At 38.9% G+C, this 41,519-nt stretch carries 34 protein-coding genes, 1 rRNA gene, 1 pseudogene and 1 riboswitch (1 of these 37 running past the window's edge); of the genes and pseudogenes, 25 read left to right on the top strand and 11 right to left on the bottom strand.

Features of this window, described 5'->3' with window-relative positions:
• Positions 1-76, bottom strand: the beginning of a protein-coding gene (locus tag NE558_RS08835) for a cation-translocating P-type ATPase (protein WP_256149658.1). 2,444 nt of this gene lie to the left of the window's left edge; 76 of the gene's 2,520 nt are visible here — the first part of the coding sequence; it begins with the start codon at positions 74-76; the stop codon falls past the left edge of the window.
• Positions 77-189: 113 nt separating this feature from the next.
• Positions 190-286: riboswitch (NiCo riboswitch) on the bottom strand.
• 255 nt (positions 287-541) lie between these two features.
• On the opposite strand from NE558_RS08835, the gene NE558_RS08840 reads away from it, so the two are divergent.
• Positions 542-889: a cupin domain-containing protein gene (locus NE558_RS08840; RefSeq protein WP_256149659.1), complete on the top strand. Its 348-nt coding sequence runs from the start codon at positions 542-544 to the stop codon at positions 887-889.
• Between the two features lie 167 nt (positions 890-1,056).
• Here the strand turns inward: NE558_RS08840 and NE558_RS08845 are convergent, their stop codons facing one another.
• The gene (locus tag NE558_RS08845) at positions 1,057-1,734 is read right to left on the bottom strand and encodes a manganese catalase family protein (protein WP_256149660.1); all 678 of its coding nucleotides are present in this window, start codon (positions 1,732-1,734) and stop codon (positions 1,057-1,059) included.
• A gap of 206 nt (positions 1,735-1,940) precedes the next feature.
• Between NE558_RS08845 and NE558_RS08850 the strand changes: the two genes are divergently transcribed.
• The 3 genes from NE558_RS08850 to nifJ all read left to right on the top strand — a co-directional run bounded on the left by NE558_RS08850 (position 1,941) and on the right by nifJ (position 7,189).
• Positions 1,941-3,197: an FAD-dependent oxidoreductase gene (locus NE558_RS08850; RefSeq protein ID WP_256149661.1), complete on the top strand. Its 1,257-nt coding sequence runs from the start codon at positions 1,941-1,943 to the stop codon at positions 3,195-3,197.
• A 233-nt stretch (positions 3,198-3,430) separates the two neighbouring features.
• The gene (locus NE558_RS08855) at positions 3,431-3,622 is read left to right on the top strand and encodes a CDIF630_02480 family spore surface protein (RefSeq protein ID WP_256149663.1); all 192 of its coding nucleotides are present in this window, start codon (positions 3,431-3,433) and stop codon (positions 3,620-3,622) included.
• A 27-nt stretch (positions 3,623-3,649) separates the two neighbouring features.
• A complete protein-coding gene (gene nifJ, locus NE558_RS08860; RefSeq protein ID WP_256149664.1) occupies positions 3,650-7,189 on the top strand; it encodes a pyruvate:ferredoxin (flavodoxin) oxidoreductase in 3,540 nt (1,179 codons plus the stop codon).
• Between the two features lie 342 nt (positions 7,190-7,531).
• Here nifJ and NE558_RS08865 read toward each other — a convergent pair whose 3' ends face one another.
• From NE558_RS08865 to NE558_RS08885, 5 genes are all read right to left on the bottom strand, one after another.
• Entirely contained in the window at positions 7,532-7,942 is a 411-nt protein-coding gene (locus tag NE558_RS08865; RefSeq protein ID WP_256149665.1) for an MmcQ/YjbR family DNA-binding protein, read from the bottom strand.
• A gap of 138 nt (positions 7,943-8,080) precedes the next feature.
• The gene (locus NE558_RS08870) at positions 8,081-8,803 is read right to left on the bottom strand and encodes a DUF5131 family protein (protein WP_256149666.1); all 723 of its coding nucleotides are present in this window, start codon (positions 8,801-8,803) and stop codon (positions 8,081-8,083) included.
• 29 nt (positions 8,804-8,832) lie between these two features.
• Positions 8,833-9,645, bottom strand: coding sequence for a hypothetical protein (locus NE558_RS08875; protein WP_256149667.1), 813 nt, complete (start codon positions 9,643-9,645; stop codon positions 8,833-8,835).
• Positions 9,646-10,017: 372 nt separating this feature from the next.
• On the bottom strand, positions 10,018-10,701 hold the full coding sequence (locus NE558_RS08880; RefSeq protein WP_256149668.1) for an aspartate/glutamate racemase family protein: 684 nt from the start codon (positions 10,699-10,701) through the stop codon (positions 10,018-10,020).
• A gap of 15 nt (positions 10,702-10,716) precedes the next feature.
• On the bottom strand, positions 10,717-11,193 hold the full coding sequence (locus NE558_RS08885) for a peptide deformylase (protein WP_256149669.1): 477 nt from the start codon (positions 11,191-11,193) through the stop codon (positions 10,717-10,719).
• 107 nt (positions 11,194-11,300) lie between these two features.
• On the opposite strand from NE558_RS08885, the gene NE558_RS08890 reads away from it, so the two are divergent.
• Positions 11,301-12,683, top strand: coding sequence for a PLP-dependent aminotransferase family protein (locus NE558_RS08890; RefSeq protein WP_256149670.1), 1,383 nt, complete (start codon positions 11,301-11,303; stop codon positions 12,681-12,683).
• Between the two features lie 61 nt (positions 12,684-12,744).
• Here NE558_RS08890 and NE558_RS08895 read toward each other — a convergent pair whose 3' ends face one another.
• Positions 12,745-13,233, bottom strand: a complete 489-nt coding sequence (locus NE558_RS08895) for a DUF3795 domain-containing protein (protein WP_256149671.1) — start codon at positions 13,231-13,233, stop codon at positions 12,745-12,747.
• Positions 13,234-13,293: 60 nt separating this feature from the next.
• A complete protein-coding gene (locus NE558_RS08900; RefSeq protein WP_256149672.1) occupies positions 13,294-14,265 on the bottom strand; it encodes a helix-turn-helix transcriptional regulator in 972 nt (323 codons plus the stop codon).
• Positions 14,266-14,666: 401 nt separating this feature from the next.
• On the opposite strand from NE558_RS08900, the gene NE558_RS08905 reads away from it, so the two are divergent.
• The 5 genes and pseudogenes from NE558_RS08905 (at position 14,667) to NE558_RS08925 (ending at position 24,064) form a co-directional block, all read left to right on the top strand.
• Entirely contained in the window at positions 14,667-15,047 is a 381-nt protein-coding gene (locus NE558_RS08905; protein WP_420314591.1) for a DUF2500 domain-containing protein, read from the top strand.
• Between the two features lie 5 nt (positions 15,048-15,052).
• Positions 15,053-15,468 (top strand): annotated as a pseudogene (locus NE558_RS08910) (glyoxalase).
• A gap of 64 nt (positions 15,469-15,532) precedes the next feature.
• A complete protein-coding gene (locus NE558_RS08915) occupies positions 15,533-16,270 on the top strand; it encodes a GNAT family N-acetyltransferase (protein WP_256149674.1) in 738 nt (245 codons plus the stop codon).
• 423 nt (positions 16,271-16,693) lie between these two features.
• Entirely contained in the window at positions 16,694-21,787 is a 5,094-nt protein-coding gene (locus tag NE558_RS14620) for an S-layer homology domain-containing protein (RefSeq protein WP_256149675.1), read from the top strand.
• Positions 21,788-22,090: 303 nt separating this feature from the next.
• Positions 22,091-24,064, top strand: a complete 1,974-nt coding sequence (locus NE558_RS08925) for a metallophosphoesterase (RefSeq protein ID WP_256149676.1) — start codon at positions 22,091-22,093, stop codon at positions 24,062-24,064.
• A 310-nt stretch (positions 24,065-24,374) separates the two neighbouring features.
• Here the strand turns inward: NE558_RS08925 and NE558_RS08930 are convergent, their stop codons facing one another.
• Positions 24,375-24,947 (bottom strand): DNA-3-methyladenine glycosylase I, encoded by a 573-nt coding sequence (locus NE558_RS08930; protein WP_256149677.1) that lies wholly within the window; start codon positions 24,945-24,947, stop codon positions 24,375-24,377.
• 207 nt (positions 24,948-25,154) lie between these two features.
• Positions 25,155-25,907 (bottom strand): IclR family transcriptional regulator, encoded by a 753-nt coding sequence (locus NE558_RS08935; protein WP_256149678.1) that lies wholly within the window; start codon positions 25,905-25,907, stop codon positions 25,155-25,157.
• Between the two features lie 340 nt (positions 25,908-26,247).
• On the opposite strand from NE558_RS08935, the gene NE558_RS08940 reads away from it, so the two are divergent.
• From NE558_RS08940 to NE558_RS09010, 15 genes are all read left to right on the top strand, one after another.
• Positions 26,248-27,204 carry a bifunctional 4-hydroxy-2-oxoglutarate aldolase/2-dehydro-3-deoxy-phosphogluconate aldolase gene (locus NE558_RS08940; protein ID WP_256149679.1) on the top strand — a complete coding sequence of 319 codons (957 nt, stop codon included), beginning with the start codon at positions 26,248-26,250 and terminating at the stop codon, positions 27,202-27,204.
• An 85-nt stretch (positions 27,205-27,289) separates the two neighbouring features.
• The gene (locus NE558_RS08945) at positions 27,290-28,315 is read left to right on the top strand and encodes a sugar kinase (RefSeq protein WP_256149680.1); all 1,026 of its coding nucleotides are present in this window, start codon (positions 27,290-27,292) and stop codon (positions 28,313-28,315) included.
• 334 nt (positions 28,316-28,649) lie between these two features.
• Positions 28,650-29,726, top strand: coding sequence for a mannonate dehydratase (gene uxuA, locus NE558_RS08950; RefSeq protein WP_256149681.1), 1,077 nt, complete (start codon positions 28,650-28,652; stop codon positions 29,724-29,726).
• Between the two features lie 114 nt (positions 29,727-29,840).
• The gene (locus NE558_RS08955; protein ID WP_256149683.1) at positions 29,841-31,454 is read left to right on the top strand and encodes a mannitol dehydrogenase family protein; all 1,614 of its coding nucleotides are present in this window, start codon (positions 29,841-29,843) and stop codon (positions 31,452-31,454) included.
• Between the two features lie 91 nt (positions 31,455-31,545).
• Positions 31,546-32,574, top strand: a complete 1,029-nt coding sequence (locus NE558_RS08960) for a TRAP transporter substrate-binding protein (RefSeq protein ID WP_066048459.1) — start codon at positions 31,546-31,548, stop codon at positions 32,572-32,574.
• A gap of 83 nt (positions 32,575-32,657) precedes the next feature.
• Positions 32,658-33,239, top strand: coding sequence for a TRAP transporter small permease (locus tag NE558_RS08965; protein WP_256149684.1), 582 nt, complete (start codon positions 32,658-32,660; stop codon positions 33,237-33,239).
• Complete coding sequence (locus NE558_RS08970; RefSeq protein WP_256149685.1) at positions 33,236-34,531, top strand: TRAP transporter large permease; 1,296 nt, start codon at positions 33,236-33,238, stop codon at positions 34,529-34,531. Before NE558_RS08965 ends, NE558_RS08970 begins: the two co-directional genes overlap by 4 nt.
• Positions 34,532-34,758: 227 nt before the next feature.
• A complete protein-coding gene (locus NE558_RS08975; protein WP_256149686.1) occupies positions 34,759-35,778 on the top strand; it encodes a zinc-binding alcohol dehydrogenase family protein in 1,020 nt (339 codons plus the stop codon).
• A gap of 225 nt (positions 35,779-36,003) precedes the next feature.
• On the top strand, positions 36,004-36,681 hold the full coding sequence (locus tag NE558_RS08980; RefSeq protein WP_256149687.1) for a GntR family transcriptional regulator: 678 nt from the start codon (positions 36,004-36,006) through the stop codon (positions 36,679-36,681).
• Between the two features lie 253 nt (positions 36,682-36,934).
• On the top strand, positions 36,935-37,414 hold the full coding sequence (locus NE558_RS08985; protein WP_256149688.1) for a helix-turn-helix domain-containing protein: 480 nt from the start codon (positions 36,935-36,937) through the stop codon (positions 37,412-37,414).
• 201 nt (positions 37,415-37,615) lie between these two features.
• Positions 37,616-39,088 carry an FAD-dependent oxidoreductase gene (locus NE558_RS08990; protein ID WP_256149689.1) on the top strand — a complete coding sequence of 491 codons (1,473 nt, stop codon included), beginning with the start codon at positions 37,616-37,618 and terminating at the stop codon, positions 39,086-39,088.
• A 334-nt stretch (positions 39,089-39,422) separates the two neighbouring features.
• Positions 39,423-40,175, top strand: a complete 753-nt coding sequence (locus tag NE558_RS08995) for a response regulator (protein ID WP_256149690.1) — start codon at positions 39,423-39,425, stop codon at positions 40,173-40,175.
• A complete protein-coding gene (locus NE558_RS14625; RefSeq protein ID WP_256149691.1) occupies positions 40,172-40,825 on the top strand; it encodes a response regulator in 654 nt (217 codons plus the stop codon). Before NE558_RS08995 ends, NE558_RS14625 begins: the two co-directional genes overlap by 4 nt.
• A 113-nt stretch (positions 40,826-40,938) precedes the next feature.
• The gene (locus tag NE558_RS09005) at positions 40,939-41,094 is read left to right on the top strand and encodes a hypothetical protein (protein WP_256149692.1); all 156 of its coding nucleotides are present in this window, start codon (positions 40,939-40,941) and stop codon (positions 41,092-41,094) included.
• Positions 41,095-41,383: 289 nt separating this feature from the next.
• A 16S ribosomal RNA gene (locus NE558_RS09010) occupies positions 41,384-41,519 on the top strand; the annotation flags it as partial.

Here is a 41,519-nt window from a genome sequence, read left to right on the forward strand (position 1 = left end):
CGTTTTTGCCATACTGTTGTTGTCGTCTTTTTGCCTCCTCGGTAGAAAGGCCTGTGTTTGTTTTGGTGTTTGTCATAAAAATCCTCCGTTTCCCGCTGGTAGCGGTGTCATGATTTCTCCGAGGGCACTCCATTTGAGGTCAGTTGTTCTATAGATGGATATAAAAATAGCACATCTATGGGAACATACTACTGTCCCACAGATGTGCAAAATTGCAATCTGCTGCCACATGTAAAGTGGCCCGGCCCCATGCCCTTATGGGCATCGCCTGCTCAGTTTGTACTGTTGAACTCGCATTCATCCGGAATGTAATGCAGTGCAAAGAGAATATTGAACATTATATGAGATGAAGGTGGTATTGTCAACAAATTAGCTATACTTTTTGTATTTTTATTCCGACTTTTTTTGCAACATCAAGTATCTAGTTTAACTGTCGTTTAGAATTTCCTTCTGCATGCCATATTAGACTTCGTTTTTTTGTTTTTTATATCCTGAGTTGGGTATATTAAAGCTTAAGTTTAAAATAAAGGAGGTTTTATCTATGAACAAGTATAGTTTCAAGGACTATTTTTATGAGCCTGAAAAAAGAATTGCCAAGAGAATGCTTTTTAAAAGTGATAATGTAATTGCATTTATTCTTAACATTGCTAAAGATGAAATGCTGCCGGGTCATACACACCTAGAATCAACACTTTTTCTGCAAGTTATGGAAGGCAAAGCAAAGGTTGTTACAAATGGTAACGAAAATTTGCTTCATGTGGGTGAATTAATGCAGGTGGATGGACAGGAAAGCTTGCAGGTTGTCAATATGGGAGATGGTGTTTTGCGGCTTTTTGTCACAATTTCACCAATGGGTACAGATGCCTTTGCAACAGATGCAGATATTTAATTACTTTATCCGTATCCTTGCCTTATGAAAATTATTTTTACTACTTAATCAAAAGGGTAGAAATGGTGTGCGATTAGCATAAAGTAACTTTGTTTGTTCATTACCTTTGTAAGCCGGTGAATGCTTGGAAATAAAAGAATGGCAACCGTTGGTTGCCATTCTTTTATTTAATCATTTGGATTGTTAAAGCTAACGGGCTTGGCTTTTGTATCTCCAAAGGCATTTGCAGGAGAGGGACTAGATAGATCGAAATAAATACGAGAATCTTTGGTTACACCAAAATCTTTATTAGAGCCAGTATCCTGCACTCGATTAAAGGCTTCACGGAACATTGCATTATGCGCTTCTTCACGGTTAAGCAGAAAATCTATGGTTTCCTTTACCTTTTTGTCATTAATCTGACGATATAGATATTCGTATACCACTTTTGCTCTTTGTTCTGAAGCTATGTTTGAGAGCAAATCTGCACAAAGATCACCAGTAACCGTCACATAATCACCAGTCCACGAATATCCGGATGAATTGATAAGTCCTGGATTAAGACCCAGAATCACATGTGTTTGAATTTCGCCAGCATTTACAGCTGTATAATCAACATCATGTCCATTGAGCAAGTTAATCGTCTGTGCAACCATTTCCATATGGCTGAGTTCTTCGGCTGCAATATCCATAAACAAATCCTTGATAGCAGGATCCTTAATACGAAAGCTTTGAGACATATACTGCATTGCAGCTTTCAGCTCTCCGTTTCCGCCACCTAGCTGTTCTTGCATTAATACAGCATACTGGGGATTAGGTCTTTCTACTTCAACAGGATGAAAAAGCTGTTTCTCATGTTTAAACATTATAACACTTCCTTTCGCTGAATAATATTCCATTTTTAGAAAACAATATTCATAATATTGAACAGCCCCGAAATAACTTTTTAAAATAATTTCAAGCCGCAAATGCAGTACAAGTAATTGTCTTATGGTGTAAACACCATGCAGAAAGGTGGAATAAAATGAATTCCGTTTGGAAGGAAAAATCAAATTGACCAAGTTTTGATGTATTGAATCAGGATATCAGAACGGAAATACTCATCATCGGCGGAGGTTTGGCAGGAATTTTATGTGCTTATATGCTGGAACAGGCTGGTGTGAAATATATACTTGTTGAGGCAGATGGTATTTGTAGCGGAATAACGAAAAATACCACTGCAAAAATTACATCACAGCACGGTTTTGTCTATGACAAGTTAATACGTGAATTTGGCGTGGAAACTGCACGGCTCTATCTGGAGGCGAATGAAAAGGCTCTAAAAGAATATGGAATACTGTGCAATAAAATTGATTGTGACTTTGAAGAAAAAAACAATTATGTTTATTCCCTTGATGACAGAAAAAAGGTAGAGCAAGAACTCGCCGCCCTGCTTAAAATCGGTTTTTCGGCTCAGGCTGTGGATTCACTTTCCCTACCATTTTCCATTGCAGGTGCGATTAGATTCTCTAACCAAGCACAGTTTAATCCGTTGAAATTTGTAGCAGGTATTGCAAAAGGTCTATCTATATTTGAGCATACTGCTGTTTGTGAATTGATTGGTACAACTGCCGTTACAGACCATGGAAAGATTACAGCAGACAAAATTATTGTAGCTACTCATTTTCCTTTTCTAAATAAGCATGGGAGTTATTTTTTGAAAATGTATCAACATAGATCTTATGTGATTGCATTGGAAAATGCCCATAATGTGGAGGGGATGTATGTGGACGAAGCACAAAAAGGTATGTCCTTTCGTAATTATGAAAACCTTTTACTCATAGGTGGTGGTGATCACCGTACAGGAAAAAAAGGGGGTAATTTTAACGAGCTTGAAGATTTTGCAAATCGGCACTATCCAAATGCAAAAATCAGATACAAGTGGGCAACACAGGATTGTATGACCCTTGATGGTATTCCCTATATCGGTAAATATTCTGGGAGTACAACTGATTTATATGTCACTACCGGTTTCAATAAATGGGGCATGAGTTCTTCCATGGTGTCAGCAATGCTCCTTACAGACCTCGTGTTAGGAAAACAGAATCCCTACGAGGAGGTTTTCTCTCCATCCCGTAGAATTCTTCGCCCACAGCTTGCCAGCAATGCTATTCAAGCAGTAGTTAATTTGCTTACACCCACAACACCTCGTTGTCCTCATATGGGCTGTGCCTTAAAGTGGAACAATGAGGAGCATTCATGGGATTGCCCTTGTCATGGTTCACGTTTTACAAAGGAGGGAAAACTAATTGATAATCCTTCAACGGGAGACTTAAGAAAAAGAGTATAGATAGTTTAAAATTCATTGGGTGGAGCAGCTTTTGAAAATATCCTGCATTAGAACAAGTTTTTCATGTTAACAAAACCATACTGAAAAATTATCTTTGCATAAGTAAAAACATATTTTGCAAAAAGAATAAGAATATTGTTTTGGGAGAATTTTAAATAATATATTTTAATAGATTTTATGGAAACAATGGGCTTATGAACAATTAAGTTTATCAATATAAAGGAGGAAAAGATATGTCAAGAAACAGCAATACTTTGAGTGGAGAGGACAATAAGAGACTTCATAGTACAACTGCCACAAATAAAGAGGGTACTGCCGCATGGGCAAATGTACATCAGGTAGATCAAGAAACTAACGTAAGCATTCCGGGGGATTATAGCGTAGAAAAGGCCAAAAATTGGGTTGATGATGGAAGTAAGCTTTAAAAATACTATAGAGTTGGAGAGTTGTTTATGGGAAAAATACAGTTAACTTTAGATGGAAACACAGCTGCAGCATATACTGCTTATGCATTTACGGATGTTGCCGCCATATTTCCAATTACGCCATCCTCAGGGATGGCAGAAATTACAGATGAATGGGCTGCAAAGGGTAGAAAAAATATATTTAATCAACAAGTTAACGTAGTTGAGATGCAGTCGGAGGCTGGTGCGGCAGGGGCTTTTCATGGATCCCTCCAAGGTGGTGCGTTAACAACAACATTTACTGCTTCTCAAGGGCTTCTATTAATGATACCAAATTTGTATAAGGTTTCGGGAGAGCTTTTGCCTGGTGTACTTCATGTGAGTGCTAGAGCAATTACGACCCATGCCTTGAGCATCTTTGGGGATCATCAGGATGTTATGGCAGTTAGACAAACAGGATGTGCGTTATTAGCAAGTGGTTCTGTGCAAGAGGTAATTGACTTAGCTGCCATTGCCCATCTATCTGCAATAAAAGGCAGGCTGCCATTTGTACATTTCTTTGATGGATTTAGGACATCACATGAAATACAAAAAGTAGAGGCTTTGGAATATAGTGACTATTCGGAGATGGTTGATTATAAAGCAATACAGGATTTTAGAGATAGAGCATTATCCCCAAATCATCCTGTTACCCGTGGAACAGCCCAGAATCCTGATATTTATTTTCAAGGAAGAGAGGCAGGCAATCCATTCTATAGTGATATTATTCCAATTGTTGAAGATTACTTTGCTCAGCTAGGCAAAAAAACAGGAAGGCAGTATGGACTATTTGATTATTATGGTGCAGAAGATGCAGAATATATCATTATTGCAATGGGATCTGTAACACAGACAATAGAGGAAACCGTTGATTATCACAATGCTAATGGAGAAAAATACGGATTGGTTAAAGTACATTTATATCGTCCGTTTTCCAGTAAGCATTTACAAAATATTATTCCAAAGTCGGTGAAAAAAGTTGCGGTGCTTGATCGGACAAAGGAGCCCGGTTCCATTGGTGAACCTCTTTTTTTGGATGTCAAGGGCTGTTTCAGTGATGTGGATCATGCACCGGTTATTGTGGGCGGTCGATATGGGCTAGGGTCAAAGGACACCAATTCGGCGGACATCACAGCGGTTTATGAAAATTTAAAACTGAAAAAGCCTAAAACCAATTTTACAATAGGTATTGTTGATGATGTCACAAAAACCTCTTTGGAAAGAGTTTTCAAAGCTTCAACAGAACCTTCTGACCGTATTTCCTGTAAGTTTTGGGGGTTGGGTTCTGATGGTACAGTAGGCTCTAACAAACAGGCGATTATGATTATTGGTAATAAAACCGAGGATCATGTACAGGCTTATTTTGACTATGATTCCAAAAAATCAGGTGGGGTTACCATATCAAATCTCCGTTTTGGAAAGTCGCCAATCAAGTCCACATATTTGGTAGGCAATGCGGATTATGTTGCATGTCATAACCAGTCCTATGTTAACAAATATGATATTCTTGATGATGTGAAACAAGGGGGCATTTTTGTTCTAAACTGCCAGTGGTCCGATGAGGAGTTAGAACAATATTTGCCGAATAAATATAAAAAGTTAATTGCAGAAAAAGAATTAAAATTCTATACAATAAATGCTGTGAAAATTGCTGAGGAAATTGGTCTTGGTAACCGAATAAATATGGTTATGCAAGGTGCTTTTTTCAGACTTATCAATATTCTACCGCAAGAAGAATTTATCGATGAATTAAATAAAGCGGTAACTTATTCCTATAGTAAAAAAGGGGATAAGGTAGTTAAAATGAATCAGGACGCTATTTTAATGGGAGTTGAACAAATTCATGAGGTGAGAGTTCCCGAGGAGTGGTTAAATGTAATTGATAATAGCCATATGGAAATGAGTACTATTGAGGAACCTGACTTTATTAAAAATATAATGAGACCCATGCAGGCACAAAAGGGACAAGATTTACCAGTTAGTGCTTTTATAGGCAGAGAAGACGGAACAATTCCTTCCGGTACAACAGCCTATGAAAAACGAGGCATTGCCGTTAATGTACCAGAATGGATTGAGGAAAACTGCATTCAATGCAATCAATGTTCTTATATCTGCCCCCATGCAGTAATTAGACCCTTTTTGCTAACGGAAGAAGAGTTAAACAAAGCTCCCATTTCTTTTGAAACGGTGAAAGCGACAGGTAAATCCTTTGAAGGATTATATTATAGAATGCAGATTAGCCCTATGGATTGTACAGGTTGCGGAAACTGTGCTGATATCTGCCCTGCCAAAGAAAAGGCTCTTGTTATGAAGCCCATCGAAACACAATTATCCCACGAAGTAGATAATTGGAAGTTTGCAAATTGTACAATTGGATATAAAACCAACATTCCTCTTGGTGTTACAGTTAAGGATAGTCAGTTTAGAGAACCATTAATGGAATTTTCCGGAGCATGCGCAGGTTGTGGGGAAACAGCGTATATTAAGCTTATTACTCAATTATATGGAAACCGAATGATGATTGCCAATGCCACAGGCTGCTCTTCCATTTGGGGTGCAAGTGCACCAAGTAGTGCTTATTCTTCAAATAAGGAAGGGAAGGGGCCAGCTTGGGCGAATTCTTTGTTTGAGGATAATGCAGAATTCGGCTACGGAATGTACCTTGCAACCAAACAGATGAGAAATGGCTTGGAAGAAACAATGAAACAGCTCCTTTCTACAAATGTAGATGTAACGATAAAAGAATTAATCAGTGATTGGTTGAACTACAAAGAGGATGGAGAAATTAGCGAACAAGTAAGTGGAAAACTAATTGATGCAATAGAGAATTACGAAATAACGGATGATGAGGTAGTGTTATTATTAAATAATATTAAACAAAGGAAAGATTATTTGGTTAAGCGTTCCCAGTGGATGATTGGCGGGGATGGCTGGGCATACGATATCGGGTTTGGTGGTCTTGACCATATTATGGCATCAGGGGAAGATATAAATGTATTGGTATTTGATACAGAGGTTTATTCAAACACAGGTGGTCAAGCATCTAAATCTACCCCGGCAGCAGCAGTCGCAAAATTTGCCAGCTCCGGAAAGAAATCCGGCAAGAAGGATTTAGGACGAATGCTAATGACGTATGGAAATGTATATGTGGCACAAGTAGGTATCCATGCAGACAATGCTCAACTAATTAAGGCAGTTCGTGAAGCCGAAAGTTTTAAGGGACCTTCTATTATCATTGCTTATGCACCATGTATCAGCCATGGTATCAAGGAAGGCATGGGGAAAAGCATGGCAACCATTAAAAAGGCGGTAAACGCAGGATATTGGCATCTTTACCGATATAATCCGGAGTTAAGCAAACAAGGTAAAAATCCTTTTATTCTTGACTCAAAAGAACCAACTGAAAGTTTCCGTGATTTTTTAATGGGGCAAGTTCGATACAGTTCACTTGCTAGAACATTTCCGGATGAGGCGGAGCATTTGTTTACAAAGGCAGAGGAATATGCAAAAGAACGTTATGAAATCTACAGCAAAATGAATTCACTATAAAATTTGAGCGCTCCTTTTTGTTAGATAAACGAACCTTTGTCTAATGAAAGGGGCGCTTTTTATTTTTACTTTGTTGAACCATTTTCCTTGTAAAAATGCTATCAAGCGCCGTATAAAGTTTTGTTATGTAAAATATCCTGTATGATGGCGCTCATGGTTACAAATCTATTTTAGACCAACCGAGGCATTAGATTGGAGAGAAAACCAAAAAAAGGGGACAAGAATCCCCTTGGATACTATCCCACTTTAATGAGCGTTATAATTATTAGTCCTCAGACAATGGACAGTATTAGCTGAGGGTTCCTTAAAAACAAGAGAAATAGGGTTTAAGACGACGTATTTCTATTCCCCTAATATATCCTGTTGAACTTTCTTGCTTAACAATGAAAACATTAATTTATAAGAGGCACGCACCATATCGGCAAGTACTTCATTGGGTATCTCACTGTCCAGATACACAGTACTCCAATGTACTTTATTCATGTAGTAACCTGGCACAATGTTTTCATACTGGTTGCGCAGCATGTCACTATACATTGGTTCCAGTTTCATGGTGATAATGGGACGTCCGTTTTGGTCGTTCATACCAATTAAGGCGTACATTTTGCCCCCGAGTAAATATTTGTATGCTTGCCATGCGGGTTGAAATTCCTTTACAGTAGACGGTTGCTTTTGTAAAAATTCATCCAGCCAGCCGTAGTTTTTCATTGTTTCTTCTGGCCACGGTGTTACGTTATTGATTATGCTTGACATCCTGTACCTCCTTTTATGGGTTCAGCCGAAAGGTAGCTTACTTACTTTCGGCACCGCACAATTCTTGATTAACACTTAAATTCCCAAGTGTAGTCATTAGTCTGCGGGTGAGTAGATTTCACTGAGGCGGCACTTCTATTAAAATAATTTCTTACCACCTAAAATGTTTATCCCAAGTTCCTTTGCAATACTCCCTTGTTTAAACGGATTTATTTTTTTCACCATACCATCTTGTTTAAAAGACGATCCTGTTCCTTTGAACCAGAAAGTAACATTTGCTTTTATACATTGCTCACGAATATCCAGTACCCAATCATAATCACATTCACGAGCATCACGCCCACTTTCCCCACATACTGTAACATGCTCAATCCCATGGAGATAGGCTGATAAATCTATGGCTTCCAAAAGAGGGGAACAGGCAATAAAACGCCGTTTTATCGGATAAGACAAAAACAGAGGAAGACGATAATCTGCCAAAGCTTGATTCTCCACGGTACAACCGATATTTACATTGTCATAACCGTCGCCCCAATCGGCGGGTAATGAAACGTTGAATCGGTCAATTCGTTTGGTTAGAATCAAAAAATCGATATCAGACCTTTGTTTTATCATGCTCCAGACATCCTTTCGCCATTCATCGGCTTCAGGCAGAAAAAAATCAGTGGCAAAACAAGTGGCAAGGATTTTATTTCCTTTAATATTATATTCACCTTTTGCGTTTGTCCGAATGGGCCAATCGAATTTATCTGTTTTTTGTATGTCGTTTTGTCCGTGACGTTTCCCATGGGGTCCATAGAAATAGCAATATGTGCATCCATCACTAGTTTGATAGCATCCTGTCCAAGGTTCCCAATTCATGTCCTCACTCCTTTCTACTATAGCACTGTTTATGCCACATTATTTGTTTCTGTTTGGGCTGCATCATTTGATTTAGCAAGCCCCATTAGGTTAAGAAGATCAGATGGAATATAGTTTACTGATCGTTGCTCCTGCTCTGTTAGGGAGCTATGCCAATGCATCCATTTTATGGTTTCTTCCGATAAATCTGCAACATTATACCACTTATCTCCAAACTTGATTTGGCTTCCATCACCGCTGCGATATTCAAACACACACCATTTATCATTCATATTGATTTCTATGGTATGATCCGAACTATATTTGTATTGATACCCTGCTCCGAAGTTAGATTGGTTATCTTTCGTAGGAATTTGAGTCCCATCCACTGTGGACGCAATTTCTCCATCCATAACTCCGCATTTCGTAATTAGATTGCTTTCTTTGCCAGTGTCATAGTACATCTTCCCGTCTATCATCACCATTGGGATTTTCGCCCATTGGAGATTTTGTGCAGGCTCTTTTAATAAAATTTGGAATACTTTTGTGATTTCAGCAGGAGAGCTCTCTATGATTCCATCTAAGTATCCAATCTTGATTTTATCTCCTATGGCTACCTTGCTCAAATAAAGAAGAGAATTCTCTTCACTGGTATTTAATGTCCCCGCTTGAAGTTGGTTGGAGATATTCCTTTCTGTTGTTCCTTCGGCAGGTTCAACCAATAGGCTGTCTGAATTCACCGATATAACAGTAGCTTCAAAGAAATTCTGCGCAGCTGACACCTCAGCCATTCTGTTTGTATCATATCCTACCATTGTAGAAATGACCAACGTTAATACAAATAATGCAACTATACGCTTCATAAAACACATCCTTTTATAGAGATAAATTTTCGAGTATAAGTTTCATATTAAACAGTACCTCATAAGAGTAAAAAAATATTTTTATAAATCATTTAGTATTATATGGAAAAAGTATACCATAGCAAAGTAAGATGATACAAGGGACTAATTTCGATTGATAGGTACAGCAAGAATTTTCAATTGCAGAAGTGGGCGCTGAATGAACCTAACAACCAAACCAAACATTTCATTTTTGGTTTTGGGTTGTACATAGACATTGAATAGATTAAGAATATACTTTAAAAAAGTGGGAGGGGAGTCTAATGAAACAAAAAGCAACGGCCCTGAAAGCAAAGCCGCTGCAAGCATATCTGTTATATAAAAGATGTTTTATTATTTGTCGCACACATATTTTAGCGTTTCTTCACAATGTATTTCTAAAGAATTTAAAAGACAAAGATCTGTGTCTTTTTGTGATACTAATTGCGGAAGTTCAGTACAACCCAAGATTACGCTATCAACGGGATATGATGAAATGATTTTCAAAAAGGTTTGTTTTGATGTTTCTGATACCAAGTTAATCACTAGTTCAGAGAAAATAATATTATTAATGATTTCTTGTTCTTCAACGGTTGGAGTGATTACCTCTATCCCATATTTTAAAAGTCCACTCTGATAAAAACTGCTGCGCATTGTGTAACCAATGCCAGTTAAAAGTAGCTTTTTCAGCCCTAAATCTTTTGCTTTCTGTCCAACAGCATCAACGATGCTAAGGACTGGGATTGGAATATCATTACGTATTTCTTCTAAAACGGAATGTGGCGAATTAGCGGCCATAATTGCGAAGTCTGCACCAGCTCGTTTCAGATTATTAAAACTCTTGAGGATGTATTTTTTATACTCATTCATATTATTTTCATTTTCTAAATCAGTAAAATATTGAAAATTTAAACTTTCAATTACCATTTCCGGATAGTAGTAATGGTGATATTGGTTATAGAATAAATTGTGAAGTGTCTCGTAATAATGAAGGGTTGAAGCGGAACTGATCCCGCCAACAATGCCCATTTTTTTCATAGAAAACATCCTCCCTTATTTCATATAAAATGAGTATTTATCAATTGCTCGCATTGTTGCCAGAATTCCATCCAAATGATCATACTCATGCTGTAAAAGTTCGGATAAATCCCCTTCCAATAGCATTTCTTGTTCATTCCATTCCATGTCACGATATAGGATTCGGATTTTTTTATGTCTTCGAACTTTCACAAGAAGATTAGGAAAAGACATGCAATCATCCATGACCTCCATTTCTTCATCACCAATAAAACTTAATACTGGATTAATAAAAACTGTAGGCTGATTGATGTACATATATAAAATTCGCTTTTGTATTCCAATCTGCGGTGCGGCAATTGCCCTTCCAGCATGATACTGGTTTCTGAATGCAATCAAGGTATCATGTAAATCTTGAATAAGGGGTGCTAATTGTGATAGTTCAGTTTTTTCAACAGGACTGCTCATTTCGTATAGTTTTGGATTTCCCAGTTTTAAGATTTCTTTTTCCATGGTGCTCCTCCTTGTTTAATTGATATTTTTAATTTAAGTATATTCTTGATAATGTGTGCAAGCAATGATAAAATTGTTTGCAGAACAATTTTGAAGGAGAGAAGGCCATGCCCGTTAATTCTTTTGAAAATTATCCTATGACTTGGAAACCGAATATCAGTAAAACAGGTGAGATTCCCCTTTATATTGAAGTTGTCCAGGCGCTAGAACGGGATGTGCGAAACGGACAGTTAAAGCCGAACGACAAATTACCGCCACAAAGAGAACTCGCAGATTATTTAGACGTAAATCTAAGTACAATTGCCAGGGCGTTTAAGTTATGTACGGCGAAAGGATTAATTTCGGGGGAAGTTGGCCGGGGCACATATGTTTCATCGGATGTTTTGTCAAACTTGCCTATGCTAGATCAAAATGGATTGGAGCATTGTATTAACCTGGGTGCATCCCATCCGCTATATGAACAAAATAAATATGTGGTTGAAATTCTGAAGCATATTATAAAAAAGGCGAATATCAGTAGTCTATTAGAATACTCTGAAACATCGGGACGGGTTGGACACAAACAAAGTGGTCAGCGTTGGCTTTCTCAATTTGGTGTAGATGTTCCGGTTGAGCAAGTTCTAATAACATCTGGTCTGCAAAATTCACTAGCAATCATTTTGACTTCACTGTTTCACTTTGGAGATAAAATTGTTACGAATTCTGTTGTATATCCCGGGATCAAGAACATTGCAAATTCTTTAGGGATACAACTGATACCGATACCATATATAGGGCAAAGTATGAATTTGGATTATCTCCATCAACTTTGCAAGAATGAGAAAATCAAGGGGATTTATGTTAATCCAGATCATCAAAATCCGACAACAATTGATATGAGTGAAAAGGAACGTACGGAGTTATCTTCAATTATTAAACAGCATGGTTTGATTTGTATAGAGGATGCCACGTATTCGTTTTTATCAGCGGCCCAGAATACACCTATAACTAGTATCGTGCCCCAGCAGAGTATCTATATTTCTACGGTATCAAATTCTCTTTCTGCCGGTTTAAGAGTAGCATTTTTAACAATGCCTTTGCCATTTTTAGAGAAATTAAAAAAGGGGAATAGCGACATAAATGTTATGTCAGCCCCTTTAGAGGTTGAAATCACTTCTCAACTGATAAGAACCGGTGTGGCACAAAAGATCATACAAGAAAAAATTATCTGTTTGCAGCAACGGAATAAACTAGTTGACAGATACTTATCAGACTATCAAGTTCAGGGTGCTTTAAATTCTCAATTTCGCTGGTTGCCTTTGCCGCTTAGGTGGACGGGAAAACAATTTGAAATGATGGCGAAGGAAAAGGGCGTGCAAGTGTTTTGCTGTGAGCGTTTTATTGTTGGTAGTGCAATTGTTGAACCGGCAGTAAGGTTAGCAATAAGTACCCCTAAAAATATGGATGAGTTAGAATTAGGCTTACAGATTTTGAGGAAGTTATTGGAATAAACTTGCTTAAGCTAACTCTGCTGGTTATCTATGTTAAAACAAAAGCGTAAATATATAGGTGTCAGCTCAACGAATCGGGAGATGACGTTTCGTTCCAACGCTTAAATAGGACTATTTTAGCGTCACGACCGGCTTCCCCGTATTCGCTGACCATTAGATATTTTTCATCAGCAGCCAGACCATAATATTTTGTAGTTCCCTTTATTTCTATTTGATTTCCCAAATATATCTTTTTATCATCCCACATTTTTACAAATTGACCACTTGGCAATGTGTATTCGAGATTAATGTAAAATCCGTTGATTGCGTTAAGCTCCGTAATTTCCCCCATATCTTTCATGCCTAGTGCGTTGAATTCCGCAATCAACCTTTCTTTAAGTGCACAAGAAATATCAGAACACTTATCGCAATGTTCATGTCCCTTGTTCTGACAACATAACGCTATTACACAATCACCATGAAACGGACGCCCGTTTGATGCGACACATCCTTGGCAAATGCCTTTATGCGTACATTTACCACAATCAACTCCACATATTGAATGACTCATATTGATTCCTCCCAGAATTTTGTTTGTATTTTGAAGTTTTAAGCAATGCAGACAATTCTTTTATTCTAATTTATGTACCGGTCGGATGTACTTAAAATGCCGCTCAGGATTAAAATAAAAGTATATGATTCTACCAGCGGAAGCATCAAAGCAGTAATTTGTGTCCGCAAAATCAAAATTTGTCATTGCCATTTCAATTTTTTCCTCTACACTCCGATTTTCCTGCTCATAGTCGAATGGTCCATGTTCAAAAACAATATATTCCCCTTGGGGAACATCAACCATTAGCATTTGTTTTGGAATTTCGCCTTTATAATCAAGGGGAAGACGTACACCATGGCATTCTGTACGTGGTATTCCCCAATCGCAAAGTCTGCCATTTGGGTCGTTAATATATGCCATAATTTGGCCACTACTACTGTTTGTTTCCGTCCCTCCATCGTCATCTAACTTTCCTTTGATGCTATCCAATAGGCCGTAAATTGTTTCGTAGTCTTGTCCCGGAATAAGGCTCTGTTTTTGCCAAAAATCCCAATAACCATTACTCTCATAGTTTTTAATGTGCAGAAACTTGTGGGCAGGAATGGTTACAAAATAAATTTTAATATCATTTGCAGATTTTATCATACCAATCTCTCCTAATCCAAAAAAGTAGGGGTCGAAGGGGTTTATTTTTGTACGAAGAACCACGGGCTTAGGTCTTTTTCGATATTCACTTGGGGCTACACCATATGCTTTTTTGAAAGCTCTGGTAAAAGCTTCATGTGATGAAAAACCATAATCAAAGGCTATATCCAAAATGCTTTTTTCACTATCCCGAACTTCTTTAAGTGCAAAGGCTAGCTTTCTAAGCCTTAAATAATCTCTAAAGTGCATGCCGGATATTTCCTTAAATTTTCTGGTAATATGATATTCAGAATAACCTAACTTCCGAGAAAGAAATCTCAGGGTCAGTGCTTCATTGTGATGATGAAGAATCGACGCATCAATTTCATCAACAATGATTTGAATTTGCTTGTGCCACTGGTACATTGGTCTGTTCACCTCGTTTTTATTACTCTAAAGCAATTATATCGTAAAGAAAATTATATTTCTTGATTTTACTTGCGGTAATCAATATTTATTGTGCTGTAGATTATAATATCCTAAAAAACTCTTAAGGATATTTGGGTGATATGGTACAAGTTGGTAGTATTATGCTATAATTTGTACTAAGAATGATTGTTATTATTCGTTTTGGCATTCGAATCATTTTCATTATGGTTACTTTTATTGCAAACATCTGTTTTTTGGTAGCTTTTTACCATTCGAAGAATCTGTATTATGATATTGCAAAACAATAATAACTCTTCATAAAAATTAGAATGAGAAATGGAATAGGAGAAGAATATATGGGATATGGATATAGTGGATTTAGCATGGGATTTCAATTAATGAGTATTATTGTTCCGATGATTTTTATTATTGTGATCGGGGTTTTTATCGTAACATTTATAAAAGGGGTTAGCACTTGGAACAAAAATAATCAATCCCCAAAGCTGATAGTTGATGCTAAGGTGATATCAAAAAGGACAGATGTGTCCCATTCTCATCATGCCAACGCCGGAGATGTAACGGGAGCACATGGATTTAGCTCAAGCTCCTCTACATGGTATTATACAACCTTTCAAGTGGAAAGCGGTGACAGGGTAGAATTTTCTGTTTCAGGATCGGAATATGGAATGCTAGCAGAAGGTGATCAAGGAAAACTTTCTTTCCAAGGCACACGGTATTTGAGCTTTCAGCGTAATGAATCTAATTATATGGGGAGGTAATTCAAATGAAATATCAAGGCGTGTGTATAGCTGTCAAAGATGTAAAGCACTCCAGACAGTTTTACCAGGATTTATTTGATCTTGAGGTATATCAAGACTATGGAATCAATGTATCCCGAAAGAACGTGTATTGAAACAATCACACAATATGGAATTATACTTTGAAGAGGACGATTTTGATAAGTTTATTGAGAAATTAGAACAACGTAACGATATTAAATATTTAGGTGAGGGTGTGAAGGAGGCGAAGTGGGGGCAACGATCCATACGCTTTTACGATTTAGATGGACATGTGATTGAAGTTGGTGAGAATATGAAAATGGTGATAAAACGTTTTCTGAATATGGGAATGTCCATGGCGGAAACCTCCAAACGCATGGCGGTTTCTATAACAGATTTAGAGACACTTTTGCACAGTTAATGTTCCCACAGCACCATGTATAAATAAAGCAATGCCTTGGTATATAAGATAAGTTGGTGATAAAATGAGCATAGAAAAAGCGGCAGTGCTGTTTGATGGCTGGAATGAAGCAATGATATGGTCGTGTTTGCAAGGGCACATGGGAAATTTGATTACCAATAACAGTGTAAACCCGACTTCAGCAATGATTGAGGTTGGTGATATTTGTTTTTTTGCAGGCAACCCGGATTCCGTTTTATTCCAATCAATTATTGGATTTAAATTATTAGTTCCGAAAGACAAGTCATGGGAGACCATAATCGAAAGCTATTATGGTAAACGAGCGAAGAAGTTTTTACGTTATGCAATAAAGAAGGAGCCAAATGTTTTTGACCAAGAAAAATTGATAGAATATATAAACGCTTTGGATCATTGTTATGAAATTAAGTTATTCAATGAAGAAATATTTCAAATGGCACAAAGGGAGGAATGGTCTGCTGATTTATGCTCGCAATTTAAGGATTATGCATATTATGAAAAAAGAGCCATAGGCGTAGGCATATTGCATGAAGGAAAGCTTGTATCAGGTGCTTCGCCCTATGCTGTGTATAACGGGGGGATAGAAATTGAAATTGACACAAAGCCTGAATACAGGCAAAAGGGTCTTGCAACGGTATGTGGTGCCAAATTGATAGTAGAGTGCTTGAAGAAAGGGATATATCCAAGCTGGGATGCCCATGATTTGCGCTCAGTGTCTTTGGCAGAAAAATTGGGCTACCATATGGATCACCCTTATGTGACATATGAGTTAACTGACGAATAAAAGTTTTATTTTTATTGTTATGAATGCAAGTTAGCTTGAAGGAGAAATACGAAATGCAATAAAGCAACAGGAGCTTTCATAATCAAAGTGGGATGGAGTATCAGGTTAATTCTATTTTTTAAGTAGCATTAAATTTGCATTGTCAAGGGTTAATTTAATTTCATAGTAAATTTGTAAGCGTAAAAATGTGTCTTTTAAGTGTAAGGGCACATTTTTTCTTTTTCTTATGATATTCTTTTGGCCGTAACTTATAAGAGAATCTGCATTAGTTTCAGCATAAAGGAGTGTGATAGCATGAAAAACCTCGGCGCAGACAGGAGGCCACGGCTTATTCTGCCCCTAATGCAGATGTCAATGTGTGGACAAAACAGGATTGTTTTGCTCTTATTGGCCGAAAAATATGATAATAGGAGGATAAAATAAGTGAGAAATAAAATTTTAAGTATTTGGCTCGCGGTTTGCATGGTTCTGACAATGTTACCGACTTCGGCTATGGCGGAAGAAGCGGACACATCAGGTGCAAGCGGAGAAATCATCGCATTCGTCCCGCTTGCCGAAACAGAGGTGTCTGTATTAACCGGCACGGAGATTGAGAATTTGGGTCTGCCTGAAAGCCTGTCGGCAACGGTGAAAACGGCTGTTCCCGCTGACAATGGTACACAGGCTGAAGCGGTGCAGGATTCCAGTGAGTCAGAGGAGACTGAATCGGACAATTCGGCAGAGGCAACCAATAGCTCTGACCTGCAAGAAAATGTGAATGAACAACAGGAAGATACTAATCAAAAATGGGAAGAAAAAGCCATGGAGATTCCTGTTACATGGTCATCCGAGCCAAAATATGACATGGATGCCGAGGGCATTTATGTATTTACGCCGATGATAGAGGGCTACACAGTAAGGGCCGATCTTCCGGAAATTACCGTGACGGTGGGGACGCAGTTACTTGGGATGGCGTTTCGGACAGGTATACCTGCCACCTTCGGTGACTTTTCTGTCAGCATAGACAAAGATGGTGCTATGCCAACTTATGAAGATGGCGTACTAACCTTCGGCACGGCGGGTGAATATACCGTTGGCATGGCGAGTGGAAAGTCCTCTACTTCAAATGTGCTTAAGGTTGCCGTCGATGGTGTAACTCTGAACCTTAACGGCGTTGTAATTGAAGCACGGAACGGATCGTCAAAGGTGAATGACGGCGCAACTGCCCTGTCGGTGACAAGCGACTCAGTTACCTTGAACGTGATTGAGAATAGCTTCCTGACAGGAGGAATGGGCAACCCTAGTTTTGTGGGAACCGGAAAAAGCGGCGCCGGTATCAGCGGCAGTATTACTGTCAAGGGTACGGCAACACTTACCGTTACCGGCGGCAGAGGTGCATCGTCTGAAGGGGGACCCGGCGGTTCTGGTGGGGATGGTATCAACGGCGATGTTACAGTCACAGGGTCGGGAATACTTACTGCCACTGGCGGTGCTGCCGGAGAAGGTTACCCTATCAATGGCATAGCCGGTGCTGGAATCAGAGGAAACGTGGATGTTTCCGGGGCGGCTACCCTCGTTGCAATCTGCGGTAGCGGTATGGCAAGCATGGCCATCATCAGTGCCGACGGAGCCGACGGCGGCACCATTACCGTGGGCGAAGGTTTTACGATCTTGGCCGGGAATGATAAAAGTAGCGCGACAGCATTTACAGGGACATTAACCACAGCGGCGTATGTCGCTATCACTCTGTCCAGCGTCGAACTACCCACGGCTTCGGAATATGCGGAAGCATCCCCGGTGGCAGCACCCGGCACCGACTATGTGGTGGACGACATAAACAAAATCCTCACCATAAGCACCACGAAGGGTGCGGCGTGGTGGAGTGCGAACGGTGCAAGCTATCTGGACTACACTGTCATCCTTGACGCTGACATCGACGTGTCTGCCTTCCGGTGGACGCCAGTTGGGGATTTTCACCGTGCCTTCACCGGAAGTTTCGATGGGCAGGGTCACAGCATCAGCGGCCTGACGGTGAACGTGACAGAAATGTACGATCTTTGCGCCGGCCTGTTCGGCAATGTAAATGGTGCGATGATTCAAAACCTCTGCATCGCTTCCGGCAGCATCAGGGCAAGCAACATATACAACACCTGCCACACGGGAAGTCTTGCGGGATACGTATATCGGTCCACGATTATTAACTGTGATAACAGCGCCGATGTCTACGGTGGGAATACCGAAGTTTCGGGCACGGGCCGTGTCATGGTTGGCGGGCTTGCGGGATCAGTAGTAGACAACAGCACCATAATCAACAGCTACAACACTGGAAATGCGCGCGCAATCGGAGGTCCCGGCGTAACCGCCGCCTATGCCGGCGGTTTGGTTGGCAGCTTGAGCGCAGGAAGCCTTGTAAACTGCTACAACACCGGGGCACTTTCCGCTTCCAAAGCTCAGGAGAACTACGCCGCTGGGCTTGCGGGATGGGTATACAATACGGTGACGACTACAAGTTGCTACTATCAATCTGCCGATAGTCTGACTGGCTTTGGCAATACCCAGTCTGTAACTGCCACTGTTAACGGCTGCGGCACCTTTACCGCCGATGCCACGCTGACGGCGGGTACGGCGGAGCAGTTCCGGTCAGCCCAGACACTGGCCTACGGAAGTACGCTCCTTGCCGCACTGAACGGCTGGGTTAGCGACCAAGCTAGCACCGATTACTACACCTGGGCGGCTGACCAAACACCGAACGTCAATGGCGGCTACCCAGTGTTCGGTCTGACATGGACTGAACCGAAGGTGCAGTGGGGCGTGGCAGGCGTAGAAGATACCTCCCCCAATACGTGGGTCGGCAGCGGCAGTCTGACCGATGCCGTGGCATTCGCAAACGGTCTTGTAAGCGGCACAGCGTACATTAAGCTTCTAGATGATGTGGATACCACCACCACTTTGGAGTTTGCGTCAGGCAAGACCACCATCCTTGACCTGAACGGCAAAACCATTGACGGCACCAGTATTCCTGCGGTTGATGTGAATAGAAATATCCTCACTGTAAATGGCAAGCTAACCCTCTGCGACAGCAGCACAACCACCGTTGCAGAACAAGGAAAAATCACTGGGGGACATGGTGCCAGAGAAGGCATGGGGGGCGGTGTTTATGTACATTTTTCAGGCATCTTTATCATGACAGGCGGCAATGTCACAGGAAACACCGCTGTGAACGGCGGCGGAGTAGGAAACTATGGCACCTTCACTATGAGGGGAGGAAGTATTGTCGGTAATTCCTGCGTTTCGGGTAGTGGCGGTTCGGCATGCGGCGGCGGGGTGGCAAATTCTAGCTACTTCAGCATGCATGGCGGTAGCATCATAGATAATACCGTATCCGTCGGAGGCTCAGGAGGCGGAGTGTTTACCGACGCCATGACGCTGTCTGGCAATGTGAATATTTCTGGCAACACAGTGGGCACGGCAACCAACAATGTTGCGCTAATGAGTATTGGCAGTGGTGGTGCTGCTGTTGAGATTTCCGGTGCCCTCGCCAACAGCACAGCCATCGGCGTAAGTATCGTTGAGCTATCGAGGGACAATGTTTATATTCCCAAAGCGGGTGTATTCACTTTCGGAGAAGACGTTGTTAACAGCGAATACATCTCAAAATTCGTCAGCGACAACAGTGGATTTGCCGTAATTGCGGTTGGACGCCAGCTCAAGCTGGCGGCGGCGCAAATCATCACCAAGGCCGACGCCACAAATGGCAGTTTCACCGTGAAGGTAAATGGCAACCAGGTTCCTTCTGGGATAGAGGGGCAGACTGTCACCGTCACGCCCACTGCGAATGCCAATTATGAACTGGATACAATCACCGTAACCAAGACGGGGGATCCAAACACGATCGTCACCGTGACAAGCGGCTCCTTCACCATGCCCGCCTATGCGGTCACTGTCAGCGTGACGTTTAAGGTAAGCAATACAGGGCTTACTGATGCACAAAAGCTTGCAGCTGCAAAAGCCGCCATTATGGCTGCGCTAAATAGAATGTCGTTTTCAAACAGCACAACAGCGGCGGATATTTTGAGTGTTGCACAAGCTGCCTCACTTTATGGTGTAACTGTGACATGGAATAGCGCCAATGGATTTTCAAAAACCCAGGCAACTACCGTCGTTGCAGGATCTATCAAAGGAACCCTCGATTTGGTACTGAAGCAAGAGGGCAGTAGGATTGGAATGGACGTAACCATCACCAAGCTGTCCACTGGTGGTAATAGCGGTGGTGGCGGTTCTGCGAACCTTCCCACCACCAAGCCAACGGTATCAGTCACCGGCAGTACAGAAAACAAGGCTACAGTGGACGATAAAGGTAATGTCAGGGTCACCTTGACTGACAAAAACATCGACGATGCCATTGCCAACGCAAAAGCAGAAGCGGTGAAAAAGGGGGTAAATCCAGGCGACATCACGGCGATTATCCATGTAACCACTGACGGCAAGAATGCAAACACAGCCACAGTCAATCTCCCTAAGACCACACAGGAACAGGTTATTAGCAACAAGATTGCCAAGGTTCAGCTGGTCATTGATCGACCTGACCTTTCCATCGGCTTTGACCTTACGGCGATAACGGAGATCAACAGACAGGCGAAGGCTGACGTGCAGCTTTCCGCCACTCCCATGGATAATACAAAGCTTTCTGGCAATGCAAAGACTGCCATAGGAAATCGTCCTGCATATGACCTCAAGGCTACCTATGGCATTGGCAAGTCTGTGACAGACTTTGGCAACGGCAATATCAACGTGGAGATTCCCTACACCTTGCAAGAAGGTGAAATTGGGGAAAATGTCCATGCAGTATATGTGGATACAAAAGGTAACATAACTTATCTTGACGATTCCCGTTATGATACACAACGCGAAAGGGTGATGTTTTCAACCAGACATTTATCTATTTACGGTGTAGCTTACAAAGCAAACTGCAAATTTACCGATATTGAAGGTCATTGGGCAAAGGATGACATACTCTTTGTTGCAGACGGTGGTCTCATGACCGGTACCAGTGCCACCACATTTAGCCCCAATGGTTATATGACACGGGGAATGTTTGTAACAGCATTGGGGCGCTTGGCAAATGCTGACACGAGCACCTATAAACAATCCAGCTTCACTGACGTAAAGGCTGACGCATACTACATGGGCTATATTGAATGGGGCGTTAAAAACAACATTCTGGTTGGTGTTGGCGGTGGCAAGTTTGATCCTGACGGTTTTGTAACCCGTGAGCAGATGGCGGTTATTATGGACAAATATGCAGCGGCTATGAGGATTAAGCTTCCAGAAGTTTACCCACAGAATATCTTTGCTGATAACGCCAAAATTGGTGCGTGGGCGGCTTCTTCTACGAAGCGTATCCAGATGTCGGGCATCATTCAGGGCAAGAGTAATAATTTCTATGATCCTCAGGGCACCGCCACTCGTGCCGAGGTTTCGGCAGTATTGCATCGCTTTGTGAAGCAGGCGGATTTTACCGACAATGCTCAAGGATAAATATTGAGGATATGAAAAGAATAATACGTCATTACTTTCCATGTGATGTTGCGCTAGTTTTAGCATAATAAATTAAAAACCATTGATAAAGACAGTGAAAATGTTGATGACTTAAGCGGCATGACACAGAATTGGAGAATGTAGTTATGTCGTAGAACTGTTAATGTCGTTTTCAAGAGAAAAAAATATTTAAATTGTTTTTTTAAGTGTAAAAATGGGTCTTTTAGGTGTAAAGACCCATTTTTTTTTATTTTGCGGTATTTTTTAATTAGGAAAATAATTAAGAGATGGAGGAGAGTAGACATGAAAGCAAAAATTCTATCTTTGCTGGTGGCATCCAGCATGGTTGTATCGTCGGCGCTAGTTGCCGGCGGCTGTGCACCAAAAAGCAGCACAGCTGCTTTATGGGAAGCTGGGAACACAAGAAACAAGATTGTTGTCATAAGTGATATTCATATTGGGATTGACGACAAGTATGCTGAAACGGTGGCAAACCGACCGTTGCTGATTAATTTTTTAAAGGGGCTGCAAGGCACAAAAGATGTGCGGGAATTGGTGATTGATGGTGATTTTCTGGATGAATGGTTCCTACCGGTGGATTACCCCAGCTACACAGATGAACAGCAGTTTTACAGAGATGTTATAAAAAACAATCAGGGTATCATTGATGAGTTGAACAAAGTGATTGACAGCGGAATCAAGCTTGTCTATATCCCTGGAAATCACGATATGACACAAGAAAATGATGTGTTGCAAGAGGCTATTCCAAAGATTGTACAGATTCGGGATGCCAAAGGCCTTGGTACCTATTACACGGGTGACCGCAATGAAATTGCAATCGAGCATGGTCATCGTTACGATGTTTTTTCTGCACCAGACACGGTAACAAATGCAGAGTTGGCAGGCAACAATGATACCATTCTGCCCGCAGGTTATTTTTATGCTCGCTATGCTGCTACATGGGTATTGCAGGGACGTCCTAAGGTAGAGAAGAACTTGCCTGTGGTAACAACGGTACCTGATCAATCCGATGCTGACCAATATGGCGCCTATATTTATTACAAAATTCTAAGGGATATTTCCGCTAGAATGACGCCGAACCAAGGTATTGATGAAAAAATCTTCGATATTCATATGGCGGGACTAGACGATTCTTATACTTATCTGGATTTTTATCCAGCACAGCAGGCAGATGGAACGATATCAGCACCGGTTTTGTTTAAGAATATCCAGCGCACTTGGGAGGAACGTCAGAAAATCAATCAGGTAAAGGTTCCCAACAGTTTTCTTGAGGCGGTTTCCGGTACTTTAAACTGGGAATATTATTTTAAACAGGCTAAGGTTCAGTATCTGGAAAATCCCAATGAAAACGTGGATGTTGTCGTGTTCGGTCATACCCATGTACCTGAATATCGTGCCATGGACAATGGAAAATATTACATCAATGAGGGCACTTGGATTGATCATAACACAGACTATCCAGAAGCTAGTCGTACTTTTGCGGTTATCACTACCGGGGAAAAAACCACGGCTGAGCTTTACAAATTTGAAGAAGATGGCTCTATCACGGATATTGCCCCAAGTGTAAGTAAAGAAAAAGATAAAACTGCACCTACAGAAAATCCTTTTGCCAATGTGTCTTTTGATATGAAAGCACTTGCAAACTATGGAGATGACAATACGCAGGCTCGTTATGTGGAGATAAGCGGCTTAGCAGATAATGCTGTACAGGAGAAATTGAATGAGGGACTGAAAGAGTTCTGTCTGGCACCAACTTTCTCTGCCGAAAAAGATACGACTTATGATATTATGCCTGTCTTTGAGTTGCTGGATGGCGATTTGTTAAGCATTAGAACTTATAATACTGCCTATACAGCGGGGGCTGCTTATCCTGTAAACTCAATAAGAACACAGATTTTCAACTTAACTACGGGTGATAAGGATACAGGATTGTGGGACTTTATAGGGGATAAAAAAGCCTTTAAGCAACTGGTACTGAATGGAAAACTCGGTTTTGCCGGGGCGGGGGTTGAGGGTGAAATTCCTGAAAAGGTTAAAGAGGCAGCGTACAAAAAGCTTGCAGAAAGCATTGACACACAAGAATTTGCAACACAGTTTTATTTTGGTGATGGGGGAAGATTGAATGTATGGTGTGAAGGTGATAATCATGCAACGGGAGACTATTGGATATTTGATATTCCGATTACTGATTTAGAAGGAATTGCAACCAATCGCTTACAATCTATTATTGAAGAAATGAAAAAACTAGGTAATTAAAATCTGGAAAAGAATGTTTATCATTCTTTATCTTTAAAAATATTATATTTCTCCCTATAAAAGGCTGATAAGAGTGGCTTCATACACCTTATTCAGCCTTTTTTTTAATGTTCAAGTGAATTCATTTTTTTGATATTCCATAAAAGACACACAACGTTATCAATAATAAAAGAGAATTAAAATGCTGAAGATGCCAAGGTTTAAAATAAGCATAATGATAATGAGGTGTTAAGTATCTAAATTCAAAAACGTATAACTTCTTATAAGCGTCTGTTTAATTCCATATAAAATAATTATTGATGTTTCTGCTCTATAGCTGAGAGCGATCATAAAAAGCACAGGTGGTTAAGTGGTCGTTTACCATACCAACTGCTTGCATAAATGCATATATGGTGGTTGTGCCAACAAATTTAAATCCACGTTTTTTTAGGTCTTTGCTGATTGCATCTGAGAGAGGGGTGCTGGATGGCACCTCTTCTATACGAGTCCATGAGTTGATAATGGGCTGATGATTGACATATGACCACAGATAGTTATCTAAAGACTCAAATTCCTCCTGAATTTTAAAATATGCCTTGGCATTACTGATAGCCGCATTTACTTTCAGTCTGTTTTTAATGATTCCGCTATTATGCAAGAGACCTTCAATTTTTGAATCGTCATAAGTTACTAGAATCTTTGGGTCAAAATTATCAAAAGCTTCACAGAGGGTATCCATTTTTGCAAGAATAGTTGACCAGCTTAACCCTGCTTGTTTTCCCTCCAAAATTAACATTTTAAATAACTTTTTATCATCATGAACCGGAATTCCCCATTCGCTATCGTGGTATTCTTGCTCCAGTTTATTTTTCAGAGCCCAATCACATCTTTTTAATTCATTCATCAAGGAACCTCCTTACTTTTTTAGGTTGTGAGATTTTGTTAACCATATGAGTATTGTAGGGAAACTTTATTGTCTGATCTACCAAAATGTTCATAATGCCATGCAATAGTATGGATAAATACAACACCTTCTTTCACAATGAAAGTGAAAACAAAAGTGCAGAGGAATATGACTCCATCTGCGTATTTTTTTTATATAGAATGCTTTTTAAGATAACTGCTTCTCAAGTTTTTCTTTTGTTTCCAATAGGTACTTCCCATATATTGTAATGGTTTCTTCATCTAACCTTTCTTTTGGGGCGGAAATGCTAATTGCATACTCTTTGTTAGGTACATTAATATAAATACCTACACAATGAACGCCAATTTCATTTTCTTCTATATCACAGGCATATCCTCTTTCTTGAGCCTCTTTTATTTTGATTTCAAATTCATCGAATTTCGTAATTGTTTTTTCTGTTATTTTAATAATTTCGCTTTTATTCCAAATATCCCAAATTTCTTCTTTCGTTTTTTCAGCTAAAATAGCCTTACCTACTCCAGAACAATAAAGAGGGATGGATTTACCAATAGTAGAATAAAGCCGTATGGAATTTTTAGACCTCTCCACTTTATCGATATATATTGCTGTAGTATCATAACGCTCAACCAGATGAACAGTTTCATTTGTCTTATTAGCCAATTCTATAAGATAGGGGTGGATGATACTAATCATATCATTATGAGCTAAAAATTTACTGGCTAAATTACAAAGTTTAAAGCTAAGCCCGTATTTCAAGGTTTTTTCCTCTTGCTTAACATAGCCCATAAATATTAAAGAATTTAAGATTCTATGAACCGTGCTTTTATTTAAGTCAAGATCATTGCTGATTTCCGTAAGGCTTAAAGCACCTTTTTCAGCTAAGAGTTCTATTGCTTTAAAAAGCTTTTCAGAAACCTGAATGGGATTTTTATCATTCATTTAGTTACACCTCATTATCAAGTTGAAATCATCTGCTCATTTTCTTTCCACAGAGGATGAAAAATCTTTGTTTCAATAGCAATCCATCTCACTATACCAAATTTATCATTTTTGAAGTCAATTTTATGTTGAAATTGCTTCAAAAAAAGAGAACGCTTTTTTCGTATTATGATAGCATATTTCACAATATAAAACAAACATTTTTGTGAAGGTATATGAACTTACAAATAGCTATTGACAATTTTTAGTTTCAGGAGTACTTTAAATTTAAGTTTCATTATACAAAAACTAGTTCCATAATGCGGAACAGAAGAGCGTGGAGAGGACAAGGTGATTTTACTTGAACGAAATTTTAGAAAGTATAAGTATGTTTAAAGTAGTTCCGGTTGTGGTTTTAGAGGATGCGAAAGATGCCATTCCTTTAGCCAGAGCTTTAAGCAATGGTGGATTGAAATGTGCTGAAATTACATTCCGAACTGAGGCGGCAGAAGAATCGATTCGTTTAATGTCGAATCATTTTCCTGATATGTTAATTGGTGCAGGAACTGTTTTAACTACAGAGCAGGTGGATAAGGCGGTAGCCGCCGGAGCTAAATTTATCGTTAGTCCAGGATTTAATCCTAAGGTGGTTCAATATTGTATTGATAAAGATATTGTTATCGTTCCCGGTGTTACCAACGCCTCGGGCATTGAACAAGCCTTAGCGTTTGGACTTGAAGTTGTTAAATTTTTCCCCGCCGAGGCAAGCGGTGGTTTAAATGCCATTAAGGCATTGGCTGGGCCTTTTCCTAGGTTGAAATTTATGCCTACTGGCGGAATTAATGAAAATAATATTGGAGAATATCTTTCATTTTCTAAGATAGTAGCTTGTGGTGGAACATGGATGGTAAAAGAGAGCCTAATTAAAAATGGTGAATATGAAAAAATAGAAGAGCTGACCAGAAAAGCCATTCAAACCGTTTTTGGCTTTCAAGTGAAGCATGTAGGTGTTAACTGTGAAAATGAAGAGGAAGCCAATGCATCCTCTGATAAAATTACTGATTTATTTGGATTTGAAAAAAAGGCTGGCAATTCATCCATTTTTACAGATGGGATAGAGTTTATGAAAGCGCCCTATCTTGGCAAAAAAGGCCATATTGCCATTGGAACCAATGATGTATTGGGTGCTATGAAATATCTGAAAAGCTTGGGCGTAGCTTTCAAGCAGGATAGTGAAAAATATAAGAACGATAAGCTGATCGCCGTTTATCTGGAGGAAGAAATCAGTGATTTTGCCATTCATTTGGTACAAAACTAAATATAGTGTTAAAGATATGTTTTGCAGAATGATTGGACTGAAGAAACAATAGTTGTTATTGTTTATAAGTATAGGAGGATTCATTATGGCTAAAAAAATAGTTACTTTTGGTGAAATCATGTTAAGATTGGCGCCGGAGGGTTATTTTAGGTTTATTCAAGCAGATACTTTTGGTGCTACATATGGCGGTGGCGAGGCAAATGTTGCAGTTTCTTTGGCTAATTACGGCTTTGAAGCAAGCTTTGTAACAAAACTACCTAAGCATGAAATTGGCCAAGCGGCAATAAATTCTTTAAGAAAATATGGGGTAGACACCACGAAAATAGCCAGAGGCGGCGATAGAGTGGGGATTTATTTCTTGGAAAAGGGTGCTTCCCAGCGTCCTTCCAAGGTAATTTATGATAGAGCGGGTTCTTCTATCTATACGTCAAAACCATCAGATTTTAATTGGGACGAGATTTTTGAAGGGGTAAATTGGTTCCATTTTACTGGGATTACTCCTGCGCTTAATGATGAAGTAGCTGAAATTTGTCTTGAGGCCTGTAAGGCAGCGAAAGCAAAGAACATTACTGTTTCTTGTGACCTAAATTATAGAAATAAGCTCTGGAGTAAGGCCAAGGCCGGAGAGGTAATGGCTAAATTGTGTGAATATGTAGATGTGTGTATTGCTAATGAGGAAGATGCCGCAGATGTATTCGGCATTCATTCCGCAAATACCGATGTTACCACCGGTAAGGTAAATAAAGAAGGTTATAAAGACGTGGCAAAACAATTAGCTGACAGATTTGGTTTTTCTAAAGTGGCTATAACGTTAAGAGAGTCTTTATCAGCGAATGATAATAACTGGTCAGCTATGCTTTATGATGGCACGGAATATCATTTTAGCAAAACTTATAAAATTCATATTGTCGATAGAGTTGGCGGTGGTGATAGTTTTGGAGCTGGACTGATTGCAGCGACTCTTTTGGGCTATGATTCTAAGGATAGTATTGAGTTTGCCGTAGCAGCCTCTTGTTTAAAACATGCAGTTGAAGGCGATTTTAATATGGTAAGCCTTGACGAGGTTACAAAATTAGCCGGTGGTGATGCATCGGGCAGAGTGCAAAGATAAGATCTTAACCAGTCTGGCAATTCTTTTTGGCAACAACATTTTTTTATATTTTTCCCTTGAAAAATGGTTAGGTAATTTACCTAACCATTTTTTATGCGTTTTGCACAGTATTTCTAATCAAAATTTAAACATAATGTCAATTGATATACTAGTATGTAAGTTGTAGAATAAGTATAAATCATAATGAATTATACAGTAGAAAATGTGTAGTTTTTAAGATAAGGCTAATTAGATTGGGTATACTAAGTAGCTTTGTATTAAAATTTATAGAAAAACATTTTCAAAATGGTAATCATTTTGACTTGCTATTTTGACTTAATATGGAGGTGTGTGAATGAAAATGATTTTTCGCTGGTTTCCCTATGGAGACGACAGCGTGACCTTAGAACAAATTAAGCAAATTCCGGGCATGACTGGGGTAGCGGCTTGTATGCCCAAAATCCCAGTGGGTGAGGTCTGGAGTTTGGAGGCTTGTCAGGCTTTAAGAGATGAAATCAATAAAGCTGGGCTTGAGATGGAGGTGATCGAGAGTGTTAATATCCATGAGGATATTAAAAAAGGCTTGAAAACCCGTGATAAATACATAGAAAATTATATTGAGACCATTAAAAATTTATCATTGGTAGGGGTAAAGTGTATCTGTTATAACTTTATGCCTGTTATCGATTGGGCCAGAAGTGAGTTATTCCATCCTTTGTCAGACGGAAGTTTTGGCATGGCTTATCGCCATGACGATGTGGTAAAGCTGAATCCAACCACAATTGCCAATTCCATGGTGTCTAACAGTGGAGGCTACTCCTTGCCTGGCTGGGAGCCTGAAAGAATACCTCAAATGGCTCTGGATATGGAGTTTTATCAGTCCATGTCCACGGAAGAGTATTGGTCTAATATGAAATATTTTTTAGACGCAATCATTCCTTATGCTGAAAAATATGATGTGAAAATGGCGATTCATCCCGATGATCCACCATGGCCTTTATTCAATTTACCAAAGGTTATAACTAATGCAGAAAATATTAGGACATTCTTAGCTTTAAATAATAGCAAATACAACGGTTTAACCCTTTGCACTGGCAGCTTAGGCAGTAACTTGGATAATGATATACCTGCTATTATGAAAGAATTTGGAGATATGGGTAGAATTCACTTTGCTCATATTAGAAACGTGAAACATCTAAGCCCTAAGGATTTTGATGAGTCTGCTCATTTATCTCAGTGTGGTGATTTAGATATGTTTGAAGTTGTAAAGGCACTGCATTCTACCGGATTTGATGGGTATATACGTCCTGATCATGGAAGAATGATTTGGGGCGAGAAGGCCAGAGCCGGCTATGGTTTATATGACAGAGCTTTAGGCGCAAACTACCTCTTAGGTCTATGGGAAGCAGTAGATAAGATGAGTAAATCCTGAGAATTAGTTGCGTGGCGTAAGTCACGCAACACAAGATTACGTATGCTCTTGTGAAGGAAAAGCAAAGTACCTAGATAATTGAGTTGGGTCTTTGCTTTGACGTGGAGGTTTAGAATGAAGCTAATTAGAGAAGGTTTAAATGATAAAGAATTTTGGGGAGAAAATGAAATAAAAATACCAACTTATAGTATAGAAACGACACTCAAAAACGCAAAGGAAACCCCTAAATGGATTCATTTTGGCGGGGGGAATATTTTTAGAGGCTTTATTGCTAGATTACAAGACGAATTATTGGAAAAGGGCTTGGATAATGTAGGCATTATCGCCGCCGAAACCTTTGATTTTGATATCATTGATAAAATTTATAAGCCCTATGATAATTTGGTTTTATCAGTAGGTCTTCGGGCCAATGGAGAGACGAAAAAGCAGGTTTTGGCCTCCATTTGTGAGGCAGTTAAGGCTAGCACAAGGGAGGAAAATGATTTTGAAAGGCTTAAGAAAGCTTTTCAGAATCCATCATTGCAAATGGCAAGCTTTACAATAACCGAAAAAGGCTATGCGTTAAAAGATAGTAAGGGCAATTATTTCAAAGCCGTTTTGGAAGATTTCGAAAAAGGTCCCACGAAGGCAAATCACGCTATGTGTATAACCGCAGCTTTATTATTGGAACGCTTTAATGCAGGACAATATCCTGTGGCTATTGTGAGCATGGATAACTGCAGTCATAATGGTGAAAAGTTGAAAGCTTCTGTGCTGGATGTGGCTGATAAATGGCTGGAAAAAGGTTTTGTGAATCAGGCATTTATTGATTATATCAGCAATGAAAGCATGGTTAGCTTCCCTTGGTCTATGATTGATAAAATTACACCAAGACCAGCTAAGGAGATTGAAGAAAATCTAATTAACCTGAGTTTAGAGGAAATATCCCCGGTTATCACTAATAAGGGAACCTATATTGCTCCCTTTGTGAATGCTGAAATTCCTGAATACTTAGTAATAGAGGATAATTTCCCCAATGGTCGCCCAAGATTAGAAGAGGCAGGGGTATATTTTAGCGATAGGGATACGGTAAATAAAAGTGAAACCATGAAAGTAACCACCTGCCTAAATCCACTGCATACAGCGCTGGCGGTATACGGCTGTCTATTAGGTTATGATAGTATTGCAAAAGAAATGAAAGATAACGAACTGAAGAAGTTGGTTGAAAAAATAGGTTATGATGAGGGGATTAAAGTAGTAGTGGATCCTAAAATAATAAACCCACGAAATTTTATTGACGAGGTAATCAATGAAAGACTGCCAAATCCATTTATTCCCGATAGCCCAGCTAGAATTGCTACGGATACTAGCCAAAAGGTAGCCATTCGCTTTGGTGAAACAATGAAAGCCTATATAAAAAGTCCAATTTTGGACGTGAATGCGCTGCAGTTTATTCCTCTTGCCATAGCCGGCTGGTTTCGTTATTTATTAGGGGCAGATGATGGGCTAAAGCCTTTCAAAATCAGTGATGATCCTATGCTTTCTGATTTACAAGAGGGGTTAAAAGAAATTAAGATAGGGAATAAAGACAGTTATAAAGGTCAATTGAAGCCATTTTTGGCAAACAAGGTCATTTTTGGCCTAGACCTAGTAGAGGCAGGGCTGAGTGAAAAAATTGAACTCATGTTTTTAGAGCTTATTGAAGGCAGTGGAGCAGTTAGAAAAGCATTAGTAAAATATTTAGGTTGATTTTTAAGGAAGTATCCTTAAAGATAAAGCGTTCCGTTTTGATTCACAGAAGGGGAACGAGTCGGATTGTAAAAAGGAGAGGAGAAAAAGTATGAAAAAACATGTAGTAAGCTTATTATTAGTAAGTGCATTATGTATCGGCAATTTAGCGGGCTGTGGCGCAAAGCCAGCCGCAAGTGGCGATGCTGCTCCTGCTGAGGTTGTTACCATCAAAGTTGGTGATAACTGGGCTGAAACCCATCCAATGGCAATGGCCATTGATAACGTATTCAAAAAGCAGGTGGAAGAAAAAAGTGGGGGTTCTATTAAGGTAGATGTCTATCACTCCGGCACCTTGGGTAATGAAACAGAATTATGGGACGGCGTTCGTAATGGCGCGGTTGAGGTTGCAGTTATCGGTACTTGCATGAATCAAGAGTTTACTACTATGTTAATTTCAGACTGGCCATTTCTCTATAGAGATATAGAGCACGCAAAAAAGGTTTGGACTGGCGCAATTGCAGAAGAGTTAAATGGCAAGTTCCATGAGAAATTCCCAGAAACCTATATTTTAGGTTGGGGCCCTAACTCTGCAAGAACCTTTACAAGCAATAAGAAGTTAGAAAGTGTTGACGATTTTAAGGGTCAAAAGTTTAGAATGCCTGCTAACCCTATTCATGTTGGTATTGCTGAAAACTTGGGTGCAAGCGCACAGGTTATACCTTTAAATGAGCTTTTCTCTTCTCTTGAAACAGGCGTAGTTGATGGGCAAGATAACGGTATGGTTACAGTTAAGAGTGAAGCTTTATATGAGGTTCAAAAATACTTATACGAAACCAACCATATTATTGCTACTTTAGAGATTATCACCAATGCAAAATTTATGGATTCATTAAGCGAAGAGCAACAACAAATCATTAAAGATGCCGCAAAAGCAGCTTCTGAACAGGCTTGGACAGATTATATTGCAAGTGTTGATGCTGACCGTCAATTTTTAATCGACAATGGTGTAACCGTAACCCCTTGTACAGAAGAGGATAAAGCGCTTATCATTGAAAAAATTCAACCAACCCTTGATAAGCTGTATGCTGAAAATGATTGGGCAAAAGAATTAGTAGAAAAAATTCAAGCGGTTCAATAAGTAATTTCTTGAACGATTCTTTCTGAAAGGGCGTATTACACGTACGCCCTTTTTTAAAAACAAGAAAAGGAGGGAGTGGCTAAATGAGCTCCGGTATTTCTAACAAGATGTCTGGTATAACAAAGGTGATTAATTTTTTATTTCGTACCATTGAAATTCTGATTGCACTTTTTTTAGCTATTATGATTATACTTACGTTCGCCAATGTTGTGCTTAGATTTGTGTTTCATAAAGGCTTTGCTTACTCAGAAGAGGTTGCTAGAATTAGCTTTATATATTTGGTTTATTTAGGTTCTATCGTAGCGATGAAAGAGAACAATCACTTAATGGTAGATTCTTTAATTACTAAGGTACCAATTGCAGCCAAGAAGGTAATTTATTTTCTTATTCAAGTCATAACAATTTGGATTATGGCACTGCTTACCCAGGGGGCTTGGCAAGTATCTTTACTGAATAAAAATAATTCATGGGTAGTAACCCATTACCCAGTTTTCTTTATTCAATTTGCAGGGGTTGTTTTGGGGATTGCTTTTATTATCATTTGTATTGTTAATCTAATTAAATTAATCGTCTTTAAGGAGGACCCCCTTGATTTGATTAAGCCACATGATTCAGGAGAAGACCCTTTTGCAGATTTTGAACAAGACAAGGCGGTGTTAAAATGATACTTACCTTAACTATGTTTTTGGTATTTTTAGTAGGCGGTATCGCTCTTGGGCTGCCTATCGCAATTGCACTTATATTTTGTGGGATTTGTACGGCGCTATATTTAGGAGGTTCTAATGCTAACGTTCAGATTATTGCCACGAAATTGATGAGTGGAACAGATAGTGTAACCATGATGGCTCTGCCTTTTTTCGTTATGGCTGGGGAATTAATGAATAGAGGCGGCCTTACAAAAAGAATTATTAATTTCTGTAATATTTTTGTAGGTAGAGTGAAAGGTGGTTTAGGCTATGTAACGATATTAGCTTGCTTAATGTTCGCTTCTCTCGTAGGCTCTGCTGTAGCTTCTACGGCAGCCCTTGGGGCTATTTTAATACCCATGATGGCTAGAAGCGGTTACAACAGAGCAAAGGCCGCCGGATTAGTAGCTTCGGCTAACATCGTGGCTCCCATAATGCCACCATCAATACCTATGATTGTTTATGGTGTTTCGGCCGGTGTATCTATAAAATCGTTATTTATGGGGGGCATTTTCCCAGCTATTTATTTTACGATTATTATGTGTGGCGTTTGGTTCTTTGTTTGTAGAAAAGACGGTGTAAAATCTAATGATCCTCCACTTTCCTTTAGGGAAACGATTAAGGTTTTTTTAAGTGGCTTATGGGCATTATTACTACCTGTTATTATTTTAGTGGGTCTTAGAGGCGGCGTCTTTACGGCTACAGAGGCTGGAGTGGTTGCCGTAGTTTATGCACTATTTGTAGGTGTCGTTGTTTATAGAGAATTAACGCTAAAGGATTTATTTACTTCCTTTATATCGGCGGCTAAAATGTCGGCGGTGGTAATGTTCTTGGCGGCGGCGGCTAACGTAGCGGCATACCTTATGACAGTTTCAAGAATACCCCAAGCCATTACCGAGTCTCTTTCCGGTTTAACAAGTCATCCCCTTCTACTAATGACGATTTTAATGACAATTATTATAGTCATGGGCACTTGCGTGGATGTAGTTCCTACTATATTAATTATGACGCCCATTATGCTGCCTCTGATTACGGCTGCGGGAATAGATAAAGTTTATTTTGGTATCGTGTTTACCCTTGCTAATGTTTTGGGCTTAACCTCACCGCCAGTGGGACCTGTTCTTAATGTCGCCTGCGCCACAGGGAAGGTCAGGATGGAAGAAATAATTAAGCCTGTTATACCTTATTATATATTCCAAGTTGCACTGGTGTATTTGTTTATATTATTCCCGGGGCTGGTAACTGTACCGTTAGGCTGGTTAGGGGGTTAATCAATTGGGCTGTACTTATGAAACGAATGTATAGCGCAATGAAATACGAAAATATATCATTAAGATATCCCCAAAGGTGCATGCCTTGAGCGATAATGTTCAAAAGTTTAAAATTGGTTATGAGTCCAAATGAGTCTTTTGGTATGTTTTAAGGCAACATCCTCAGGGGCTTAAGGGGAGGGGGAACCGTTTACAATGTTTTCCCCATAGTCATAGGAGGTCAATAAATGAAATCAGGAATAATAGAAAAAGTTGGTGTTATTAAAATAGAAGAAACACCCATGCCTAAAATAGAAAAAGCCAATGATGTTATTATTAAAGTAAAATACGTAGGCATTTGCGGCTCGGATGTACATATTTATCATGGACAAAATGCTTTCGCTAAATATCCTCTTGTTTGGGGTCACGAAATAGTGGGTCATGTTCATGAGGTTGGAAGTGGGGTTACCAGAGTAAAGGTGGGCGATAGAGTGGTGGTAGAACCTTTTATCGCTTGTGGTAAGTGTTACTCCTGCAAAAACGGGAGACGAAACGCATGTCAAGAACTAAAGGTTTTCGGGGCGCATATTGATGGAGGCTGTGCTGAATATTTTAAGATTCCGGAAAGCAACGCCCATATATTGCCAGATAACGTATCTTTAGAAGATGCCGTTTTAATTGAACCCTTTACCATAGGGGCGCAAGCCTGTTATAGAGGACAAGTGGCAAAGGACGATTTTGTTTTCGTAATGGGTGGTGGAACGATAGGACTTACGGTGGCTGAAAATGCCAAAATTTTAGGAGCTAGAGTCATTTTGTCCGATGTCGTGGATGAAAAATTAAATTTTGCGAAAAAACATGGGGTTGAGTTTACCATAAACGCTATAAAAGAAAATGTAGCAGATAGAATTTTTGAAATTACTGGTGGAATGGGAGCAAATGTGGTCATTGACTCTATTTGTAATAAAAAGAGTTTCGAAGATGCCTTAACTTTCGTCTCCAATGCAGGTAGAGTGGTAGAATTAAGCTTTAATACAACTCCTAGTGAGATTGCGCCTATATCGTTGTCTAAAGGTGAGGTTAGTATTATGGGTTCACGGCATCAAACAAATCGTTTTCCTGTGGTTATTGATTATATAAAGGAAGAAAAAATAGTATTTGAAAATTTTATAACTGCATTTTATCCTCTAGAGGATATGGAAAAAGCTTTTAAGTATATTGAAGAGAATCCAGATAAAACTAGGAAAATAGTTATAAAAATGTATTGATTTTTATTTTACTTTTACTTAGATTCTTTGCCCTTTGGAAGGAAGTTTTGAAACGGGGTTTAATGCCAGTTAGGTTATAATAATAATCATGCATTTGATCAGGCTATGCTACTTGAAGTGTAGCCTTTTGTTGACAAAATAAAGTTTATTTCTTGTTGTTTTAAACTATTGAAAATGAAATTAATTTATGATAGTGTAGATAAGAAATGAGAGGGGGTAGGAAAAATGAAGGTTAGAGAAAAGATGAAGCGTGAAACCTCTAGAGAATATGCGTTAAGCGTATTGAAAGATAATATAATAAACCTTGATTTAAAGCCTGGAACTTTAGTGAGCGAAAATACAATGGCTTTGGAGTTGGGTATTTCTAGAACCCCCGTTAGAGAAGCCCTAAGCGAATTAGCCAATATAGGTATCGTGGAGGTTTTTCCTCAAAGAGGAAGTAGAATTTCTTTAATTGATTATGATATGATAGATGAAACCTATTTCATGAGAAATTTGTTGGAATGTGGGGTCGTTAAAGAGGTTTGTCGGGTTATTCATGAGGCGAATATAGCTGAGTTAGAAGAAAACCTGCGTATTCAAAATCAATATTGTATGAATAATAATCCCGAAGGGCTTTTTGAGGCGGATAATGCATTTCACAAAATGCTTTTTCAAATTGCCAAAAAGTCAAAGTGCTATGATGTGGTTAGAAGCTTTTCCATTCATTTTGACAGGTTAAGATTACTTAAGGTTTCTGCCAGTGTTGGAGCGAATAAGATTGTTGAAGACCATAGAGCAATTTTAGAGGCGATTAAAGAAAGGGATGGGGAAAAAGCCGTTACCTTTATGCAACAACATTTAAAACAGTATGAACAGGAAAGACAAGAATTATTGAATAAATTTCCCGAGTATTTTAAGTAAAAGACAAGCTGTTGCTTGTCTTTTTTATTTTCTGGATAACTTTTTCGGGTGAAAGTACGGTGTTATTTTATTGCCATCTGCAAAGGGAACTTACTCGTATTCATTATTAAAATAGAAATTTAGCTGCCTTTTGAAACATTATTTTTGAAAATATAAAAAAAGTCATTTTTGTTCATTAAAGTGAGAATCGCTATTTGTGGGGAATACATAGGCCATAATTTTTGCTATAATTTCTAATATAAAGGGAGGTTAGATGTTTACCATGGATCAGAAAAAAATAGGAAAGTTTATAGCTGAGTTAAGAAAAGATAAAGGTATGACGCAAACAGAATTAGGCAATAAGATTGGAGTTACAAATAAAACAATTTCTCGATGGGAAAATGGGAATTATATGCCTGATATATCTGTTTTTCCGCTGTTGTCTGTTGAACTGGGCATCAGTGTTAATGAGTTACTTTATGCTGAACGCTTAAAGGAGTCAGAATTTAAAGAAAAAGCTGATGATCATTTAATAGAAACACTGAATCATATCAAAAATTTCAAACATGATAAATCTTTGATAGATTTTTTAACGGGAGCTGGCACAGGTATAGTACTATCATGTATGTACTCACCGTTTTCTGTAAAAAGAACTATAATATTATTCATGGGTGTTGCCATGATTGGAATTGGTTGGTATAAAAAAGCAAAATATGATAAGAAAATATTTCAGTATTTAGGCAATGGGCAATAGATAATGAAATTAAGATTTATAGCAAAGTAATTTTAATCCAAAATACCTTTGGAAAAAAGGTGTTTTAGTTTGATTTGTAAAAGGGAATTTCTAAGAGTTAATTCACATGAGTCCAAAACAGAGCAGATACCATCATACCTTCATATAATAAAAGTAGTCAAATGACTTTTTTCTTTGAATAGTAGGATGGAGGTTCCCATTATGAATAATTTTCTATATGGTTTGACTGGAGAAATTGTCACTCCTTTTGATCCGGTTTATAGTGAAGCAAGGCAAGGCTTTAATACAGCGATTCAGCAGTTTCCTTTAATTATTGTATATTGTACAACAAAAAATGATGTTTCTAATGCTGTCATTTGGTCGAGAGGGCATTGTGTGCCAATTCGTATACGCAGTGGAGGACATAATTACGAAGGGTATTCCAATGGTGATTGCACTTTAGTGATCGATATAAGTCAAATGAATGACATGAGTATTGATGAAAGTTCAGATGAGCTGACTGTTCAAGGTGGAGTTACCAATAAACTGGTATATGAATTTGTAGCATCCAAGGGATATCCTTTTCCAGGGGGAACTTGTCCCACCGTTGGAGTAAGCGGATATGCACTAGGAGGAGGCTGGGGACTTTCTTGCCGAAATTTTGGTTTGGGTTGTGATAGTTTAAAGGAGATTGAGTTAATTAATTATGAAGGTAGTGTGATTAAAGCCAACCGTGAAAGCCATTCCGATCTTTTCTGGGCATGCCGTGGGGCTGGTGGAGGTAATTTCGGTATAATCGTATCTATGACCTTCAATTTACCTCCAAAGGTAAGAAATGTGACGCTGATTGAGATAGATTATTTAAATGTTCATGAGCAAGAACAAGAAGAATTTCTTTATGTATGGCAAGAATGGTTAAAAACAGCGGACCAACGAATTACTTTGATTGGTAGGGTTTATCATTCTTCTGCGGATGGATTGGGCATGCTGATTAGAGGAATATTTTATGGTTCGGCGGAGGTTGCTAAGGAAATGATGGCTGATTTTCTTGCCCTTGATAAGGCAGAATATAATATTGAAGCTATGACATTTCTTGAGGCAGTTACAATCATTGGAAGTGTCTACCCCGCCTCAGAAAAATTTCAATCTGCAAGTCGTTTTGCTTTCAGGGATTTTACATCAAATGAAAGAATGGAGCTTGTAGATCTTATAAAGAGACGTTCCCCTGGGTCTGTATTTGCGGGAATTTCATTATATGCATTAGGCGGCAGAGTATCAGAAATAGAGACTGATGATACTGCCTTTTACTATAGAAAGGCAAAATATATAATGTGGCTTGAAACAGTTTGGGAAAAACCCAGATACGCAAAAGAAAATAGAGAGTGGGTTGACAATCGATTTCCTTACCTTGAGGCAATCACAATCGGTTCTTATGTAAATTTTCCTTATGGGGAACTATATGACTATTTGCATGAGTATTATGGAACACATGTTAGAGCATTGAAAAAGATAAAGAAAAAATATGACCCTAAAAATATTTTCGCCTTTCCGCAAAGTTTAGAAAGGGTGGCATGTTGTAATGATGGGGTATCATTTTATGCTCAATACTACCCCCTAGAAGATGATATGGAGGGGAATTTAAACGAAACAGGGGAAGAAAACTATAGAGGTTTTCGATATGTATCTAAAAGATAAAACGATTCACATGAAAGCATCGAGAAAAAAGTTCGGTGCTTTTCTTTTTTATTAGATGTGTTTTCTACGTTTCACCTATAAAATAAGAATGATTCCTAAATCATTGTGTCTATTTCATTTTTTATATGTCAATTAAAGGTTGGGAATGGACATAATCACGATTATTATTACTTAAAGTAAAATACCTTGTAAAAGATAATTTTAAAGACTACAATAAGAAGAAAGAATAATTAAGTGTAACTTGGATTTTCAAAACAGTATACATCGTTCTGATAGAAGTGTTTTTGTAACACTTCTTCTTTCAGTATTGTATTTTTGCAGAGAGGGAAGAGACATGGGAGAGAAATCGGCGACAGTTTTGGTTGTTGAAGATAACAGCTTTAGCTGGGAGTTCTTTAAGGCTGTTTTATCTGGTTTGGGTATAATGTCGGAGGTTGCAAAGGATGGACTAGAAGCTATTTCTATGCTTGAGAAGAAAACATTTGGATTGGTTTTTATGGATTGTCAAATGCCGAATATGGATGGATATGAAGCCACTAAAAAAATACGTGCCATGGGCAATACCTTTTATTCAATACCCATTATTGGAATATCTGCCACGGTAACAGATGAAATACGGGTAAGATGTTTTCGTAGTGGGATGAATGATGTGTTGGAAAAACCCGTTGAAATTGGATTTCTTAAAGATATGATAGATAAATATTTACCAAGTCAGGAGAATGGAAGATTGAATCAAAAGGTAACTGATTTTGATTGGGAATTTAATTTTGATGATGCAGTTTCATTACTATGTAAGGAAATGAAAATATCTATTGGAGAGGCTACTAATTTATTGAAAGATTTTTTTTATATCAGTAAGAAGCTTCTTTTAAAGATAGAAACTGCAAGTTTAAGTGGCAATCAAGCGGATGTAGCTAAGTATGCCCATCAAATAAAAGGAATGGCTTCTATGATGCGCCTTAGAAAAATTCAAACAATAGCAGATAAGTTGGAAAAGGGCGGCAACCAAATGACATGGGAGTTGAATCAGCTGAAAAAGGCACTGTTTGCGGATGGTATTGGTGAAGTTGAGGGGTTTTCGATGTGATTAAAATACTTATTGTGGATGATATGATTATTTTGCGCGAATGTCTTAAACTAGTGATAGGACAAAATTCAGAACTTGAGGTTGTTGGTTGTGCTGGCGATGGCAGAGAAGCTGTTGATTTGTGTGTGAAATTAAAGCCTGATGTTATCCTTATGGATTTGAATATGCCAGTATACTCTGGTCATGATGCAATATTCGAAATAAAAAAATTAGAACCAAGTACAAAAATTCTGGTTTTGTCGGTGGAAGACGATGAAAAAAATATAGCAACAGCTTTTAAAAATGGTGCAGATGGATATGTTTCAAAAGATATTGTTCCAGAGGAACTTTTTGCGGTAATTAAAAAAGCTTATGCAGGAGAGAAGTATATACAAGAATTTGCGTTTTACATAAAAAGAGAGGTGGTCGCTTCAACAATCTGTATTGGTACTGAGCAAAAATTTTGTGTGGAGCTGACAGAAAGACAGAAAGAAGTTTTAGACTTAGTGGTACAAGGCATGACAAATGAGGAAATTGGAGATACAATTGGAATGTCAGCAGGAAGAGCAAGAAATATAGTGGCGGAATTGATTTCTAAATTTATGGTGAAAAACCGTACACAGCTTGCAGTTATGGCTGCTACCACCCAAATGAGTCCGGATAGGAAATAATATCAGAGGTTTGAATGATACATATATTTTCAGTGTATTGTTGTCTCAAAAAAGGGCTTTTTCATTAATACAAAGGTAAATTTGAATTAAAAACAGAAAAGGACATTTTATCCTTGACAGAACAGAAAGGGCATGTTATTATAAACTTCCTTGCTGAACAGCTTGGAAAATTTAAACAACTTTTCGCAGAAGTGCGTATTTCATTAAAAGCAGAATTGCGACAAAAAAGTTTAAAAAAATTGAAAAAAGTATTTGACAAGATTGAATAAATCTGGTAAGATAGATTTCGCTGCTGAAACAGCGAATTGATCCTTGAAAACTAAACAGTAGAGATACAAACACACAACCCATAGTCAATTCTGTCAGTGAGTTTCGAGCTGATTGCGAAGCGACCGACCAACGCCGTCAGGCGAAAGAGGAAGCGGAACGGGGAGAAACGAGCGGTTTTTCACGAAGTGAAAAAGACGACCGCAGCTGACAATAAAAAAGACAAAGAGTTTACCGATTTCGAAAAAATCGGAAAGTAAGCCAGACATTAAGACTGGCAGGACAAAACTTTAATATAAGAGTTTGATCCTGGCTCAGGATGAACGCTGGCGGCGTGCTTAACACATGCAAGTCGAGCGGAGATATGAAATTGGAGAGCTTCGGCAGGAAGATTTCATATTTTAGCGGCGGACGGGTGAGTAACGTG

This window comes from Anaerotignum propionicum (assembly GCF_024461735.1).
Taxonomy (GTDB): Bacteria; Bacillota; Clostridia; order Lachnospirales; family Anaerotignaceae; genus Chakrabartyella.

Bases quoted from the DNA above. Each gene is read 5' to 3' on its own strand.
- NE558_RS08840 (WP_256149659.1), top strand. From the start codon at position 542: ATGAACAAGTATAGTTTCAAGGACTATTTTTATGAGCCTGAAAAAAGA.
- NE558_RS08845 (WP_256149660.1), bottom strand. From the start codon at position 1,734: ATGTTTAAACATGAGAAACAGCTTTTTCATCCTGTTGAAGTAGAAAGA.
- NE558_RS08855 (WP_256149663.1), top strand. From the start codon at position 3,431: ATGTCAAGAAACAGCAATACTTTGAGTGGAGAGGACAATAAGAGACTT.
- nifJ (WP_256149664.1), top strand. From the start codon at position 3,650: ATGGGAAAAATACAGTTAACTTTAGATGGAAACACAGCTGCAGCATAT.
- NE558_RS08865 (WP_256149665.1), bottom strand. From the start codon at position 7,942: ATGTCAAGCATAATCAATAACGTAACACCGTGGCCAGAAGAAACAATG.
- NE558_RS08870 (WP_256149666.1), bottom strand. From the start codon at position 8,803: ATGAATTGGGAACCTTGGACAGGATGCTATCAAACTAGTGATGGATGC.
- NE558_RS08875 (WP_256149667.1), bottom strand. From the start codon at position 9,645: ATGAAGCGTATAGTTGCATTATTTGTATTAACGTTGGTCATTTCTACA.
- NE558_RS08880 (WP_256149668.1), bottom strand. From the start codon at position 10,701: ATGAAAAAAATGGGCATTGTTGGCGGGATCAGTTCCGCTTCAACCCTT.
- NE558_RS08885 (WP_256149669.1), bottom strand. From the start codon at position 11,193: ATGGAAAAAGAAATCTTAAAACTGGGAAATCCAAAACTATACGAAATG.
- NE558_RS08890 (WP_256149670.1), top strand. From the start codon at position 11,301: ATGCCCGTTAATTCTTTTGAAAATTATCCTATGACTTGGAAACCGAAT.
- NE558_RS08895 (WP_256149671.1), bottom strand. From the start codon at position 13,233: ATGAGTCATTCAATATGTGGAGTTGATTGTGGTAAATGTACGCATAAA.
- NE558_RS08900 (WP_256149672.1), bottom strand. From the start codon at position 14,265: ATGTACCAGTGGCACAAGCAAATTCAAATCATTGTTGATGAAATTGAT.
- NE558_RS08905 (WP_420314591.1), top strand. From the start codon at position 14,667: ATGAGTATTATTGTTCCGATGATTTTTATTATTGTGATCGGGGTTTTT.
- NE558_RS08915 (WP_256149674.1), top strand. From the start codon at position 15,533: ATGAGCATAGAAAAAGCGGCAGTGCTGTTTGATGGCTGGAATGAAGCA.
- NE558_RS08925 (WP_256149676.1), top strand. From the start codon at position 22,091: ATGAAAGCAAAAATTCTATCTTTGCTGGTGGCATCCAGCATGGTTGTA.
- NE558_RS08930 (WP_256149677.1), bottom strand. From the start codon at position 24,947: ATGAATGAATTAAAAAGATGTGATTGGGCTCTGAAAAATAAACTGGAG.
- NE558_RS08935 (WP_256149678.1), bottom strand. From the start codon at position 25,907: ATGAATGATAAAAATCCCATTCAGGTTTCTGAAAAGCTTTTTAAAGCA.
- NE558_RS08945 (WP_256149680.1), top strand. From the start codon at position 27,290: ATGGCTAAAAAAATAGTTACTTTTGGTGAAATCATGTTAAGATTGGCG.
- uxuA (WP_256149681.1), top strand. From the start codon at position 28,650: ATGAAAATGATTTTTCGCTGGTTTCCCTATGGAGACGACAGCGTGACC.
- NE558_RS08955 (WP_256149683.1), top strand. From the start codon at position 29,841: ATGAAGCTAATTAGAGAAGGTTTAAATGATAAAGAATTTTGGGGAGAA.
- NE558_RS08960 (WP_066048459.1), top strand. From the start codon at position 31,546: ATGAAAAAACATGTAGTAAGCTTATTATTAGTAAGTGCATTATGTATC.
- NE558_RS08965 (WP_256149684.1), top strand. From the start codon at position 32,658: ATGAGCTCCGGTATTTCTAACAAGATGTCTGGTATAACAAAGGTGATT.
- NE558_RS08970 (WP_256149685.1), top strand. From the start codon at position 33,236: ATGATACTTACCTTAACTATGTTTTTGGTATTTTTAGTAGGCGGTATC.
- NE558_RS08975 (WP_256149686.1), top strand. From the start codon at position 34,759: ATGAAATCAGGAATAATAGAAAAAGTTGGTGTTATTAAAATAGAAGAA.
- NE558_RS08980 (WP_256149687.1), top strand. From the start codon at position 36,004: ATGAAGGTTAGAGAAAAGATGAAGCGTGAAACCTCTAGAGAATATGCG.
- NE558_RS08985 (WP_256149688.1), top strand. From the start codon at position 36,935: ATGTTTACCATGGATCAGAAAAAAATAGGAAAGTTTATAGCTGAGTTA.
- NE558_RS08990 (WP_256149689.1), top strand. From the start codon at position 37,616: ATGAATAATTTTCTATATGGTTTGACTGGAGAAATTGTCACTCCTTTT.
- NE558_RS08995 (WP_256149690.1), top strand. From the start codon at position 39,423: ATGGGAGAGAAATCGGCGACAGTTTTGGTTGTTGAAGATAACAGCTTT.